Below are 57,233 nucleotides of genomic sequence, written 5' to 3'. Positions count from 1 at the left end.
CCGACGACGGTGTGAAGGTCATCGAGTTCAACGCCCGTTTCGGGGATCCCGAGACGCAGGTGGTGCTCCCCCGGCTGGTCGACCCGCTGGCGGAGCTGCTGCTGGCCGCGGCATCCGGCGTTCTCGAAGACGTTGCCCGCCCGGCGTTCGCTGACGCGGTCGCCGTGACCGTCGTGCTCGCGAGCGAGGGCTACCCCGAGGCCCCGATCACGGGTCGCTCCCTTTCGGGACTGGATGCCGCGTCCGCCGTCGACGGCGTGCACCTCGCGCACGCGGCCACCGCGGAGACCGACGCCGGACTCGTCGCCACCGGAGGGCGCGTGCTCAATGTCGTCGCGTTGGGGACGACGTTCACGCAGGCCCGCGACCGCGCCTATCGCGCCCTCGCCGAGATCGAACTCGAGGGCGGCCAGCACCGCACCGACATCGCCGCGCGCGTCGTCGAGCACTGACCTCCGAGGTCGAGCCCTGACAATGTCGCGGCCCGTCGCTACCGTTTGACTCATGAAGGACGAGCAGGCAGTGGCACGCGCCCACGGCGTCTTCGATCCGATCGCGCAGGAGTTCCTGGGTCGCGATGACGTCGACATCGGCCCGATGTTCGGCAGCGACGGATTGCGCGTGCGTGGCAAGGTCTTCGCGTTCGTCGCGTCGGGCGGCGAGCTGCTCATCAAGGTGCCCGAGGCCCGTGCCGACGAGCTCGTCGCCGCCGGCTCCGCCGAGCGCATGGTCATGCGCGAGCGCACCATGCGGGAGTGGGTCGTCGTCGATCCGAACGCTCCCGAGCGATGGGCACCCCTCATCGGGGAGGCGTTCGCCTACCTCGACGAGATCACCCCGCGATAATGGCTAGGTGACCGAACTTCTCGACCTCCCCGGCTGGCGGCACGTCTATTCGGGCAAGGTCCGCGACCTCTATGTTCCCGACGACTCGACGGGTTCCGCGAGTGCCGACCGGATGCTGGTCGTCGCGAGCGACCGCGTCAGCGCGTTCGACCATGTCCTGAGTCCTGGCATCCCCGGCAAGGGCGAGCTCCTCACGACCCTCAGCCTGTGGTGGTTCGACCGCCTGGCCGGCGGCGACGGCGGACGCGGCATCCCGAACCATCTCGCGGCGACCTCGGTGCTCTCCGCGGGCGCCGACGGGGTCGCCGGCACCGCAGACGACCTGCACTCGCTCATCCCGGACTCGGTCGCGGGGCGCGCGATGGTCGTGCGCAGCCTCGACATGCAGCCGATCGAGTGCGTCGTCCGCGGCTACCTGACCGGGTCGGGCTGGGCCGAGTACCTGGAGACGCGCACGGTCTGCGGCATCCCGCTGCCCGATGGCCTTCAGAACGGCGACCGGCTGCCCGAGCCGATCTTCACCCCGGCGTTCAAGGCGCCGATGGGCGAGCACGACGAGAACATCTCGTTCGATCGCACGGTGGAGCTCGTCGGGGCCGCGCGCGCCGAGGAGCTGCGTGCGCTGTCGCTGGAGATCTACGCCCGCGCCGCCGCGACGGCGGAGGCGCACGGTCTGATCCTCGCCGACACCAAGTTCGAATTCGGGGTCGACCCCCGGGGCGTGCTGACGCTCGCCGACGAGGTGCTCACGAGCGATTCGTCGCGGTACTGGGATGCCGCAGCCTGGAGCGCGGGCACCACGCCCGAGGAGCGGATGGCGAGCTTCGACAAGCAGATCGTGCGCGACTGGCTCGCCGCGAACTGGGACAAGACGGGCACCCCGCCGGAGCTCCCCGCCGACATCGTGGAGCGCACCGCCGCGCGCTACCGGGAACTGCTGGATCGCCTCACCTCAGCCTGACCCCGGCCAGCTCCTCGGAGACGGCCCAGCAGCGCGCTGCGGCAGCCTCGTCCCGAAGTCGGCGGTGCAGCCGCTGTGGTCGCGGCGGCCCCTGGAAGTGCCCGAAGCCACCAGGACCGTAGAACGCACCGGGAGAGGAGTCTGGGCTCGCGACGGCGAAGAGCGCGGGGAGGGATGCCTCGGCCGGCGTGCCGCCGACCACGCTGTCGGTCAGCTTCCGCCCGATTCGCGTGCCGATGCCGCGGCCCTCACGCAGCGCAGCCGGGGCGATGTTCGTGCTCGCGGAGATGCCCGGATGGGAGAGGTCGGTCGTGATGCCCCAGCCGACTGAGGAACTCCGTCGCCCCAGCTCGAGACCGAACAGGCTCAGCGCGACCTTCGATGCGCCATAGGCCCTCACCGCGGAGTATCGGCGTTCGAGCTGCAGATCGTCCCACGGGATGCTGACGAAGTTGGCGGCGAGACTGCTCTGCACCGTGACGCGCGCCTGGCCCGCCCGCAGGAGCGGAAAGATCCCCACCGCGAGCGCGAAGTGACCGAGATGGTTGGTCTGGAAGTGCAGCTCGAATCCATCCACGCTCGTGTGCCGAACGGGGTCGCCGAGCGCGATCATGCCCGCGTTGAGCACCAGGAGGTGGATGGGTCGCCCGTCGGCGCGGAGGGCGTCGGCGCATCCCGCCACCGAGCCGAGGTCGGCGAGATCGAGGTCGACGAGCTCGAGTGCGGCATCCGTCACCTCCGCGCGGATGCGCGCGACGACCCGCTCCCCTTTCGCCCGGTTGCGCACCGGCAGCACGACCTCGGCGCCGGCCTGCGCCAGGCCGCGCGCGATCTCGGTGCCGACGCCATCGCTCGCGCCGGTGACCACGGCCCGAGTGCCTCGCAGATCGGGAAGGCGGATGCTCCAGCGCGGCGCACGCGGCGAGTCCATACGGGGTCCTCTCTCGGCGAGGGCGGAACGGGACCGGGTGGGTGCTGGTGGTCGCAGGGTAGCGGCCGGGGCACCGACCGGAAAGGCCGGGCCGCGAGGTCGGCCCGCTGCGGGGCGACGCACGGCCGGAGCCGGCCGCTTTGGCGCTCCCAGGGAACTCACAGGTAGGGTGATCGGGCATCCATCCCATTCCCCCGAGGAGCTCGCATGCCCGTCTGGACCCTGCACGGCAACGGCCGCACCGTCGAGCCTGGCCAGGTGGTGCGGCCCGACGAGCGCCTGGCGTGGGGCGCCACGATCGCCATCGGCGTGCAGCACGTGATCGCGATGTTCGGCGCGACCTTCCTGGTGCCGGTGCTGACGGGCTTCCCGGTCTCCACGACACTGCTGTTCTCCGGGCTGGGCACGATCCTGTTCCTGATCGTCACGCGGAACAAGCTCCCGAGCTACCTCGGCTCGTCGTTCGCGTTCATCGCGCCCGTCACGGCGGCGACCGCGTCGGTCGGCATGGGCTCGGCGCTCGCGGGAATCGCTGCCGTCGGCATCCTGCTCGCCGCGATCGGCTTCGTCGTGCAGTTCGCCGGCATCGGCTGGATCGACAAGCTCATGCCCCCGGTCGTCGCGGGCACGATCGTCGCGCTGATCGGGTTCAACCTCGCACCGGTGGCGTGGTCCAACTTCCAGCAGCAGCCGCTGACGGGCACGATCACGCTGACCGCCGTCATCCTCTTCAGCGTCCTCTTCCGCGGTTTCCTCGGGCGCATCTCGATCGTCCTCGGCGTGGTCGTGGGGTATGTCGTCGCCCTGATCAGCGGCGAGGTCGACTACTCGGCACTCGCCGAGGCCAAGTGGTTCGGCCCGCCGGAGTTCCAGCTCGCCGACTTCGCCTCGCCCGGCACGTGGAGTGTCATCGCGATGTTCCTTCCCGTGGTGCTCGTGCTGATCGCCGAGAACGTCGGGCACGTGCGCGGGGTGGCGACGATGACGGATGCCTCGGTCAACCAGCAGACCGGACGCGCCCTCATCGCCGACGGCCTGGCGACCACCATGGCCGGTCTCTTCGGCGGTTCGGGCACCACGACCTATGGCGAGAACATCGGGGTCATGGCCGCGACCCGCGTGTACTCGACCGCCGCCTACTGGGTTGCGGGATTCACGGCGGTGCTGCTGAGTCTCTCCCCGAAGGTCGGCGCCCTGTTCAACTCAGTCCCGCCTGGTGTGCTCGGCGGGGTGACGACCGCGCTCTATGGCCTGATCGGCATCATCGGCATCAAGATCTGGGTCGACAACCGCGTCGACTTCTCGCGGCCGGTCAACCAGTACACCGGAGCGGTGGCCCTAGTGATGGCGATCGCGGGCTTCTCGATCCAGTGGGGCGACTTCCAACTCGGGGCGATCGTCATCTCGGCCGCGGCTGCCCTGCTGATCTACCACCTCGGCAACGCGGTGGCCCGCTGGCGCAAGACCGGCGCCGACGACGGCGGTCCGATCCCGGCCGTCGGCCCACTGGGCGGCGACCCGCAGTAGCTCCGGTGCGCTCGGTGATCCGCGGCTAGGCCGAGTCGCGGATCACGAGCTCGGTGTCAAGGATCGTGATGCGCTGCGGGTGTCGGCCGGCCAGCAGTTCAACGAGTGTGCTCGCCATCTTCTCGCCCTGGGCGAAGGACGGCTGACGCAGCGTCGTCAGCTGCGGGATGACGGATGTCGCGACCGGCGAGTCGTCGTAGCCGATGATCGCGACATCCTCCGGCACCCTCAGCCCGGCTGCGCCGAGCACGGCGAGCGCACCCTGGGCCATGAGGTCGCTCGCGATGAAGATCGCGTCGGGCGGATCGCCGCCGCGGTCGAGGATGCGCCGCATCGCGTCGGCACCGCCCTCGGTCGTGAATTCGCCCTCCTCAACCGCCCCCTCGGGCAGTCCCGCTTCGGCGAGCGCCTGACGGTAGCCCTGCAGACGGTCGACGCCCGCAGGCATCGTCAGTGGGCCGGCGATGGTGGCGATGCGGCGGTGACCACGCGCGATCAGATAGGCCACGGCATCCTGCCCGCCACGCACATTGTCGACATCCACGTAGTAGTCGCCCTCGCGCTCACGCGGCGGGCGGCCGCCGTACACGACAGGCACCGCCGAGGCGATCCGGTCGATGAACGTGTCGCTCGTGTGGTGCGAGACGATGATCGCCCCGTCGACCGCGCCACTGCGCAGGTAGTCGGTCGTCTTGTCGCCGGGGTCGTCGCTCGCGATGAAGAGGTTCAGCACGTAGTCCGACTTGCCCAGGTACGCGTTGATCCCGGAGACGATCGGCGCGAAGAAGGGGTCGCCGAAGAACCGGGAGGTGTCTTCGGGGACCACCAGCGCGATGGCGTGCGTCTGCTTGCTGGCGAGGGATCGCGCCGCGCGATTGGGGACGTAGTTCAAGTCGGCGATCGCGCGCTGCACCGCCTCGAGCGCCGCGGGACTCACCGCCGTCGAGCCGTTCACGACACGCGAGACGGTCGATCGGGAGACGCCGGATGCCGCGGCGACCTCTTCGATCGTCACGCTCTCGTGGGTGGACTCGATGCTCATGTCAGTGCGAACCCCTGGCTGCTATCCGGCCACGGAAGCCGGAGATGAGTCCAGCGCCCGCTCGGCGATGATCCGAGCGTATTCCCGTCCGCTGTCTTTGACCGAGCGTTCTTGGGTGTCGTAGTCGACGCGGACGATGCCGAACCGCTTCTCGTAGCCCCATGCCCACTCGAAGTTGTCGAGCATCGACCAGTAGAAGTAGCCGCGCACATCGACGCCGGCGTCGGCCGCGTCGAGGATGGCGCCGAGGTGTCCGCGCAGGAACTCCACGCGATCCTCGTCGTGCACGCGGACGACTCCGTCCTCGACCACTGCCTCATCGTCGTACGCGGCGCCGTTCTCGGTCACATAGAGGACTGTGCCTTCGGGGGCCGCGTACTCCGAGGAGATCCGCGTGAGGAGGCGGGTCAGCCCGGAGGGCTCGACTTCCCAGTTCATCCCGGTGCGCGGCAGTCCGCGCTCGTAGTTGTGGATGCCCTCGAAGGAGGGGAACGGCGAGCGTCCCTCTCGATCGGTCGGCGCGTCGCCGCCCTGCGGCGGATCGGCCGGGGGGCGACCACCCACGAGATCGCCGTGGTAGTAGTTCACTCCGAGCGCATCGATCCGGGTCGCGATCGTCTCGAGGTCACCGGGCAGGATCGCCGCCTCGAGGGCGGCGACCGCGTCGGCATCCACGACGCGGATGTCCTCGACGATGTCAGCGGGGTACGCGCCGAGGAAGACCGGGTCGAGGAACCAGCGGTTGTGCTGTCCGTCCAGGCGTCGGGCGGCATCCACGTCGGCGGGCTCGGTCGGGTCGGCGGGCTCGGCGACCGTGAAGTTGAGCGTGATCCCCAGGTCGAGCGACGCGTCGCGGGCGCGCAGCGCCTCGACGACCTTGCCGTGCCCGAGCAGCAGGTGGTGGGCCGACAGCAGCCCCTCGGCCACGCTGTAGTGACCCGGGGCGTGCAGGCCAGCGGTATAGGAGAGGAACGACGAGCACCACGGCTCGTTGAGGGTCGTCCACACCTTGACCCGGTCGCCGAGGGCGTCATGCATGTCGAGCGCGTACTCGGTGAACCGCTCCGCGGTGTCGCGGACGGTCCAGCCGCCCTTCTCCTGCAGCGCCTGCGGCAGGTCCCAGTGGTAGAGCGTCAGCCACGGGAGGATGTCGGCATCCAGCAGCTCGTCGACGAGCCGACTGTAGAAGTCGATGCCCTTCGGGTTGAGAGCGCCCCCGTCGGGGCGCACGCGCGACCAGGAGGTGGAGAACCGGTAGGTCTGCAGTCCCAGGCGCTTCATCAGCGCGACGTCACCCTCGTACCGGTGATAGTGGTCGCACGCGATATCGCCGTTGTCGGCGTTGATGACGGCGCCCGGTACGCGGCTGAACGCATCCCAGATCGAGTCGCGACGGCCATCCTCGTGTGCCGCGCCCTCGATCTGGTAGGCAGCGGTGGCTGCGCCGAACAGGAAGTTGGACGGGAAGGGCCGGGTGGTGCTCGCGCTCATTCGGGCGGAGTCCTCTCTCGTGATCGAGGGATCGGTCAGGGTCATCCTTTCACCGCCCCCGCCATGATGCCGCTGACGAGCTGCTTGCCGGCGAACAGGAACAGGATCAGGAGGGGGATGGTCGCGAGAAGGACACCCGCAAGCACGATCGAGTAGTCGACGAAGTAGTTCGCCTGCAGCAGTGACAGCGCGACGGGAAGCGTGGGATCGCGACGGTCCAGCACGATGAACGGCCAGAAGAAGTTGTTCCAGGCCGAGACGAACGTGAAGAGCCCGAGCATCGCGGCGGCCGGTCGGGCAGCGACCACGCCGATCGTCCAGAACGTGCGGAGCTGGGATGCCCCATCCATGCGTGCCGCCTCGATGAGCTCATCGGGCACCGCCTGAGTGAGGTACTGCGTCATCCAGAAGACGCCGAATGCGCTGGTGAGCGAAGGAATGATGATCGCCCCGATGTTGCCGGTCCAGCCGATGTCGGCGAACAGGATGTAGAGCGGCACGACGCCGAGCTGCATCGGCACGGCCATGGTCGCGACCACGAAGACCAGCAGAGCCTTGCTGCCGCGGAACCTCAGCTTCGCGAACGCCCAGCCGGCGAGCGTCGAGAAGACGACAACGGATGCCGCGATCAGGGCCGAGCTGTAGATCGAGTTCCAGAGCGCCCGCCAGAAGTTGACCGCGGGGTTGTTCACGACCTCTGCGGCATTCGCGAGGAAGTTGCCCCCGGGCAGCCAGGACATGTTCGGGTCGTTGATCGTCTGGGCATCGCCCGAGCCGATCAGGAGCGACCAGTAGAACGGGAACGCCGAGGCGACGAGGACGACGCCGAGACCGACGTAGACCCAGATCCCGGCGCGTACGCCGCGGATCTTCGTCGTGCGCTGCGCACGGCGGCGAGTGCGGGCATTCGGGATGCCCTCCGAGATGGTCGCGAGGGGCGGTGTGCCGAGGGCGGTCATCGCTGGGCTCCTTTTCGGCCGAAGCGGCGCCGAACGACGACTCCGCGTCCGCCTTCGTCGCGGACAAGGCCTCTCGTCACCGCGAGGTTGACGAGGCCGATGATGAGGATGATGAGGAAGAGGATCCAGGCCAGCGCCGCGGCGCGACCGAAGTTCCACTCCACCCAGCCGATCTTGTAGAGGAACAGGGTGATCGTCAGCCATTGCTGGGCGGGCCCACCCTCGCCGATGGTGTCGTACATGCGCGGCTCGTCGAAGATCTGCAGTCCGCCGATCGTCGAGGTGATGATGACGAAGATGAGGGTCGGCCGCAGCGAAGGAATCGTGATCGCCGTGAACTGGCGGAAGGGTCCGGCCCCATCGACGGTGGCGGCCTCGTAGTAATCACGAGGGATCGCCTGCATCGCGGCGAGCAGGATCAGCGTGTTGTAGCCGGTCCATCGGAAGTTCACCATCGTCGCGATCGCGATGTGGCTCCAGAACACGCTCTTGTGCCAGGGGATCGAGATGCCGAGGTTCGCGAGGATGCCATTGATGAAGCCGTGGTTGTCCCCGAACATGTTGCCGAAGATGAGGGCGACGGCGACAGGTGCCATGACATAGGGCAGGAGCACGCTCATGCGCCAGAAGGTCTTGTTGCGGATGTTGCGGTCCAGCAGCGCGGCGATGAACAGGGCGGCGATGAGCTGGGGCACTGCGGAGATCAGGAAGATGCTGAAGGTGTTGCGCAGCGCCGTCCAGAAGTGGGGGTTGCTGAGGATCCAGGCGTACTGGTCGAACCCGATGAAGGTCCCCTTGTTGCGGATGAGGTCCCAGTCCTGGAACGAGATGACCGCCGTGTACGCGATGGGGAAGAGACCCACGATCGCGAAGAGGATGAAGAAGGGGGAGATGTAGAGGTATGGCGAGAACTTGAAATCCCACTTGCTCAGCCGGTGGCTGAACGAAAGGACGCGCACGGGCCGATCCGGGGATGGCGGCGTCTGCGACGCGGGTGGGAGCGTTACGGTCGCGGTCACGAGTGGATTCCGATCGATCGATGACGAACTGGGGGGAAGTGTGGGGGGNNGCGCCCCACACCGGATCAATCAGAAGGCGGAGACTTCTGCCACCCAGTTATTCCACGAGGTCTCCTTGTCTTCGAGGCCATCGAAGACTCGGGTGATCGCGTTCTGGAAGGCAGCGTGGTACTTGAAGTACTCGGCGCTCTTGTAGGGGGCGACCGTCACGGCCTTGGCACGGTTGATGCCGATCTGGCCGGTCGGGGCGTCGTTGAAGTACGCGTTCGTGTAGTCGAGCAGGTCACTGCTCTCGTACGCGTCGGGCTGGCTCGGGAACGCACCCACGTTGACGAACGCCTTGATCTGCGTCTCGGGGCTCGTCAGCCAGTCAGCGAGCTCGATCGCTGCCTCGACGTGCTCGCCCTTCGCCGGAATGGTGAGGTACGAACCACCCCAGTTGCCGCCGCCGTTCGGGAATGCGTCGGCGATCTTCCAGCCGGTGACGTCAGGTGCATTGCCCGAGATGATGCCGTGCATCCAGCCGGGGCACAGCATCGTGGCGAACTCGCCGTTGGCCTGCGAGGCGGTCCAGTCGTCGTTCCACTGGGTCGCGTACGCCGAGTTGGGGATGGCACGGTCGACCAGCAGGTCGTAGGCCGCGCGCACGTCGGGGTTCTCGGTCGCGATCACCGTGCCGTCGGGCTTGTCGTAGGTGTACTCGATCTGGTTGAACACGCCCTGAGTGATCGCGTTCGCCGCGTCGATCATCGGCTTGCCGGTGGCCTCGCGGTACTTGTCGGCGACATCGAGGAAGTTGTCCCAGTCGCCGTCGAACAGGGCGGCCACCTCGTCGGGCTCGCTCGGCAGGCCGGCGGCCGCGAACAGGTCCGAGCGGTAGCAGATGCTCTGCGGGCCGATGTCGGTGCCGAAGCCCACAAGCCGGCCATCGGCGTCGGTGGCCGCGGCTTCCTTCCAGTCGAGCCAGCGGCCCTTGAGGTCGGCCGGCACCTCGGCGAGGAGGTCGGAGTACTGCATGGCCTCCTGGAACCAGTCGACGTCGATCGCCTCGATGTCGGCGAGGCCGGACTTGCCGAGCTTCGCGAAGAAGTTGGCGCGCTGGTCATCGCTCGTCGCGGCGATGTTGTGGACGATCTTCACGTTCGGGTGGTCGTCCATGTACTCCTGGAGGAGCTCATCGGTGTACCCGAAGTTGTTGAACGTGCCGAGCGTGAGCGTGATCTGCTCGTCCGAGTCGGCGGACGAGTCGTCGCCGGCGCTGCCGGCACAGCCGGCGAGCACGATTGCGGATGCCGAGATGGCGGCTACCGCCACCGCGGTCCTGCGGAAGGCATGTGAATTCACTGTCACTCCTTTGTGTGGTCAGGGTGGGAGATGTGTTGCAGGGTGCTCGATCCCCGGCCGGGTGACCCGGGATCGTTGTCCGTGGGAGCGTTCCCAAGGCGTGGAGACTCACGGTACGGGAGCGCTCCCACGAATGTCAAGGGAGCGCTCCCATGAGGATTATCACGGTTGTATCACGGTCCGATCGGCGGGCTTGCGCTGCCCCGAGGCCGCACCGGCCGGGGTCCATCCGGGCGAGGCGGTCGCGGGCCGTAGACTGGGGTGAACCCCTTCCCGCGACATCCGGAGCTCCTCAATGCCCACCATCGTCGTCGACGTCATGCCCAAGGCCGAGCTGCTGGACCCGCAGGGAAAGGCCGTCGCCGGTGCTCTCGCGCGCCTCGGTGTCGAAGGATTCGGGGGTGTCCGCATCGGCAAGCGGTTCGAGCTCGCGGTCGACGGCGAGGTCACCGAGGAGGTGCTCGCCGTGGCGCGGAACATCGCCGACGAGATCCTCTCCAACTCCGTGATCGAGGATGTGGTGGGCATCGAGGTCGTCGAATGACCGTACGCATCGGGGTCATCACGTTCCCGGGTTCGCTCGACGACCGCGACGCGCAGCGCGCGATCGCCGTCGCCGGCGCTGAGCCTGTGGCGCTCTGGCACGGCTCGCACGACCTCGAGGGAGTCGACGCGCTCGTGCTGCCCGGCGGGTTCAGCTACGGCGACTACCTGCGGGCCGGTGCGATCGCGGCGCGGGCCCCGATCATGGCGGAGGTGAAGGCTGCCGCGGCCGCCGGCATGCCGGTCCTGGGCATCTGCAACGGCTTCCAGATGCTCGTGGAAGCGCACCTGCTGCCCGGCGGTCTGATCCGCAACGCGCACCAGCAGTTCATCCGCCGCGATCAGCGCCTGCGCGTCGAGAACGCCTCCACCGCCTGGACGAGCGAGTTCACTCAAGGCCAGGAGATCGTCATTCCGCTGAAGAACGCCGATGGCGGATACATCGCGGATGCCGAGACCCTGGCGCTCATCGACGGCGAAGGTCTCGTCGCCTTCCGCTACCTCGGCGTCAATCCGAACGGCTCGCTCGACGACATCGCGGGGCTCACCAACCAGCGCGGCAACGTCGTCGGCCTGATGCCGCACCCCGAGCACGCTGTGGAGTCGGGGTTCGGCCCGGACACGCGCGAAGCGATGCGCTCCGGCATCGACGGCCTCGGCTTCTTCACCTCGGCGATCGCCGCCGTGGTCGCCGCCGCGGCATAGCGCGCGCCCAGCGGTGCCGCGCGCCTATCCGCGCTGAATCCACCTCTTCTGCGCCAGTCCACCAACTTGGGCACCCCGAAGTCGGTGGTTTGGCGCGAGGTGCGTGGTTTCGATGCTTCGAATGGTCGGGCTCAGACGGTGCCGGCGGGCGGCCAGACGCCGATGATGAGCGCCATCACCACGAAGGTCACGAGTTCGTGCGCGATGTTGAGCACGGTCAGCGACGTCGGTCGTCCCTCGAACGCGTCGTGGGTGATGAACCGCGCCGCGGTGAAGCCCGCCCACAGGATCACCCCGGTCGCGATCGACGACCACAGGAACGATCCGCCGTAGAAGTGCCAAGAGATGTCGACGGCGCCGGCGAGCACCCACGCCGAGACGAAGCTGACGAAGAGCGTCACCAGGATCGGCACGACCGCCGATGCGCCTGGCCGGTCCATGTCGACGTTCGCGAGCTTGGCCCAGCGTGTGCCGAACACCTTCGGGGTGTACCAGATGAAGCCGACCACCATCGTCGAAGCGGTGGCAAGCAGCACTGCCCAGTAGTTGATCTCGGGAACCTGCATCGTCGCCTCCTGTGCGGACACCCGCCGCTGCCCGGAGCGTACCGCCGCGGGGCGACCCCCCGACCACAGCGCGCCGCTACCGTGGAACCGTGAGCCACAGCATCCATCCGCTCGTCGTCTCGGTCCCGACCGCCGATCTGGCCGCCGATCTCGGCGATCTCCCCGACGGGGTGGAGGTCGTCGTCTGGCCGATGGACGGCCCATCGCCCCGGCAGGCGTTCGACATCGTCGTGCCGCCGTACATGAGCATGGCGCGGGTGCTCGAGCGGCTCGAAGGCGTGCGCGTCGGACTCGTGCAGGGTCAGTCGATCGGCTTCGAGGGCGTGGACCGGCTCCTTCCGCAGGGACTGCCGTTCGCGAATGCCGCGAGCGTGCACGAGACCTCCACCGCCGAGCTCGCGCTCGGGCTGACGATCGCGGCGCAGCGCCACATCGACCGGTTCGCGGTCGACACCGCCAAGGGCGTGTGGGCACCCGCCTTCACCCAGAGTCTCGCCGACCGACGTGTGCTGCTGCTGGGCTACGGCGGTGTGGGCAAGGCCGTCGCCGCACGTCTGGAGCCCTTCGAGGTGACGGTCACCGCGGTGGCGAGTCGAGCGCGCGAGGAGGACGGGATGCCGGTGCACGGCGTCGACGAACTCCCGGCGCTGCTGCCCCACGCCGAGATCGTCATCCTGACCCTCCCTGGTGGGGACCGGACGCGGCACATCGTGGACGATGGGTTCCTCGCAGCTCTCCCCGATGGTGCGCTCGTGGTCAACGTCGGCCGTGGCCCGCTCATCGACACCGATGCCCTCGTCGACCATGTGCGCCGTGGCCGCATCCGGGCCGCGCTGGATGTCACAGACCCGGAGCCGTTGCCCGCCGGGCACCCGCTGTGGGGTCTGCCTGGCGTGCTCATCTCGCCCCACGTGGGCGGTGCGTCGAGCGCCATGCGCCCGCGGATCGCGCGGCTCGTACGCACCCAGATCGAGCGGATGCAGGCCGGAGAACCCGCGGTCAACGTGGTGATTTCCGGCTGAGCGGGCGATCTCAGCCGAAGAACAGCGCGTGCACGTCGCCGACGGCGGCGCGGCCGCCCAGCGCCTCGAGCTCCATCAGCACCGTCGTGCCGATGACCGTGCCGCCGAGCGCTGCGATCAGCTCGTGCGCCGCGCACAGCGTGCCGCCGGTCGCCAGCACATCGTCGACGAGCAGCACCCGGGTGCCGTCGGCGATGTCATCGTGGGCCTCGATCGTGGCGGAGCCGTATTCGAGGTCATACGAGACGGATGCCGCGGGCCGAGGCAGCTTGCCGGCTTTGCGGATCGGCACCAGCCCCACCTCAGCCGCGATCGCCACGGCGCCGGCGAGCAGGAACCCGCGCGCCTCGATCCCCGCTACGACATCGAACTGGCCGGCGAAGGGCTCGATCATGGCATCGATCACGGAGCGGAAGGCCCGGGCGTCCGCGAGAAGCGGGGTGATGTCACGGAACAGCACGCCCGGCTCGGGATAGTCGCGGATCGTCACGATCAGGGACTCGGCATGCGCGAGGGAGGCGGTGGACACGCGCCAACCTTAGCCGCGCAACATGTTCTCAGCCGTCGACCGGCGAGGAATGTAAGCGTTTGCACTAGCCTGGATCCATGACCTCACCGGACACTGTCGCCCTCGCGGCCAGCGCACCCTCTGTTCCCGGCGCGGAGTGGTGGCGCACCGCCGTCATCTACCAGATCTACCCGCGGTCGTTCGCCGACGCCTCCGGCGACGGCATCGGCGATCTCCCCGGTGTGACGGCGCATCTGGACGACCTCGCGGCCCTCGGCGTCGACGCGCTGTGGCTGAGCCCCTTCCAGCGATCGCCCCAGAAGGACGCCGGCTACGACGTCGCCGACTACTGCGACGTGGACCCGCTCTTCGGCACCCTGGGCGACTTCGACGAGATGCTCGCGCAGGCGCATGCCCGCGGCATCCGCGTCGTCATCGATCTGGTGCCGAACCACTCGTCCGATCAGCACGTGTGGTTCCAGCAGGCCCTCGCCGCCGGCCCGGGAAGTCCCGAACGCGCGCGCTACCTCTTCCGCGAGGGCGAGGGCACGCAGGGTGAGCTGCCGCCGAACAACTGGGAGTCGGTCTTCGGCGGTGCCGCGTGGACGCGCGTCATCGAGGCCGACGGGCAGCCGGGCCAGTGGTATCTGCACCTGTTCGACGTGACGCAGCCCGACTTCGACTGGTCCAACCCAGAGGTGCACGCGGAGTTCCGCCGGATCCTGCGCTTCTGGCTCGATCGCGGCACGGACGGCTTCCGGGTGGATGTCGCGCACGGCCTCGTCAAGACGGAAGGGCTCCCCGACTACATCCCGCCTGCCGACACCGACTCGATGGGCGGCGCCGACGAGAACGTGCCCTACTGGGCCCAGGACGGCGTCCACGAGATCTTCCGCGAATGGCACCGGGTGCTCGCCGAGTACGACGGTGACCGCGCGCTGTGCGCCGAGGCATGGCTCCCGACTCCTGAGCAGACCGCGCTGTGGGTGCGCCCCGACGAGCTGCATCAGGCGTTCAACTTCCCCTACCTGCTGACTGGGTGGGATGYCGCGGCCATGCGCAGCGTGATCGACGGGTCGCTGCAGGCCTTCGGCGCCGTCGGCGCTCCGAGCACGTGGGTGCTCTCCAACCACGACGTCGTGCGGCACGCATCGCGGCTGGCCCTGACTGCGGAGAGCCCCCAGGGGACCGGCATCGGACCGAAGTCACCCGGCAAGCCCATCGCGGAAGTCGGCCTGCGCCGGGCGCGTGCCGCGACGACCGTGATGCTCGGACTGCCCGGCTCGGCGTACCTCTACCAGGGCGAGGAGCTCGGCCTGCCCGAGGTCGTCGAACTCGCCGACGATGTGCGCCAGGACCCGACCTGGTTCCGCAGCGGCGGCGAGCGCTACGGCCGTGACGGCTGCCGGGTGCCGATCCCGTGGAGCGCCGATGCCCCTGCCTATGGGTTCAGCCCAGACGGCGCGTCATGGCTGCCCCAGCCCGCCGAGTGGGCCGCCCTCGCGCGTTCGGTGCAGGCGAAGGATCCGGCATCGACCCTTTCGCTCTATCGCACGCTCCTCGCCGCTCGTCGCGCACGCGGTCTCGGCGCAGGGACGGTCGAGTGGATCGATGGGCTCGGCGCGGACGTCATCGCATTCCGGAATGGGAATGTGACGGTCGTTGCAAACCTCGGCGCGAAGCCGGTCGCCCTTCCCGGCGGCACGGTGATCGCGGCGAGTGAGCCGTTCTCCGGCTCCTCGCTGCCCGTCGACACGGCGGTGTGGCTCTCCGTCTGACGCAGGGGAGCTGTTGAGGAACCGCCCATGGTGAGCATCGACGAGGTCGCTCGCGCGTCCGGCGTGTCGACGGCCACCGTCTCTCGCACGCTGAGCGGACGTGGGCCCGTCGCCGCCGCCACCCGTGCGCGGGTCGAAGCGGCCGCGAAGCGCCTCGGCTATGTCGTGTCGGCGTCGGCGTCGAGCCTCGCCTCGGGCCGCAACCGCAACATCGGTGTGCTCGTGCCGTTCGTCAACAGCTGGTTCTTCAGCACCGTGCTCAGCGGCACCGCCACAGCCCTGCAGCGGCATGGGTACGACATCACCCTCTACACGCTGACGGCGGACCTGGCGCAGCGCAGCGAGATCCTCGAGACCTTCGTGCGCCGCCGGCGGGTCGACGGGATGATCGCGATCTCGATCGACCTGGGCGCCGAGGAGACCGAGTGGCTGCTCGAGATCGGCCTCCCGGTGATCGCGATCGGCGGCCCCACCCCTGGACTGACGACGCTCGTGGTCGACGAGGTCGCGGTCGCGCGTCTGGCCGTCGATCACCTCGTCGCGCTCGGCCACCGCGACATCGCGCACATCGGCGCCAGCCCCGAGTTCGAGGGCGACTTCCGCGTCGCCACCCAGCGACGGCGCGGGTTCGAGCAGGTGCTGACGGATGCCGGCATTCCCCCGATGGACTCGCCCTTCCAGCCGGGCGAGTACACCATCGAAGGCGGATTCCGCGCCGCGCGGCGCCTGCTGGAGCGGCCGGATGCGCGACCCACGGCGATCTTCGCGGCCTCCGACGAGATGGCGATCGGCGCCCTCCTGGCCGCCCGGGAACTCGGATGCCGCGTCCCCGAGGACCTCTCGATCGTCGGCATCGACGGCCACGAGCTCGGCGAGTTCTTCCGGCTGACCACGGTCGACCAGTTCCCCCTCCGGCAGGGCGAACGAGCCGCGGAGGCGATCCTTGCCGCGCTCGACGAGCACGGCGAGCCGCTCGCCCGCGCTGACCTGCCCTTCGAGCTCATCATCCGCGGATCGACGGGCCCGCCGCCGGCCTGACGGGGATGGAGCGTCTGAGTAGGCTCGGGGCCATGTCTCTCGACCTCGAAGCCATCTACACCGATCTGCACCGGCATCCGGAGCTCTCCTTCCAGGAGACCCGCACCGCGGGCGTCATCGCGGAGCATCTGACCGCACTCGGCATCGAGTTCGAGGCGGGCATCGGACGGACCGGGATCGCTGCGGTCATCCGCAACGCGCGCTCCGACGCCGAGCCGGGTCCCGTGGTGTGGCTGCGCGCCGACACCGATGCGCTCCCCGTCGCCGAGCGCACCGGCCTCGACTACGCGAGCACGGCGCGTGGCACCGACCCCGCCGGCCTCGACGTGCCGGTGATGCACGCCTGCGGGCACGACATGCACATCACCGCCATGCTGGGCGCGCTCGAGCGGCTCGTCGCCGATCGCGGGTCGTGGTCGGGCACCGTCGTCACCGTGTTCCAGCCTGCCGAGGAGTACGGCCAGKGCGCCCAGGCGATGATCGCGGACGGTGTGCTCGACCGCTTCCCCCGCCCCGACATCGTGCTCGGTCAGCACATCACCCCACTCCCGGCCGGCACGATCGGCGTGCGCCCCGGCACCCAGATGGCGGCATCGGACGGCCTGACGGTCACCCTCCTCGGGCGCGGCGGCCACGGCTCGCGCCCGCACTCCACGATCGATCCGGTCGTGATGGCAGCCGCCACCGTCATGCGGCTGCAGACGATCGTGTCGCGCGAGGTCGACCCCCGGGATGTCGCGGTCGTCACGGTCGGCTCTATCCACGCGGGGCTCAAGAACAACATCATCCCGGCCGAGGCCAAGCTCGAGCTGAGCCTGCGGTACCCCGACGACGACGCGCGCGCCCGCATCCTCGAGAAGGTCGAGCGCGTCGTGCGCGCCGAGGCCCAGGCCTCCGGCGCGGAGGAGCCACCCGTGATCGTCGTCGACCACTCGCTGCCGCCCACGATCAACGACGCGGCCGCCACCGCCCGCCTCACCGATGCCTTCGATCGCGCATTCGGGGAKGGGACGGTCATCGACCCTGGCATGTTCACCGGCAGCGAGGACGTCTCGTGGTTCGCCCGCGAGGCCGGCGTTCCTCTCGTCTACTGGTTCTGGGGCGGGGTCGACCCCCAGAAGTACGCGGATGCCGTGACGGCGGGCACCCTCGAGCGCGACATCCCGACCAACCATTCGCCGTTCTTCGCGCCGGTGCTGCATCCGACGATCGAGCGCGGCGTGGACGCGCTCACGGTCGCCGCCCGGGAGTTCCTCGACGCTCGGTGACCGTGGCGCGCCACCGCGCGCCCCTGGGCCGCCCTCCCCACGGGTACCGGCGACCCGCCCGCGGGTGAATTGCTTACCCGCCGGAACGGGCGTAGTCTCGCCCGCCGTGACCAACGACAGTCGCGAGCCCGGGTCAGCTGACTCCCCGATCGCGAAGCGCATCCTCATCGGCGACCCTTTGTCGTCGGAAGTGATGGACGACCACCTGCTTCCGAAGAAGATGGCACTGCCGATCTTCGCCTCCGACGCACTGTCGTCCGTGGCGTATGCGCCGCAGGAGCTGCTGATGATCCTGCTCACCGGCGGACTGGCGTTCCTCTCCTTCAGCCCGTACGTGGCGACGGCCGTCGTGGTGCTGCTGATCGTCGTGGTGATCAGCTACCGCCAGCTCATCAAGGCGTATCCCTCGGGCGGCGGCGACTACGAGGTCGCCAGCAAGAACCTGGGCGAGGTCCCGGGCGTGGTCGTGGCAGCCGCACTTCTCGTCGACTACGTGCTCACCGTCGCGGTGTCGGTCGCCTCCGGCGTCGACAACATCATCTCGGCGCTGCCGTTCCTGAACCCCGGCAGGGTCGAGCTCGCCGTCGGGTTCGTGATCCTGATCGTCGTGGTCAACCTCCGTGGAGTGCGCGAGGCGTCGCTCCTCTTCGCCATCCCGACCTACGTGTTCATCGGATCCGTCGGGGTCATGGTCGTCGTCGGGCTCACCCAGACCCTCCTGGGCAATCCGCCGGTGGCATCCAGCCACGACTACGGCGTGCAGGCCGAGAACCTCGGTCAGGCGGCGGTCATCCTGCTCGTGCTGCGGGCGTTCTCCAGCGGCTGCTCCGCCCTCACCGGCGTCGAGGCCGTCGCGAACGGCGTGCCCGCCTTCCGCAAGCCCAAGGTCCGCAATGCCCAGACCACCCTGGCCCTCATGGGCACGATCGCTGCGCTGCTGTTCGCGGGACTCACGGCGCTCGCCCTCATCTCCGGCGTGCACTACGCCGAGGATCCGTGCACCCTGATCGGCTTCGACTGCGCAAACCCGCAGCCCAGCCTGATGGCCCAGGTGGCGTCGGCCACCTTCGGCATGGGGTCGATCCCGTTCTACGTCATCYAGGCGGCGACGGCGGCCGTGCTCCTCCTCGCGGCCAACACCGCGTTCAACGGCTTCCCGCTGCTGGGCTCGGTGCTCGCCCGCGACGGTTATGCGCCCAAGGCGCTGAACACCCGCGGCGACCGCCTGGTCTACTCCAACGGCATGATCATCCTGGGGATCGTCGCGATCGGCGTGCTGATCATCTACCAGGCGAACCTCACGACCCTGATCCAGCTCTACATCATCGGCGTCTTCGTGTCGTTCTCGCTCGGCCAGATCGGCATGGTGCGCCACTGGAAACGCGCACTGCGGAACATGCGCGAGAAGCTCCCGCCCGACGCCCAGCGGCAGCGGTCGGCAGTCCTCGAGCGGCGCAGCACGATCCGCAGGCTCATCATCAACACCCTCGGCGCCACCATGACGGTGTCAGTGCTCGTCATCGTGACGATCACGAAGTTCACCCACGGCGCCTACCTGGTGTTCATCGCGATCCCGATCCTGGCGGTCCTGATGATCGGCGTGAACCGCTACTACCGCGACGTCGAGCACGAGATCGAGATGGACGACCGGATGCACTTCGGGTCGTCCGGCGACGTCGCCCTGATCCTTGTGAACCGCCTGCAGAAGCCGGTGGTGAAGGCGATCGACTACGCCCTCGCCGCCCGTCACGACAAGACGATCGCGCTCCACGTCGCCGTCACGAAGGAGGAGGCGAGGTCGCTGCAGAAGGAGTGGGAGAAGCACGGGATGCCGATCCCGCTCGTGATCATCGAGTCGCCGTACCGCTATTACGCGCAGCCCGTCGCCGAATTCATCAAGGTGTACCGCGAGAAGCACGGCTCGACCGTGATCACCGTGTACCTGCCGCAGTACATCGTCGGGCACTGGTGGGAGTCGCTCCTGCACAACCGGCGCGCGGGCCGCATCGGTCAGCAGCTCATGCTGATCCACGGCGTCACGATCACCCTCGTGCCCTGGCTGCTGGACTCCTCGGAGCTCATCTACGGCCGGCGCTCCCGGCCGCTCCCCGGCCAGGAGCGAGCGGGGCGTCCGTTCGACCCCAGCACAGGCGCGATTCCGGTCGCGAAGAAGTCCGGGCCCGACTCCGAGGGCACATAGCGAGGCCCCGGCCCGGGCGCGTCGGCGTAGCCTGGAGGGATGACCTCGACCGTGCCCGCGCCCGCGTCGCTGCGCCCTGAGTCGCTGCGAGCCGAYTTTCCGATCCTCGCCGAGCAGGTGAACGGCGTGCCGCTGGTGTATCTCGACTCGGCCGCGACGAGCCAGAAGCCGCGTGCGGTGATCGACGCAGAGGTCGCCTTCCTCACCCGGTCCAACGCCGCGGTCCACCGTGGCGCGCACACGCTGGCCGCCGAGGCGACCGAGCTGTTCGAGGATGCGAGGGCCACCGTCGCGCGGTTCGTCGGGGCAGCCGAGGATGAGCTGGTCTGGACGAGCGGCGCCACCGCCGGCATCAACCTCGTCGCGTACGGGCTGGGCAACGCCTCGGCCGGTCGCGGCGGCGATGCCGCGCGCCGGCTCGCGCTCGCGCCGGGCGACGAGCTGGTGGTCACCGAGTCCGAGCATCACGCCAACCTCATCCCGTGGCAGGAGCTCGCCGCACGCACCGGCGCGAGGCTGCGGCACATTCCGGTGCACGATGACGGCACGATCGACATGGATGCCGCGGCATCCGTCATCGGCGAGCGCACGCGGGTCGTCGCGTTCCCGCACGTGTCGAACGTGCTCGGGATCGTGAACCCGGTCGCCGAGCTCGTCGCGCTCGCCCAGGCGGCCGGCGCCCTCACCGTGCTGGACGCGTGCCAGTCCGCGCCGCACCTGCCGCTCGACCTCCCCGCGCTGGGCGTCGATTTCGCCGTGTTCTCGGGCCACAAGATGCTCGGGCCCTACGGGATCGGCGGCCTGTACGGACGCCGTGACGTGCTCGCGGCGCTTCCTCCGTTCCTCACCGGGGGGTCGATGATCACGACCGTCACCCTCGACGAGGCGCAGTACCTCGCGCCGCCGCAGCGATTCGAGGCGGGCACGCAGCCGGTCTCGCAGGCGATCGGGCTCGCCGCCGCCATCCGCTACCTCGACGCGATCGGGATGGATGCGGTGCACGCCCACGAACAGCGCCTCGAGCGACGGCTGCGCGACGGGCTGCGCTCGATCCCCGGCATCCGCCTGCTCGGGGACGCTTCGACAAGCTCAGCGACCGGGGAGGCAGTGCAGCGCGTCGCGCTGTGCGCCTTCGACGTCGACGGGGTGCACGCGCACGATGCCGGCCAGTTCCTCGACTCCCGGGGCATCGCCGTGCGCGTGGGGCACCACTGCGCCCAGCCCCTGCACCGCCGCTTCGGACTCACCGCCTCGGTGCGCGCGAGCGGCGCGCTCTACAACACCGAAGCCGAGATCGACCTGCTGCTCGAAGCGGTCGCCGGAGTGCGCGGGTTCTTCGGGGTCGGCCGATGAGCGGGCTCGAGTCGCTCTACCAGGAGCTGATCCTCGACCATTACAAGCGCAAGGTCGGGTTCGGGCTCGCCGACGACGAGGCCGGCTCCGCCACCTCGCACCAGCGCAACCCGATCTGCGGCGACGAGATCACCGTCCGGGTCCGCGTCGAGGGCGACACCGTCCGCGACGTCACGTGGGAGGGCGCGGGCTGCTCGATCTCGCAGGCGTCCGCCTCGATGCTCGCGGAGCTCGTACGCCTCGACCCGGATGGAGTGCCGCGCACGGAGCGGATGCCGCGGGCCGAGGCATCCGCTCTCATCGACGGCTTCCGCGAGGCGCTGCGCTCCCGCGGCACGATCGACCTCGATGAGGACACGTTCGGCGACGCCGCCGCGCTGTCGGGCGTCTCGAAGTACACCGCGCGCGTGAAGTGCGCGATGCTCGCGTGGGTCGCGTTCGAGGACGCCCTCAGCCGCGCCTGACCGCCGCGCGCGCACAGCGGTCGGACGTCAGCGGCGCTCGCGCCCAGATGGGGGAGGTCATGACTTCTCCTCCGAGGCGCGGGTGTCGGAACGGTGGATCGCGATCGAGCCGTAACCCGTGCGGATGCGCAGTTCGACGGTGTCCTCGCCCTCGACGGGGCCTGCGTCCGCCGCGAGGTCGGTGCGGACGACGCCGTGCTGCGCGGTCGCATCGACCCAGACGGCCGTGCCCTGCCGTACGCCGACATCGACCGACCCGTAGGAGCCGTCGACCCGCACCGCGCCGCGGACGATGTCCCGGACCCGCACGGCACCGTACGCCGAACGCATCGTCGCCCCCGACGACAGCGTGCCGAACTCCATCGATCCGCTCGAGGTGACCGCGTCGACCGACCCTGCGACCGAGTCCACGACGATCGGACCGTCGGACCCCTTGATCCGAAGGCCGCCGCCGACGTGGGTGAGGCGCGCCGAACCCGACTTGAAGGTGAAGTCGGMGTCGCCGCTGACCCGGCCGATGCGGAACTCCCCGTGGCCGCCCTTCACCTCGAGCCGCTCGGCCCGGTCGACGGTGAGGTCGCCGTACCCAACCACCGCGCGAACGGGACCGAGGGCACCGGTGAGACGGGCAGAGCCGTACTTCACCTCGACGTCGGCGACGGATGCCTCGGGCACCTCCACGACGACGTCGATCGAGTCGCCCGGCCCGAAAAGGTTCATCCGGAACGGACCCGTCACCACGACCGTCTGCCCGATCCGCTCCACCCTGACCGCTTCCGCGGCCGAGCGGTCTCCGGCCCGCCGCGGGTTGCTGGGCAGCACGGAGACCGAGATGTCATCCCGCGTCGCGGCGAGGACTTCGGCTCGGCCCATCTGGATGTCGACGCGCACCTCCCCGACGCCCGTGACAGCGAAGCTGGTCAACGGACCCACCCCGAGAAGGTCGAGCCGCTGCTCTCCCGCACGACCGGGCGGGGATCGAGCGCGGCACCGACCGCGCGGACGAGCCAGGTGTTCAGGGAGAGGCCTTCACTCGCGGCGGCGGCCTCGGCGCGACTCTTGAGCGAGTCGGGCCACCGGAGGGTGGTGCGCGCGGCGGTCCCGTCATCCGTCTCATCCCCCACCGTGCCCGCCCGCGGCGCGCTGACCGCCGCTTGAGCGTCGAGGATGGCCGCCGGACGGCTCACCACGAACTCGACGTCACGTCCGCGCAGGCGAACGTCGACGGCGCCGGGCGCGAGGTCGCGGGTGATCTCGGCGGCGGCCTCGGACAGCGCCTCGAGGATCGCGACCCGCGCCGACGCATCGAGGGCGACGACGAGCCTGCCCGCGATCTCCTCCGTCTCGGTGGTGCCGGCGGCGGCGGTCGCTATCAGCTGTCGCTGGAGTGCTTCCACATGCGTTGAGATCTGCATGACGTCATTGTGACACCATTTTGACGTCGTTGGACATCACAATTCCATCACAACGCATGCCTCCGCCGGTATGTCGGGTCCGTAGTGTGGGGCATAGCGATCGGCGTCCGCCCATGGCTGGAAACGAACCCCCGTCGCCGCGGGTTCCCGATCGAAGAAGGTGCGCTATGGCCACCATCACCACCGTCGCCACCAACACGCCGGAGGCCCGCCTCGGCCCGATCCGCCAGACCTACGCCAGCGCCGAGAACTTCCCGCCGCTGACCCGCGCCTACACGCAGATCTCCCAGGTCATCCGCGAGACCGGCCTCCTGGGCCGGGCGTCCTGGTTCTACGCCCTCGTCGGCACCGGCCTGCTGCTCGCAATGGCCGGCTGCATCGCCGGCTTCATCCTGCTGGGGGACAGCTGGTTCCAGCTGCTCATCGCCGCTGCGCTCGGCATCGTGCTGACCCAGGTGGCGTTCCTCACGCATGAGGCCGGGCACCGCCAGATCCTCAGCTCCGGCCCGGCCAGCGATCGGCTCGCACGAATCCTGAGCAACGGCATCGTCGGAACCAGCAGCGCCTGGTGGGACACCAAGCACACTCGCCACCACGGCAACCCGAACCGCGTCGGCAAAGACCCCGACATCGAGATCGACACGATCCGCTTCACCGAAGAGGATGCCGCGAAGACACCGTGGATCATGACGTTCATCACCCGGCGCCAGGGCTGGCTGTTCTTCCCGCTGCTGACCCTCGAGGGCTTCAACCTGCATTACCTGAGCGTCAAGCACCTCACGACCTCCAGGAACGTCAAGGGCCGCTGGATCGAGCTGTCGCTGATTGCGCTCCGCTTCACCGTGTACCTGGGCGCCCTGTTCTGGATGCTGCCCCTCGGCATGGCCTTCGCCTTCCTGGGCGTCCAGCTCGCCGTCTTCGGCGTCTACATGGGCGCAAGCTTCGCCCCGAACCACAAGGGCATGCCGCTCATCGACCGCGACGCGAAGCTCGACTTCTTCACCAAGCAGGTGCGCACGTCGCGCAACGTCAGCGGCGGCTGGTGGGCGACGACGCTCATGGGTGGCCTCAACTACCAGATCGAGCACCACCTGTTCCCGAGCATGCCGCGGCCGCACCTCTCGAAGGCCCGCGTCATCGTCAAGGACTACTGCAACACGCTCGATGTCCCGTACACCGAAACCACGATGCTGCAGTCCTATGGGATCGTCATCGAGTACCTGAACCGCGTCGGCCTGTCCGCCCGCGACCCGTTCGAGTGCCACATGGTCGCTCAGTTCCGCAAGGTCTGACACCCGCTGGTGAAGGCCGCGCCCGGTCCGGGCGCGGCCTTCGTCGTTTCAGCCGAAAACCCGCAGCAGCCGCTCACGGGACTGCTCGAGGTGCCGCCGCATGGCGGCTTCTGCCGCCGCCGGATCTCCGGCGATGACGGCGTCCGCGACAGCGGCGTGCTCGTCTACGGTGTCCGCGACGTACGCGCCGCTGTAGGCCAGGCGGAAGGTGTGCAGATGGCAGTGCGTGCGCGCGTAAGCCTGCCGCACGGTCTCGTTGCGCGCGGCACGGAAGACCGTGTCGTGCAGGCGGACGTCGTGCTGTGACAGCACAGAGTATGCGTCGGGCCGGCCGATCGCGGAACGCGCCAGCTCGATCTCGCGGCGAAGCCCGGCCGAGTCCTCGGCCTGCCGGCGCTCGGCGGCGCGCGCGGCTGTTCCGGGCTCCAGCAGCAGGCGCAGCTCGAAGAGGTCGATGAGCTCCTGCTCGGCGAGCAGATCGGTCGTGCGGTAGCCCTTCAGCGGGTGCTTCTCGACGAGGCCGTCGGACTCCAGCCTCGCCAGCGCCTCGCGCACGGGGGTCGGCGAGACGCTGAATCGCCGGGCGAGCTCCCCCGCATTGAGGCGCTCATCCGGCGGAATCGTGCCATCCATGATCGCCAGCTGCAGCACGGCGTGCACCTCGTCGCCGAGCATCACCCGCACACCGCTCGCGAGCGAAGGGATACGATCCATCGTCGACATCGCACCACCTTCGCTTGACACCCGCATCCGTTCTGAAGCACTATAGCGGTCGAAGATCAAATACGATCTTTCGTACATCAGAAAGCACCATGGCCACCACGATCACCGATGCTCGCGCCTTCCTCGTCGATATCGCCGTCGAAACGGAGCGCACCGACGCCGTGCAGAGCTTCGTCAAGCAGGAGACGATCTTCGTCGAACTGGAAACCAGCGACGGCCTGCACGGCCGCGGCTACTCCTACACGATCGGCACAGGGGGGCGCGCGGTGCTGTCGATGCTGCGCGATCACCTGCTCGACCTGCTGATCGGCCAGGAGGCCGATCGCATCGAGGCGATCTGGCACCGCCTGTTCGCCTCGACCCGCGCCACCACGACCGGCGCGATCACCTCGCTCGCCCTCGCCGCAGTCGACACCGCTCTGTGGGATGTCGCGGCGCAGCGCGCCGGACTGCCGCTGTGGCGCCTCGCCGGCGGCTTCCGCCGTGATGTGCCGCTCTACGACACAGAAGGCGGCTGGCTGCACCTGTCGGTCGACGACCTCGTGGAGGGCGCCGTCGTCTCGCAGCGCAAGGGCCTGAGCGGCGTCAAGGTCAAGATCGGCAAGCCGAGCGGCCACGAGGACCGCGAGCGCCTCGCCGCCGTCCGCGACGCCGTCGGGCCAGGGTTCGACCTCATGGTCGACGCCAACCAGTCGATGACCGCGACCGAGGCGATCCGTCGCGCGCGCCTCTTCGACGGGCTCGACCTCGGCTGGATCGAGGAGCCGCTCCCGGCAGATGACATCGAAGGGCACGTGCGCCTCGCCCGCTCCACCGCGACGCCGATCGCCGTCGGCGAGTCGATGTACTCCATCGCGCAGTTCCGCGAGTACCTCGACCGCGGCGCGGCCGGCATCGTCCAGGTCGACGTCGCCCGCATCGGCGGCATCACACCGTGGCTGAAGGTGGCGCATCTCGCCGAATCCTTCAACGTCCACGTGTGCCCGCACTTCCTCATGGAGCTGCATGTCAGCCTCGTCGCCGCGGTCCCCAACGGACGCTACGTCGAGCACATCCCGCAGCTGCGCGGCATCACCCGCACCGAGATGACGATCCAGGACGGCCGGGCGCTCGCCCCCGAGACCGTCGGCCTCGGCATCGACTGGGATCGCGACGCGATCGAGGACAGGATCGTGTCATGACTCTTCCCACACGCCCGCACCGCGGGCTCGAGATCAGCGTGCTCGGCGCCGGCTGCGCGCAGCTCGGCAACCTCTACCGGGCGATGTCCGACGAGGAGGCCGAGGCTACCGTCCGCGCGGCCTGGGACAGCGGCATCCGCTATTTCGACACCGCTCCGCACTATGGCCTCGGGCTCTCGGAGCGCCGGCTCGGCCGCGCGCTGGCGGCCTACCCCCGGGGCGACTACGTGCTGTCCACGAAGGTAGGCCGCCTGCTGGTGCCCAGCCCCGAGACCGCCGGGCAGCGCGATCTGGCGGACGGMTTCGATGTGCCGGCCGACACCCGCAGGGTCTACGACCTCAGCCGCGACGGTGTGCTGCGCTCGATCGAAGACAGCCTCGACCGGCTCGGCGTCGACCGCATCGACATCGCCTACATGCACGACCCCGACGAGCACTGGGAGGCGGCCTCGACGACCGGCGCCCAGGCGCTGACCGAACTGCGCGACGAAGGCGTCATCCGCGGGTTCGGCGCGGGGATGAACCAGGGCGAGATGCTCGCCGATCTCATCGAGCAGACCGACGTCGACATCGTCATGTGCGCCGGCCGCTTCACGCTGCTCGAGCAGGATCGCGCGGAGCGGATGCTGCGCCTCGCCGCTGAGCGCGACGTCGCGGTGGTCGCGGCCGCCGTGTACAACTCCGGGCTGCTCAGCCGCGAGCATGTGCCCGACGACGCCCATTTCGACTACGCCGAAGCGCCCGGCGACATCCTCGCCCGCGCACGGGACATCGAGCGGATCTGCCGCGAGCACGGCGCCTCGCTGCCTGCCGCCGCGGTGCAGTTCCCGTTGCGGCACCCGCAGGTCGTGTCGGTGGTCGCCGGCATGCGCGGCCCCGGCCAGGCCCGCGAGACCGTCGCCCGTCTCACCGCCCCCCTCCCCGACGCGCTGTGGCGTGCCCTCGCCGCCGCCGGCCACATCCCCGAGGTCTCATGAGCACGATCACCGGCGTCGAGGTCCACGACCTGCGCTTTCCGACATCCGTCACCGCCGACGGCTCCGACGCGATGAACCAGGATGCCGACTACTCGGCCGCCTACGTCGTGCTGACCACCGACGAGTCCGCGGACGGCACCCCGCTCCGCGGGCATGGCTTCACCTTCACGATCGGCCGGGGCAACGAGCTGTGCGCCGCGGCGGCGCGCAGCTACGCGGACCGACTGGTCGGCCGGGAGCTCGGCGATGTGGTCGGCGACCTCGGCGGCACCTACCGTCTGCTCGCGTCGGACTCGCAGCTGCGCTGGCTCGGGCCGGAGAAGGGCGTCGTGCACCTCGCGATGGCCGCGGTCATGAACGCGGTGTGGGATCTCGCCGCGCGGCGGGCGGGCAAGCCGCTGTGGCGCTTCCTCGTCGAGCTGCCCACCGAGACCCTCGTCGACACGCTGGATCTGCGCTACCTCTCCGACGAGCTGACCCGCGACGAGGCGATCGAGATGCTCCGCGCGACCGAGCCGCTGCGCGCGGCGCGGACCGCCGAGCTCGCCGCCGCCGGCGGATACCCCTGCTACACGACGAGCGCGGGCTGGCTGGGATACGACGACGAGAAGATGGTGCGACTGCTGCGGGAGGCGATGGCCGAGGGGTACTCCCACGTCAAGCTCAAGGTCGGCCGCGACCTCGACGAGGATCGCCGTCGCGTGGCCCTCGCCCGTGCGACCATCGGCCCCGACATCAAGCTCATGATCGACGCGAACCAGATGTGGGATGTGCCCGAGGCCATCGAGTGGGTGCGGGCCCTCGCCGACTACGACCTGCACTGGATCGAGGAGCCCACGAGCCCCGACGACGTGCTCGGGCACGCGGCGATCCGGGCGGCGGTCGCGCCGATCGGTGTCGCCACCGGCGAGCACGGCATGAACCGCGTGCTGTTCAAGCAGCTGCTGCAGGCCGAGGCGATCGACTACTGCCAGATCGACTCGGCGCGGCTGGCGAGCGTGAACGAGATCATCGCGGTGTATCTGATGGCCGCCAAGCGCGGGGTGCCGGTCTGTCCGCACGCCGGCGGCGTCGGCCTGTGCGAGCTGGTGCAGCACCTGTCGATCTTCGACCACATCGCCTTGACCGGCACCACCGAGCACCGCGTCACCGAGTACGTCGACCACCTGCACGAGCATTTCGCCGACCCCTGCATCGTCGAGAACGCCCGCTACGTCATCCCGACGCAGGCCGGCTACAGCGCGGAGATCCTCGCTCCGTCGATCGAGGAGTACCGGTTCCCCGACGGAGGCTATTGGCAGGGGGCCACCGCGTGAGCGGCATCATCGATGCGCACACCCACATCTGGCAGCGCGCGTCCGGCGACTACGGCTGGATCACCCCCGACCTCGCCACGCTCGACCACGACTTCGGGCTCGACGATCTCACGGCGGAGCGCGCAGCCCTGGGTGTCGACCACGTCGTGCTCGTGCAGGCCGCCGACACGGCGGGCGACACGGATCGCATGCTGGCCGAAGCCGCCGCGCATCCCGAGGTCGCGGGTGTGGTGGCCTGGCTCCCACTCGCCGGTCCTGGGCTCGACGAGGCCCTGACCGACCGGCTCGCCACCGGCAAGGTGGTCGGCGTGCGCGCGCTCATCCACGACATGGCCGACACCCGCTGGGTGCTGCGCGACGACGTCGCCGCGGGCCTCGATCGCCTCGCCGCGGCCGGTCTCGCGTTCGACGTGGTGACCTCGGGCCCCGCCGGCCTCGCGCTCGTGCCGGTGCTCGCGGCGCGGCATCCGTCCCTGCGGATCGTCATCGATCACCTGGGCAAGCCGCCGATCGGAGCGGATGCCGCGGCCCTCGCGCAGTGGCGCTCGCTGCTGCGCGCGGCAGCGGCATCGCCGAACGTCGCCGCCAAGCTCTCCGGCCTCGCGAGCGCATCCGGAGCCCCCGACTCGTGGACCGTGGCGGACCTCCGCCCCGTCGTCGCGGAAGCCGTCGCCGCGTTCCGCCCTGAGCGGCTCATGTACGGCGGCGACTGGCCGGTGTGCCTGCTCGCCGGCGGGTACGCCCGCACCTTCGATGGACTCCACGCGGCGCTCGACGTCTCGGAAGCGGAGCTCGAGCAGATTCATCGCCTATCTGCCATAGCGTGGTACCGACTCGAGATCGAGGGGCTCGGATGAGCCCGACAGGAGATGAAGCAGGCATGAGCGCGAACGACTTCGAAGGCCTGGTGGCCGTGATCACCGGCGGCGCATCCGGGATCGGATTGGCCACGGCACTCGAGCTGGCGGGCCGCGGGGCGCAGGTCGCGGTGCTCGACCTCAATCCCGAGGTCCCCGCCCCACTCGCGGGGTTCACCGCCAATGTCGCGGACCGCGCGTCGGTGGATGCCGCGATAGCGGCCGTCGGCGAGCGCTTCGGACGGATCGACATCCTCATCAACAATGCCGGGATCGGCGCGGCCGGCACCGTCGCCGACAACGACGACGACGAGTGGGCGCGCGTGCTGAACATCAACGTCATCGGCATGGCCCGCGTCTCGGCCGCGGCGCTGCCGTGGCTGCGTGAGAGCCCGGCTGGCGCCATCGTGAACACCAGCTCGATCGCCGCGCAGAGCGGCCTGCCGCTGCGCGCCCTCTACTCGGCGTCGAAGGGCGCCGTGCTGGCGCTCACCCGGGCCATGGCGACCGACCACGTGCGCGAGGGGATCCGGGTCAACTGCGTGTGCCCCGGGACCGCCGCCACGCCCTGGGTGGACCGCCTGCTGTCCCAGGCCGACGACCCCGAGGCCGAGCGCGCCGCGCTCGACGCCCGGCAGGCCATCGGCCGGCTCGTGACCGCCGAAGAGGTCGCGCACGCGATCTGCTACCTCGCGAGCCCGCTTTCCGGCTCGACGACCGGCACCGCGCTCGACGTCGACGGCGGGGCGACGCACGTCCGCGTCCGGCCCCTGACGGCCTGATGCGCGTCGCCCAGGTCATCCGGCTCGACCCGGAGCTCATCGAGGAGTACGAGCGCGTCCACGCGGCGGTGTGGCCCGAGGTGCTCGCGCAGATCGCCCGCAGCGGCATCCGCAACTACTCCATCCACCGGTACGGCACCCTGCTCTTCTCGCTCTTCGAGTACGTCGGCGACGACTACGAGGCGGACATGGCGGCGATGGCCGAGGACGAAGCCACGCAGCGCTGGTGGGCCGTGTGCGGTCCGATGCAGCGCGCGGTGCCCGAAGCGACCGACGGCGAGTGGTGGCACACGATCCCGGAAGTGTTCCACGTCGACTGAGCGTTCTGCGGCCCGCCCGGCGGTCGGCACCGGCGCGGATAGGATGGGTAGCGTCCGGCACCCCCGATTCGCATCGGCCCGATCCTGGAGTTCAGCCGCGTGACCACCCCCTCAAAGACCACTGCGGCTCGTCCTGCCGCAGACACCGTCGACAACGCCGCTGCCACGCCCGAGCGCGAGCAGCCCTACGCCGCACTGGGGCTCAAGCCCGACGAGTACGCGCAGATCCGCGAGATCCTCGGCCGCCGGCCCACGAGCGGCGAGCTGGCGATGTACTCCGTGATGTGGAGCGAGCACTGCTCGTACAAGTCGAGCAAGATCTACCTGCGCCAGTTCGGGCAAAAGGTCACCGACCAGATGCGCGAACGCCTCATGGTCGGCATGGGCCAGAACGCCGGCGTCGTCGACATCGGCGAGGGCTGGGCGGTCACGTTCAAAGTCGAGTCGCACAACCACCCGAGCTACATCGAGCCCTTCCAGGGTGCGGCGACCGGCGTCGGCGGCATCGTGCGCGACATCATCTCGATGGGCGCCCGCCCTGTGGCGATCATGGACCAGCTGCGCTTCGGCGCCATCGACCACCCCGACACCGCGCGGGTCGTGCACGGGGTCGTCTCCGGAATCTCGTTCTACGGCAACTGCCTGGGCCTGCCCAACATCGGCGGTGAGACCGTCTTCGACGCTGTCTACCAGGGCAACCCGCTCGTCAACGCCCTCGCGGTCGGCGTCCTCCGTCATGAGGACCTCAAGCTCGCCAACGCGAGCGGCACAGGCAACCAGGTCGTGCTGTTCGGCGCCAGGACCGGCGGCGACGGCATCGGCGGGGCATCCATCCTCGCGTCCGACACGTTCGCCGACGGCGGCCCGACCAAGCGGCCCGCCGTGCAGGTCGGCGACCCGTTCGCCGAGAAAGTGCTCATCGAGTGCTGCCTCGAGCTGTACCGCGACGATCTGGTGGAAGCGATCCAGGACCTCGGCGCCGCCGGCATCTCGTGCGCCACGAGCGAGCTCGCGGCCAACGGCGGCAGCGGCATGCGCGTCGACCTCGAGAAGGTGCTGCTGCGCGACCCCACGCTCACGCCCGAGGAGATCCTCATGAGCGAGAGCCAGGAGCGCATGATGGCGATCGTCGCGCCCGAGAAGCTCGACGCGTTCCTCGAGGTCGTCGGCAAGTGGGATGTCGAGACCAGCGTGCTCGGTGAAGTCACCGGCGACGGCCGTCTGCAGATCTTCTGGCATGGCGAGCAGATCGTCGACGTCGACCCCTCGACGGTCGCCGTCGACGGCCCCGTCTACGAGCGGCCCGTGGCGTACCCGACCTGGATCGACGCGCTCCGCGACGACTCGGCGACGGCCCTGCCGCGCGACCTCGACGCCGACACGCTCCGCAGCCAGTTCATCCAGCTCGTCGCGAGCCCCAACCTCGCCGACACGGCGTGGGTGACCAACCAGTACGACTACTACGTCATGGGCAACACGGCCCTGTCGTTCCCCGACGACGCCGGCATGATCCGCGTCGACGAGCACTCCGGGCTCGGCTTCGCGATCGCGACCGACTGCAACGGGCGGTTCTGCCAGCTCGACCCCTACGAGGGCGCGAAGCTCGCCCTCGCCGAGGCGTACCGCAACGTCGCCGTCTCCGGCGCCGTGCCGACGGCAGTCACCGACTGCCTCAACTTCGGCAGCCCGGAGAACCCCGAGGTCATGTGGCAGTTCTCGCGTGCCGTCGAGGGACTGTCGGACGGATGCCTCGAACTCGGCATCCCCGTCACCGGCGGCAACGTCAGCTTCTACAACCAGACCGGCGATGTGCCGATCTTCCCGACGCCGGTCGTCGGCGTGCTCGGGATCATCGACGACGTGGGACGCCGCATCCCGTCCGGCTGGCAGGACGAGGGCGAGAACATCTACCTCCTCGGCGTCACTGCGACCGAGCTGAGCGGATCGGCGTGGGCGGGCACCATCCATGACCACCTCGGCGGACGCCCGCCGGCGGTGGACCTCGCCGGCGAGAAGCGACTCGGCGACCTGCTGCACGCGGCATCGCTGCAGTCGCTCGTCTCGAGCGCGCACGACCTGTCGTCCGGTGGCCTCGCCCAGGCTCTCGCCGAGGGTGTCATGCGCTTCGGCGTCGGCGCGCGCGTCTGGCTCACCGAGCTCATGGAGCGCGACGGCGTGGATGCCGCGACCGCCCTGTTCTCGGAGTCCACCGGACGGGTCATCGTCTCGGTGCCTCGCGAGGACGACGTGAAGTTCCGGGGTCTGTGCGACGGGCGCGGCTACCCGGTGCTGCGCATCGGCGTCACCGACGCACCCGGCGACGGGGATGCGCCCGCGCTCGAGGTGCAGGGACTGTTCACTGTGCCGCTCACCGAGCTGCGCGACCGGTCGACCGCGACCCTGCCTGCCGTGTTCGGTCCRACCGTGACCGAGCCGGCGCTCTAGGCTGGACCCATGTCCGACGACGACGAGTACACGAGCCTGAACGACACCCGGCAGAAGCGCGTCAAAGCGATCGCGTGGGTCGTCATCGTGAGCCTCATCCTCGTCGGCGGCGGCGCGACAGTGCTGGCCCTGCTCTTCGGCTGAATCAGGGCCTGATTCCCAGCCTGATCCCTTCCGGCGCGGCTACCATGGCCCCGTGGATCCGCTTCTGGTCTTCGTCGCCGACGTCTGGTGGATCGCGCCGGCGACGATCGGCGCGGGCGCCCTCGGCTGGCTCGGTCTGCGCGGCCAGCGCACCGTGAGCGCACGCCGGCTGGGACTGGACGCCGCGAGACGCGATCTGAGCTCCGCGCGCGCTGCCGTGACCCGAGGGCGAGCCGATGTCGCGGTTGCTCGCGCCGACGTCGCGCGCACGCAGGCCGAGCTGTCCGCGCACAGCGCATCGGAGCGGGATCTCGCGGCTGCGCGCCGCGCGCTCGCCCACGCGAGGCAATCGGCCAGGGCAGCTTCTGCGGGCCTCCGTGCCGCGCGGATCAACCTGCGCACCATGCGTGCGACGATGCCGCGGATCGGCTCCGACCCCGCCGAGTTTCCACTTGCGAAGGTCATGGCCGCTCACACCGCGGTGCTCGTCCGATGGATGGAGTACGAGACCGATCCCGCCAAGGCGATCGCGTATCCCGAGATGAGCGATGGCCGATCGCCGGTGATGGCCGCGTTCCTCCGCGAACAGTCGATCGCTCAGCAGCTGCGTCCCAGCTCTGCCGCCGCGCGGATGACGCCTGCGGATTTCGCCGCCTATCGTGACGCGGTCAGACGGGTCGAGAGTGCATTCGACGCCGCCGAGGAGTCGGTGCTTCGCCAAGCCTCGGGGCAGGCGAAGCCGCTCGGCTACGAGTTCGGCCACTGGGCCGATACCGCGCAGGACCTCCTGTGGAGTGCCCAGCGCGCGGTTGCCTGGTCGGCGGAGGCCATGGCGCGGGTGCGGCCTCCGACATCGCCCCCGCGGTGAGCTGAGCACCTCGGTTCGGTGGGCTCCCAGCGGGCTGCACGGCAGACCCCCAGCACCGTGGCGCCCCGCGACGGTTAGCATGACAGGGTGGAGCCCGTCTTCCAGTTCATCGGCGGCTACTGGTGGCTCGTCTTCCCGCTCATGGGCGTGATGGCGAGCGTCGGTGGCGCCTGGGAGCGTCGCGCGCGCCGTCGCCACCGCCGACGTCTCGAAGTGCTGCACGCCAAGGCCGAGCTCAAGGCGGCGGAGGCGGCCGCTCGCGGCCGCGGCGCTGTCGCGCTTCCAGGGCCGCAGTCCGCGACACCGACTGCCCCCGTGGCGACCCAGGCCTGGTCCGCCCCGCCGTGGCCCGCGCCGCCGTGGCAGCAGCAGAACGGCGACGGCCGTCCCCCGCAGTCGCAGCTCGAGCGGCTCTTCGCGGCGCACGATGCCGTGACCGCGCGCTGGCTCGAGTACGAACTCGACATCGCGAAGCTCATCGCCTACCCCGCCATGAGCGATGGCCGCCAGCCGCTGACCGCGGCGTTCCTGCGCGCGAAGAAGATGGCCGACGGCCTGCGTCCAGCCACAGCGAAGACCAAGCTCACGCGGGACCAACTCGCCGAGTACCGCAGCGCTGTCACCGATTTCGAGGTCGCCTTCGACGTGGCCGAACGCGACGCCCGCCGCATCCGCGATTCCGGGTTCACCGACAACGAGCGCAAGCGCCTGGACACCGCGAAGCAGCTCCTCAGCGTCGCGATCGACCAGGCCGCGACGCCGGCGGAGCGCCAGCTCGCCTATCGCCGCGTGCGCGAGGAGCTGGACGGACTCATCTCGCTGTCGGACGAGGCGATCGTCGTGCTCGAGAAGCAGGTCTCGCTCGAGCTCACGACCGGAGCCACCGCCCAGACCGCGCCGGCTCCTGCTCCCGGAAAGCCGACGGCAGCACCGCAGGCCTCGCCGGCGGGGTCGACCGGTCCCCAGCCGTCGACCTCGACTGCGGGCCCTTGGCCGGTGCCGGCGCGCACCACCGAGACGGCGCCTGGACGCATCGTGCACCCCAAGCCGCGACCCTGACCGCCGCAGTCAGTCCGCGGTCGGCTCCTCGTTCTCGCTGATCCAGCGATCCACCCGCTCGAACCAGTCGAACAGCCACTCCGCCTGGGCGGGCCGGCCGACGGGGATCTCCGACCGCGGCACCCGCCAGGCGCGCATCGTGATCTGCTTGTCCATCGGCAGCTCGCGCCAGATGTCGGCCGTCGTCACGAGCCGGTCGAGTCCGGTGTGCGCGATGAACACGACGTCGGCGTCGGAGGATGCCTCGAGCGCGGCATGCATCCCGCCCGGCTGCGGCGGCATCACGTGGACCATCGCCTCCGCGCGGTCGGCGAGCGCCGTGCGTCCAGAAGCCCGCAGCCGATCGATGCGGGTGCGGCGGCGCGTCGAGGTCATGTTGCCGCCCTCGGGGAAGATGACGAACGCATCCTCGGGCCCGAGACCGGTGGCGAGGTCCTTCAGGCTGTCCTCGACGCCGCGGCCTCCGCCCTTCGGGCCGCCCTTGGCCCCGAACCCGGAGGGCACGATGAATCGCGCCGGAATCCGGTGCAGCAGGATGTCGACCGCCGGGTCCATCTGCATCGTGTACTTGAGCACGATGCGCGGCCGCCGGGCCACGAAGTTGAGCAGGGCGTGGATGAGGATGAACGAGTCGCCCGGTCCGGCGTGCCGGCTGGCGACGATGATCGGCGTGCCGGGCGCGAAGAGCTCCCGGAACGCGGCGGCCGCGGCATCCGCGTCGACTCCGTCCGCTCCCTTCGTGTGGATCGAGAGGCGCAGCACGCCGCCGAAGATCCAGAAGAGCACGCGCAGCGCGGCGGCGCCGATGCGATAGTGCCCTCGTACGAAGGCGGGCGAGTGCAGCTTCCAGCCGAAGCCCGACGCGATCCACATCGCCAGCAGGACGATCAGCAGCACCGAGTCCCAGAGCAGGTAGACCGTGATGAGCCACATCACCCGCGGCAGCCGGAACCGTCCGGGCACGAGCGAGGTCAGCGCAAGGGCGACGAGCAGCCAGAGGGGCGAGAGCACCAGCAGCAGGACCGAGATGATGATGACGAGCGGGGCGACGACGACGCGGCGCACCCAGAGCGGAGGCAGCCGCATCAGTCCTCGCTTCCCGTCACGACCGGGGCGGACGCGAGTCCGCGATCGATGAGGAAGTCCCGGCTGGCCTCGTAGGCCTGGTCGATGCGCAGGCGCACGGTCTCCATCTTCCGGTAGGAACGCAGGGTGTCGTCCCCCTCCAGCGGACCGCCGGTGGGCAGGACGTAAAGGTCGACGTCCGCGGGGAGCGTCGCCAGATCGCGGGCGAAGCGGTGGCGCCGGGCGATCTCGAACGCGACGCGCGCGGTGTCGACAGCAGAGGATGGCGCGACCAGCGGCGTCTCGACCCGCCCGACCTGCAGCACGAAGATCGTCTTCGCCCCGGCGAGCACGGCCTGCTCGATCGGGATCGAGTTGACGATGCCGCCGTCGATGTAGTGCTCGTCGCCGATGCGGGTCGCGGGCAGGAGCCCGGGCACCGACGACGACGCCAGCACCGCGTCGATGAGCGGCCCGGAGTCGAACACCTGCTCGGCGGCGCGTTCGATGCTCGCCGCCACGACCTGGAGCGGCACGGTCAGCCCCTCGAAGGTGGYGTCCGCGCCCAGATTGCGCTCGAGCAGCTCGCGCAGGGGCTGGGGGGAGTTCAGATGGGTCTTGGTCTTCACCAGCCGGCTGATCTGGGTGGCGAGCGAGCCGCCGTAGACCGCGTTCGCCTCGGCCGACGTCCACGCCGTCATCAGCTTCTCGATCACCGTCAGGGTCGGATCACTCGCCACCAGCGCTCCGTTGATCGCGCCGATCGACGTGCCGACGACGAGATCGGGTCGGATGTCGGCGCGCAGCAGCGCATCGATCATGCCGATCTCCACGGCGCCGCGCACCCCACCACCACCCAGCACGAACGCAATGGGGTGTTCCGCCACGACCCGCTCCGCTCTGCCTCGATGTCCTTCCCCATTGTCTACCCCACCTCGCTCCGCCCGCGCACCCGCTGGGGCCGATGTCGCTCTTGACAGGCGAGTCCTCGCGGATGCATGGTTAGCTAGTCAAGTAACTAACCAACAGACGGAGTGGGTGTGATCGAAGAGGGGAGGCCGCTCTTCCTGCAGATCGCAGAGCGCGTCGAGGACTCGATTGTCGAGGGCAGCCTGTCCGAAGAGGCTCAGGCTCCGTCCACGAACGAACTCGCCGCGTTCTATCGCATCAATCCGGCCACGGCGGCGAAGGGAGTGAACATGCTCGTCGACAAGGGCGTGCTCTACAAGCGGCGGGGGATCGGGATGTTCGTCTCGCCCGGAGCCCGCGCACTCCTGCGCGCAGAACGCCGCGCCGCGTTCGCCGATCGATTCGTCGAGCCGCTGCTCGCCGAGGCACGCACGCTCGGGCTCGAGCCCGACGACCTCACCGAACTCATCCGCGAACGCGCCGCGAACGGCGGCGGGGGCGCGGCATCCGTCTCCCCGGAAGGAGCCGAACGATGACCGCAGCCCCCGACACGGTGATCGAGGTGGACCACCTCACCAAGCGCTACCGCGACACGCTCGCGGTGGACGACGTGAGCCTCCGGATCCGCAAGGACACGATCTACGGCCTGCTCGGACGCAACGGCGCGGGCAAGACGACGGTCATGTCGATCCTCACCGCGCAGAACTTCGCCACCTCCGGCGACGTGCGCATCTTCGGACAGAGCCCCTACGAGAACGCCAAGGTGCTCCGGCGGATGTGCTTCGTGCGCGAAAGCCAGAAGTACCCGGACGACGCCCGGCCCAAGCACGCCCTCGCCACCGCGCGACTGTTCTTCCCGAACTGGAACCAGGATCTCGCCGATCGGCTCGTCGACGACTTCCAGCTGCCGCTCACACGCCGGATCAAGAAGCTCTCCCGCGGGCAGCTGTCGGCGGTGGGCRTGATCATCGGCCTGGCATCGCGTGCCGACATCACGTTCTTCGACGAGCCCTACCTCGGTCTCGACGCCGTCGCCAGGCAGATCTTCTACGACCGGCTCCTCGAGGACTACACCGAGCACCCGCGCACGGTCCTGCTCTCGAGTCACCTGATCGACGAGGTGTCGAATCTCATCGAGCGGGTGCTGGTCATCGACCGGGGGCGGATCATCATGGACGAAGACACGGATGCCGTCCGCGACCGTGCGGCGAACATCGTGGGCGACGCCGCCGCTGTCGAGGCCTTCGTCGCAGGGCGCGATGTGATCCACCGGGAGAGCCTCGGACGAGTGGCATCCGTCACCGTGCTCGGTGCGCTGTCGGCCGGCGAGCGGGAGCGGCTCGCCGCCACCGGGCTCGAGGTCGCACCGGTATCGCTGCAGCAGCTCATCGTGCGCCTGACGCAGCATGTCTCCGGAGCCGATCCCGACCGAACCGCCGCCGTCGAGCAAGGAGCACTGCGATGAACCGCACGGTCAGCGTCGTCCGGATGCAGCTGATCAACAGGCAGACCTACATCTGGATCCCCCTGATGATCCTGGGTGCCGCGTTCCTGATGACGCTCGCGATCTACGCGATCCTCGCCGGGTCGGGGGTTGAAGGCCCCTTCTACGGCGCCGGTCAGCAGGCGCCGATCTGGTACTTCGGCATCGTCGGCATCCAGGCGCTCACCCTCACCTTCCCGTTCTCGCAGGCGATGAGCGTCACGCGCTGGGAGTTCTATCTCGGCACTCTGCTCACGGCGGCGCTGACCTCCGCGATCCTCGGCGGGATCGCCGTCGTAGGCGGTCTCCTCGAGCAGGCGACCGATGGCTGGGGCTTCGACGGGTACTTCTTCGGGCTGCCCTGGGTCTGGGAGTACGGGCCAGTCGGCGCCTTCCTCGGCAACTTCGCCCTCGCGATGCTGTTCTTCGTGATCGGCTTCTGGATCGCCACGATCTACAAGCGCTTCGGCGGCGTCGCACTCACGGCCGTGCTCGTCGGGATCGGGGCCCTCTTCGTCCTCGGGCCCTGGGTGGTCGGCCGCGTGGACGCGTGGGGCGTGGTCTGGCAGTGGGTGGCCGGCCAGGGCGTCATCGGACTGTCGCTGTGGGGCCTGCTGCTCGGCGCGGTGCTCGCCGGCATCGCCTTCCTCACACTGCGGCGCGCCGTGCCCTGATCAGGCATCGTTCCTCAGCGGCTGTCTGCGGCAGCGGTGTGGTGGCGGATGACCTCGGCGACGACGAAGTTGAACCACTTCTCGGCGAACTCGGGGTCGAGGTCGGCCTCGATCGCGAGCCGACGCAGGCGGGCGAGCTGCTGCTCTTCGCGCACCGGATCGGACGGTGCCATGCCGTGCTCAGCCTTGAGCTGACCCACCTGCTTCGTGGAGCGGAAGCGCTCGGCGAGCATGAAGATCAGCGCCGCGTCGATGTTGTCGATGCTGCCGCGCAGGTGCTGCAGGGTCAGCGACGGGTCCTCGTCGGTCATGGCATGCCTCCTCGTGCCTCGACCCTACCCCGCTGACACAGGCCCGCTGAGACTCCTAGAGTGTGCCCATGAGCGATGGGACGGATGCCGCGCAGCGCCTCTCCGCGGATCCGGCGGCCGGGACCGATGCGGCCGTACCCACTGAGACCGCGGTAGTCTCTCCGGCGCCCCCGCGCCGCGAGATCTGGGCGAACCTGGGGCACCCCTTCGCGATCGGGCTGTCGCTGACCATCGGCGCGCTGGCGGCGGTCGCCCTGGGCGTCGCCTTCCTCAACCTCTCGACGATCGTGATCTACATCGTCATGGCGATGTTCGCCGCCCTGGCCCTGGACCCGGTGGTGCGTCTGCTGGAACGGCGCGGGCTCAGTCGCGCGTGGGGAATCGTGATCGCATACGCGGTTTTCGCGATCCTGCTCGTCCTCGTGCTGTGGTTCGTCGTGCCGGCGCTTTTCACCCAGCTGGGCACGCTGGTCGCCAACATCCCGGCGCTGATCAGCAATTTCGAGCAGACCGACTTCTACGCCTGGGCCCAGGGGGCGTTCGGCGACCAGATCGGAACGATCCTCAATCACGTCGAGGCGTTCTTCCTCAACCCCGCGAACCTCGCGGCGATCGGCGGCGGTGTGGTCCATCTCGGCATCGGCATCGCCTCGGCGATCTCCGGTGGCGTCATCATCATCGTCCTGAGCCTGTACTTCCTCGCCGGTCTGCCGGCCATCAAAGACGCGCTGGTGACGCTCGTCCMCGCCCGCAGCCGCCCGACGATGCGCAGCATGACCGACGAGATCACTGGGTCGATCGGCGGCTACCTCACCGGCATGGTGATCCTCGCGTTCTGCAACTCGATGATCGCGCTGGCGCTGCACCTGATCCTCCAGCTCCCGCTTCCAGGCCTCATGGCGATCGCCGCGTTCTGCATCACCCTGATCCCGCTCATCGGGTCGGTCGTCTACTGGATCTTCGCGACCGTCATCGCGCTGTTCACCGACCCGACGGCCGCGCTCATCTTCGCCATCGTGTACCTCATCTACATGCAGCTCGAGGCCTACGTGCTCACGCCGCGCGTCATGAGCAAGGCGGTCTCCGTCCCTGGCGCGCTCGTCGTCATCGGCGCCCTGGTCGGCGGCACGCTGATGGGCCTGCTCGGCGCACTGGTCGCGATTCCGATCACGGCGTCGATTCTGCTCATCATCAAACGGATCTACGTGCCACGGCAGGACGCAAAGCTCTGAAGCCCGCTCATCCCGAAAGGATGACGAAAACCGGCGCCGGGCGATCCCTCCGCGGACGGCACCCCGGTCGGCCCTATCCTGACGGCATGACTGACGACAGCGCGAAGTCCCCGATTCCGCCCGATTCGGTGCCTGCAGCCACCACCGTCGCCGTGGTCGCCGAGTCCGGTGCCTCTGTCACAGGCACTGAGCACAGCCAGGGCCGATCGTTCTGGGCCCGACTCGACAATCCCTTCACCGTAGGTCTGCTGCTGACCCTCGGCGGGCTCGTCGCCCTGCTGCTCGGCATCGCACTGACCAACATCTCGACGATCCTCGTCTACATCGGCCTCGCGGCGTTCGCCGCCCTGGGCCTCGACCCGGTGATCAAGTGGCTCGTCAGGCACGGGGTCAAGCGGGGATGGGCGATCGCCATCATCTTCCTGACCGGCTTCGTCCTCGCGGTCGGCCTGCTGCTGCTCGTGGTGCCGACCCTGGTCGAGCAGGTGAGTTCGTTCATCAAGGACTTTCCGGMGACGATCACCAAGTTCGAGAAGACCCCCTTCTACGCCTGGCTGGAGGGGATCTTCGGCACAGGTCTCACCGACCTCATCAGCGAGGTCGAGAAGTTCTTCAGCGACCCGAAGAACGTCGCGGCGATCGGGGGCGGCCTGCTCAAGGTCGGCGCCGGCATCGCCGAAGCCGTCTCGGGCGCACTGATCGTCGTGGTGCTGACCCTTTATTTCACCGCATCGCTCCCCGGCATCAAGGACTCGCTGATGCAGTTCGCACCGGCTCGTCGCCGTGTCGGGGTGCGGGCCATGACCGACCAGATCACCGACTCCGTCGGCGGCTACCTCATGGGCATGGTCATCCTGGCGTTCTTCAACTCCGTCGTGGCGACCATCCTGCACGCGGTGCTGGGTCTGCCCTACCCGCTCCTCATGGGTGTGCTCGCCTTCTCGATCACGATCATCCCGCTGATCGGACCCGTGCTGTACTGGATCGTCGCGACCATCATCGCGCTGTTCACGAGCCCCGTCGCCGCCCTGATCTTCGCGATCTGCTACCTGATCTACATCCAGATCGAGGCGTACGTGCTGACCCCGAAGGTCATGAACCGGGCGATCGAGATCCCCGGCTCACTCGTGGTGATCGGCGCCCTCATCGGCGGCACGCTGCTCGGCTTCATCGGAGCCCTCGTCGCGATCCCGGTCACGGCATCGATCCTGCTGATCATCAAACAGGTGTTCTTCAAGCAGCAGGACGCCAAGATCTAGCGGGCTACGTGTACTGGCGGAGCGCCTCTCGCCGGGAGGAGACGCCGAGCTTGCGGTAGATCGCCCGCTGGTGGGTCTTGACGGTGTTCACCGACACGCCCAGCCGACTCGCGATCTCGGTCGTGGTCAGCGTGGTGCGCAGCTGTTCGAAGACATCGCGTTCACGCACCGAGAGCGCGGCCAGCTGCGTGCTGCCGGTCTTCGGCCGCAGGCATGACATGAGGAACTTCTCGTGGGCGGTGCCCCACGCGATGTGCGCGCCGAGGAGCTGCCGCAGCTCGGCGTCGTCCTCGGCGAACGGAATCCGCATCGTCTCCTTCTCGGCGACCGCGAGGGCCTCCTCGCAGAGCTCATGTGCGGCAGGCGCGCGACCTGCCGTCCAGTGCTGCATCGCGCGGGTGACGAGCGTCGCCACCCTCAAGTAGGTCACCTCGCCGTAGGCGGAATGATGCTTGAGGATCTGCAGCGCCGCGGTCGGATCGCCGCTGCGTCGGAGGATCCCCGCGGCGAGCACGGCGATCAGAGGCGTCGAGGACTCCTCGAGGAAGCCGCGCGCCACCGCCACCGCCCGGTCGTGGTGCCCGACCGCTTCCTCCAGGAGGGCGATCGCCAGCTGTCGCATCTTCGGCCAGACCACACCGTGCAGCTCCGAGCTGGGCAGGAACTGCAGCTCCAGGGCCGCACGGCGACACGACCGCTGGTCGCCTCCCGACGCCGCCGCACAGGCGAGCAACACCCGTGCGAGATCGGCGAAGGTGCGGTTGTGCCCGCTGCCGAAGGCGATGGCGCTGCGCAGATCGCGCTCCGCGGCGGCGGTGTCCATCGCCCAGTACGAGACGAGACCGGAAGCGGTCAGCGCGGTGGCACCCGCGTTCGTCTGCCAGATCGACTCCTCGGGATCGTCATCGGCGAGACCGACCAGCACCACTCGCGCGCTCTCGAGCCGCCCGGCCAGGGCAAGCGAGAAGGCCAGGCAACCGCGCGCCCGCCGCAGGATCGCTGCGTCGCCCACGGCAGCCGTCTGACGCACGGCGGACTCCAGCGTCTCGATCATGCGGGTCGGATCCATGCGGTACCGCAGGTCGGCCCAGCCGATGAGGAAGGTGATCGCCGCCTGCTCGCGGGCGGAGCGGGCATTCGCGTGCACGAGTCGGCGACGCACGTCCTCGGTGGCCTCGCCGATCAGGGCGCGCTCATCGAGCAGGAAGAGGCGCGCGAGCTCCAGTGTGCGCTCGAAGCGCTCGTCGGGGTCATGGGAGCCGGCCGTCGCGCGGCGGAAGAGATCCYGCCCCGCCTTGCGCTCGCCCATGACGTCGCAGGCGCACGCGCGGACCAGCTGGATCGCCGGGTCGTCCCCGAACGGGGCGGGCAGCGACAGGCACGCGCTGTCGACATCGCCCGCCTCAGCGCCCGCGACCAGGGCGACCCAGCTGTCGAGGATGATGGCCGTCGCCGCAGCGGGATCGTCGACTGCCAGCAGGTGCGCGACGGCGTCGAGCGGGCGAGCTTCCGCCAGCAGGGTGGCCGCCCGGCGGCGCAGCACCTCGAGGGCCGCGGGGTCCTCCTGAGCGAGCAGGTCGCGGCAATAGCGGGCGAACAGGGAATGCCACTGATAGACCGGTCCGGTCGGGCTGTCGTGCCGGTCGAGGAACAGGCCGAGTCGACGGCAGTCCTCGAGCATCGCGACGGCATCCGCGCGGCCGGTGAGCGCCACCGCAAGTCGAGGGGTGAGCTCGTCGCAGACGGCGGCTTCCATGACGAATCGCGCCAGATCCGCAGGCAGCGCGGAGAGGATGACATCGCGCACGTATTCGCGCATGAGACCCCCGCCGCGCCCGGAGGTCGCCGCCCGGGGACCGGCACCGCTCAGGAGTGCGAGGCGCACGGCGATCGGCCAGCCCGCGGTGTCCGCGTGGACGGCGACCGGATCGGCACCGGTCGACATCGTCGCGGCGAGCGCGGCCACCTCCGGTGCCTCGAAGGCGAGCGCCTCGGCCCCGATGACGACCTCGGGATTGCTGAGGATGAAGCGCGACATCTGCAGCTCGAGCGGGGTGGTGCCCACGAGCACGATCCGAAGCGCCGGCGGGGCATCGGCGATGAGGGCTCCGAGCAGACCTGCGGCCAGACTCTCGTGCGCCCGCTGCGCGTCGTCGACGACGAGGATCAGCGGCTCCTGCGCATCGGCGAGCGCCTCCCACAGTCGACGGTGCAGCTCGCCCTGCGCGGCCGTGCCCGCATCCACTCCGACCGGGCCGACCAGGCCGAGATCATCCCGCGTGCGCGCGATGGCCGCGATCGCGGAGATGATCTCTCCGTCCACGTAGGCGTGCTCACCCTCCATGGGACCGAGCGCGAGCCAGGCCACCTCGTTCGGCACGGATTCGGTCCAGGTCGTTACCGCGATCGTCTTTCCGAAGCCGCTCGGGGCGGACACGATCGTCACGCGGTTCGAGGCGACCGCGTGCTCGAGCAGCTGGGTGAGCCGGGCGCGATCGAGCGTGGCCGGCTGTCGATGCGGCGGGCGGTGCTGGAGCCACCGTGGCGATGACAGCGCAGACGTCGGCAACGTCATACTGCGACCTCCCTCACGTGTCCCCCCGGCGACGGGCACGCGGGCAGTAGGAGGGCTGGATGCACCGACGAGCTGCGCACGATCCGGACGACTGTCGGGTATCCGGAAAAGGCGCGTCGCGGTTCGGATTGTATCCCGACTGGGTTGCAACCGCGTGAATCGGGTCCCTCAGGGCCGTCCTGAGGGAACGACGAAGCGGCGGCATCCGAGTGGATACCGCCGCTTCGAGGACGTATTTCGTGCCGATCAGGCCAGGGCGCGTGCCTTGAGCTGGTCGTACTCCGCCTGCGTGATCGTGCCGGCTGCGAGAAGTGCGGCGGCCTTCGAGATCTCTTCGCTGGGGCTCGCGGCGCTCGATGTGGCAACGGACTTGATGTAGGCGTTGGTCGCCTCCTGAGCCTTCTGCGCCTCGGCGATGCTGCGCTCCTGCATGCCGGAGCCGCGCGCGATGAGGTAGATCAGTGCCGTCAGGAACGGCACGAAGATCAGGAACAGGACCCACAGCGCCTTCCAGCCGCCCGAGAGCTTCCGGTCACGGAACAGGTCGCCGAAGATCGAGATCAGGACGAACAGGTACGCCACGAAGGCGAAGACCCAGAAGAACCACAGGACGATATTCCAGAAGTTGTCAAACAATTTTGCCTCCAAGGACAAGGAAGGGGGGCCGGGCAGACCTCCAGTTTCGCCCCCCGGCGCCGGATCGCTCCGCCCGATCACCCGTATCGGGTGAACCGGACGGAGCGCCCACCTCAATCGGTCAGGCCAGGAGCCGGGCCTTTGCGGCGTCGAACTCGGCGTCACTGAGGGCACCGGCATCCCGCAGCGCAGCGAGCTTCGTCAGCGATGCGACGATGTCGACCTCAGCGGCCGGAGCCGGCGCGGGGGCGGCGACGGCGGCAGGAGCGGGCGCGGCGGCGAGCTGCTGCGCGACGGCCTCCTGCGCGGCGGCGTTCATGGCCGCCTGCTGCTGAGCAGCCTGATACTGCTGCTGCTCCCACTCGTCCTGAGATCTCTGCTGCTGCTTGTTGTTCATGTGGCCGTTCACGGCGTTGGCCGTGCCCGCGACGACGGCGGTGCGAGCGGCGAGCCCGACAAGCCCCGGGCGTCCGATTCTGCGTCTCATGACTCTTCTCCTTCGTTCTCGATGGCGTCGATCTCTTCGTCGACCTCATCTTCGATGGCGTCAACGATGGCGTTGACGATGGGGGCGGGGATGCGCTGCGCCGACAGCACGAGACCGCCGGTGGCGGCCAGTGCGCCTGCGAGCCGGCGCGCGTAGAGGAGCTCAAGCGCGACGAGTGCTGCCGAGCCGCCCGCCGGGACGAGCTCGGCGAGCTCGGCGATGTCCTCTTGGCCGGTGAGTCCGGTCAGGACGAGGTCGAGAGCACCGAGGCCGTAGCGATCGGAGTCGTCCTCGATCTCGGTGACGGTGACTTCACCGTCCTCCGACCTGGAGACGACCACGAAGTCGAGTACGCGCAGCACGCCGCTCTCCGAGAGTGCGACGAGCTCTGCGATGACGGCGGGGTCGGGGCGCTCGCCCTCCAGACCGAGCAGGAACAGCTCGACTGGACCGTAACGGAAATCGACCATTGTCTTCCCTTCTTTGATGCGGATCAGACGCTCGCGGAGCCCGGCGAACCACCTCATCAGGGGCGGCGCCACGGACTCCCAGGGTCACGCTCGACGCTAGTCCGGACCGCAGGCACGGGGTAGCCCTGGAGGACCCCGCACTGCCGCGCGCTCACCCGAATCGGGCGACGAAACGCCGATGCGACCCGACGACGCCTCAGCGCGCGCGGACGAGGCACGTCGGCGAGGGCACGTCGACGCGATGGCGCACCCGGCCCGGCACCCCCGTGCGGGTGTCCAGGCCGAGCGAAACCACTTCGTTCGACAGCTGGCCCGCCACCAACAGCGTGTCGCGGTGGATGACGTGGTGACGCGGCCAGTGCACGCCCGCCTCGACGAGGGCGACCGGCGCGAGCGATTCGCCCTCGCCGCGCACCTGGACCGTGGCGATCGTGTCGCTGCCGCGCACCCCGGCATAGAGGAAGAAGCCGTCGGCGGACGCCGCAAGCTCGGCCGCGGTGTCGTCCGGGAGGATCCCGCCGCCGAGGGTCGTGCCGCCCACGATCCGCCACGATCCGGCCTGGTCCGCGGCGAGCGCGAAGATCTCGTGGGACAGCTCCGTCACGACGTACAGATGGCCGCTCGGGTGCCACACCATGTGCCGGGGGCCCGACCCCTGGGGCAGGACGACCTGCTGGAGCGCCCGCAGTCCGCCTCGGCCCGATCGCCAGAAGCGCACGAGGTCGAGCCCCATGTCGGTGGTGGCGACGAGCCCGCCGGGGAGGAAGACCGACTGGTGGGCGCGAGAGGGTCGGGATGCCTCGTCCCCRGCATCCGCGCCGGGCTCGACCTCGGGCGCCGCGTCGTGGTCGGGAATGAGGTGCGCGTACTCCTCGCCGGCTGCCGCGCGCAGGGCGCGGGTCGCTGCGATGAGGTCGACGCCGACGGCGGGGGAGAGGGTGACAGCGAGCCCGAACGGATCGGCGCCGAGCCCGTAGGGATCGGCGGCGGGGCCATAGGGATCGACGGCGGACTCGGCGATGACCGGCGCGGAGGGCCGGCCCGCGGCATCCAGTGTCATATGCACGACGCGGCCGTCGCCCCAGCAGCCGGCGACGAGCGATCCGCCGTCCGGCGCCACCGCCACGTGGCAGTTCGCCTCGCCGGTGGGGATCGGCGCGCCGAGCGGGACGAAGGATGCCTCGCCGCTGCGCCGGAAGGCCTGCACTGCCTGCCCTGCCTCGAGCGCGGCGTAGAGCACGTCCAGCATCGGGTGCAGGGTCAGCCAGGACGGGGAGCCGGCTGTGGTCGCGGCATCCGTCTCCACCGCCAGCTGTCCGCCCGCGAGCGCGTCGTCCGCCGCTCCGGCCAGCAGCACGCCGATGCCGGTGGCGGCGCCGTCCGACTCAGCGGTGTAGCCGCCTACCCAGAATCGCACGCGGTCGTCAGTCGATGAGATCGTGGCGCACGATGACGGCGTCACGTGCGGCGCCGACCCCGATTACCGAGATGCGGGTGCCGCTCATCTTCTCGAGCGCCAGCACGTAGTCCTGCGCCGCGAGCGGGAGGTCTTCGAACGTGCGGGCACCGGTGATGTCGTCCTTCCACCCCGGGAAGTACTCCAGGATCGGCTCGGCGTGGTGGAAGTCGGACTGGCTGACCGGCACCTCGTCGTACCGGGTGCCGTCGACGTCGTACGCGACGCACACCGKGATCTCGTCCAGCCCGGTGAGGATGTCGAGCTTGGTCATCACGAGATCGGTGATCCCGTTGATCCGCGTGGCGTAGCGCGTGATCGGGGCGTCGTACCAGCCCACCCGGCGCGGACGCCCGGTGGTCGTGCCGAACTCGAAGCCGCGGGAGCGCAGCCACTCGCCGCTCTCGTCGAAGAGCTCGGTGGGGAATGGGCCCGAGCCCACCCGGGTCGTGTAGGCCTTCACGATGCCGACGATCCGGTCGAGGCGATTCGGCCCGACGCCGGCGCCGGTGGCCGCGCCGCCCGCCGTCGCGGACGACGACGTCACGAAGGGGTAGGTGCCGTGGTCGACGTCGAGCATGGTGGCCTGGCCGCCCTCGAACACCACGACGTCGCCGGCGTCCAGCGCGCGGTTGAGCAGCAGCCCGGTGTCATCGACCATCGGACGGAGACGCTCGACATACGAGAGCAGGTCGTCGACGATCTCGTCGCACGTGATGGCCCGGCGGTTGAAGACCTTCACCAGGAGGTGGTTCTTCTGGTCGAGCGCGCCCTCGACCTTCTGGCGCAGGATGTTCTCGTCGAAGATGTCCTGGATGCGGATGCCGACYCGGTTGATCTTGTCCGCGTAGGCGGGCCCGATCCCTCGGCCGGTCGTGCCGATCTGGCGCTTGCCGAGGAAGCGCTCGCCGACGCGGTCGAGCACGCGGTGGTATTGCGTGATGATGTGCGCGTTCGCGCTGACCCGCAGTCGCGACGTGTCGAGGCCGCGCGCGTGCAGCGCCTCGAGCTCGGCGAACAGCACCTCGAGGTCGATCACGACGCCATTGCCGATGACGGGGTTCACGCCGGGGGAGAGGATGCCGGAGGGCAGCAGGTGCAGGGCGTACTTCTCGTCCCCGATCACCACTGTGTGCCCGGCGTTGTTGCCGCCGTTGAACTTGACAACCCAATCGGTGCGGTCACCCAGGAGGTCGGTGGCCTTGCCCTTGCCCTCGTCTCCCCATTGCACTCCGATGATGACGATGCCTGGCATGAAACCCCCTGGGGATGTCGGCGCAACGGGCGCACGCGGACGGGCCCGCTCAGTCTATCGAGCGGGCGGACGCGCGTCCGGGCACTGCGCGCATGAGGGAATACAGCGCTGAAACACCGCATTGCCTTGAATGACGGCCGATTACGTCATCCCCCTTCCCGTTCTCAGAATTGGCTCATCATGTCCACGTCCCACGACCACGCCCACTGGCAGGCCCAGCGCCGCAGCGCCGTCACCGCCCCGCAGGGCAATCTCGCCCTCGTCGAGACCCGCTGGGCCATCGATCCCGCCGATCTCGCGACCGCGCGCGCGGCGGCACCGGCTACCGCCGAGGTGACGCCGATCCAGCGCACCGACCTCGCCACCGGCGGCACGGAGCTCGGTCTGCGGGTGTGGGATGCCGCGTCCCCCGCCATCCGCTCGTTCGATCGGATCGACACCTACGATCACGATCCCGCCTGGGTCGTGTCCGGCCGCTTCGTGCCGGTGGCCGAGGACCGCACCGTGCCGTTCGAGCACATCCGCGACAACGGCGGTACGCGCGACCTCGTGGTGCCCGGCGACATCCTCGTGACAGTGGACGGTCGCGACTACAACCTCGCGGCGTTCGACGACGGCGGAAAGCTCCTGCTCGTCTTCGCCGACGCGACGAACGGGTCCGAGACCTACGGCGCCGGACGCTTCCTCTACGTGCAGCGCGGAGCGGATGCCACCCCGGGCGAACCCGGCGACGTCGTCCTGGACTTCAACCGAGCCTTCGTCCCGCCGTGCGGGTTCTCCGCGCAGTACAACTGCCCCCTGCCTCCCGTCGCGAACCGGTTCCCCCTGCCGATCCGCGCCGGGGAGAAGAACGTCGTATTCCGCGACGGCTTCGACATCTACGCGGCGTAACCCGTCGTCGCATCCACACAGCAACCTGGAGCATCACCCCACATGAAGAGATCCCTCTCCGTCGCGTCCGCGGCCGTCGCCGCAGTCCTGCTGCTGGCAGGCTGCTCGTCGAGCACCGGCGGCGCCGACGCGTCCGCCTCCGCGGACGACGCCACGATCGCGATCGGCTCGCTGTACGAGCCGCAGAACCTCAGCAACACCCAGGGCGGCGGCCAGGGCGTCACCGAGGCGTTCAACGKCAACGTCTACGAAGGGCTGTACAAGCTCACCGACGACGGCGAGGTCGAGCCGCTGCTCGCCGAGAACGCCGAGGTGAGCGAAGACGGACTCACCTACACGATCACCCTGCGCGACGGTGTGACCTTCCACTCCGGCAAGGAGCTCACGTCGGCCGACGTCAAGGCGAGCGTCGAGGCGGTCACGGCCGAGGACTCCAAGTCGGCGCGCAAGTCGTCGTTCAAGGTGATCAGCGACATCGCGACCCCGGATGACGCGACAGTCGTGTTCACGCTCTCGCAGCGCTCGATCTCGTTCCTGTACAACCTCAGCTACATCTGGATCATCAACTCCGAGGCCGAGGGCGACCTGACCCAGACCGAGGACGGCACCGGGCCGTACGTGCTCGACGAGTGGAAGCAGGGCAGCACCCTGACCCTCACCCGATGGGACGAGTACTGGGGCGACGCGGCGAAGAACGCCGAGGTCGTCTTCACGTACTTCACCGACGCGACCGCCGAGAACAACGCGCTCCTGACCGGCGAGGTCGACATCATCACGACAGTGCAGAGCCCCGACTCGCTCGCGCAGTTCGACGGCAACGACGACTTCACGGTCAGCGACGGAACCTCCACGACCAAGGAGATCCTCGTCTTCAACGACCGGGTCGCCCCGTTCGACAACACTCTGGTGCGCAAGGCGATCTACTCCGCGATCGACACCGAGAAGCTGCTGTCCTCCATCTGGGGCGACTACGGCACCCTCATCGGCTCGATGGTGCCGCCCACCGACCCGTGGTACGTCGATCTGACGGACGTCAACCCGTACGATCTCGACCTCGCCAAGCAGGAACTCGCCGATGCGGGCTACCCCGACGGCTTCACGTTCACGCTCGACACCCCGAGCTACGACCCGCACCCCGCGGTCGCGGAGTTCCTGCAGTCGCAGCTCGCCGAGGTCGGCATCACGGTCGAGATCAACACGATCAGCGCCGACGAGTGGTACACCAAGGTCTTCCAGGACCTCGACTACACCGCGACGCTGCAGGAGCACGTCAACGACCGCGACGTCGTCTGGTACGGCAACCCCGACTTCTACTGGGGCTATGACAACGCCGACGTGCAGCAGTGGGTGGCCGAGGCCGAGCAGGCGACGACGACCGACGACCAGACCGCGCTCCTCAAAAAGGTCAACGAGCAGATCGCAGCGGATGCCGCGAGCGTCTGGCTGTACCTCTACCCGCAGATCGTCGTCGCCTCGAGCGACGTCAGCGGCTACGGTGTGAACGGCCTGAACTCGCAGTTCTTCGCCTACGACATCGTCAAGTCCTGACCTGACGGCGGATGCCGGGACGCCTGGTCCCGGCATCCGCCGTTTCTCGTGAAACATGCTTCCTTATCTGCTGCGCCGCTCCCTCTTCCTCGTGATCTCGCTCGTGGTCGCGATGATCGTGATCTTCGTGCTCCTCCGCCTGCTGCCTGGCGACCCTGCGAACGCGCTGCTGTCGATCGACGCCACCCCCGATCAAATCGCGGCGGCGCGGGCCCAGGTGGGGTCCGATCAGCCGCTGCTGCAGCAGTTCGCGACGTGGGCGGCGCAGCTGGTGAGCGGTGAGCTCGGCGACTCGTACATCAGCACCCGCCCGGTCGGCCCCGAGGTCGGCGCCCGCCTGGCCGTCACGCTGCCGCTCGCCCTCCTGTCGTTCGTCGTCGCGCTGGTGCTCGCGCTGCTCATCGGGATCACGGCCGCCGTTCGGGCCGACCGCTGGTACGGCATCGTGCTCTCCGGCTTCTCGCAGCTCGGCGTCGCCGTGCCGGTGTTCTGGGTCGGCGTGATCGTGGTCTGGGTGTTCGCCCTACAGCTCGGCTGGCTCCCCTCCGGCGGCTTCCCCCGCGACGACTGGGAGGACCCTGGGGATGCCCTCCGCTCGCTCGCGCTGCCGGTGCTCACGATCGCCATCGTCATGAGCGCCTCGATCAGCCGCTACGTGCGCTCGGCTACCCTGGACGTGCTGGGCAGCGACTACCTCCGCACCGCCCGCGCCGGCGGAGCGGGACTCACCGAGGCGCTGCTGCGGCACGGCGTGCGCAACGGCTCGGTCCCCGTCATCGCCGTGCTCGGCATCGAGCTGTCGACCACGCTGCTGGGCGCCGTGGTCGTCGAGAGCGTCTTCACGCTGCCTGGGCTCGGCAGCATGCTGCTGACCGGCATCCAACAGCACGACTACCCGAACATCCAGGGGGTGCTAGTCGTGAGCACGCTGTTCGTGCTGATCGTCGGCTTCGCCGCAGACATCGTCCAGCGCATCATCGACCCGCGCCTGCGCACGAGCGTCTCGGGGAATCGATGAGCCTCCCCGCCCCGCATGATTCTGTGCATGAAACGGCTCTGGAACAGCAGATCGCCGCTGCGGCTCCGGTCTCGGCATCCCGGCGCCGCGGCCATGCCACGCTCGTGATCGGGCTGATCCTGACCGGCGCGATCATCGTCACCGCGCTCGTCTCGCTCGTCTGGCTGCCGTATTCGCTCTCGGACATCAGCGGCGGTCGCCTAGAGGGGCCGAACGCCACCCACCTGCTCGGCACCGACCGCCTGGGGCGCGACCTGCTGTCGCAGCTCATGGTGGGTGCGCGGATCGCCCTCATCGTCGGTGCCGGCGCGGCCCTGCTCGCCGGCACGATCGGCACCCTCGTCGGGCTCGCGGCCGCCCTCGCCCGCCCCTGGGTCGACGACACCCTCTCCGCGACGCTCGACGTGGTCATCGCGTTCCCGGTACTGCTCCTCGCGATGCTCATCGTGGCCGTGCAGGGCGCGTCGCTGGGCTCGGCGATCTTCGCGATCGGCCTCGCCATGGCCGCCGTCATCGCCCGCCTCACCCGGATCCTCGCCAGACGCGTGCTGCAGGAGCAGTTCGTGACCGCGGCCCGCACGAGCGGCACCCGCCTGCCCGGCATCGTCGGCCGGCACATCCTGCCGAACATCGCGCCGACCCTGGCTGTGGCCCTGGCGCTCCAGTTCGGCGTCGCGGTTCTCGCCGAAGCGAGCCTGTCGTACCTGGGCCTCGGAGCGCCGCCGCCCAATGCCTCATGGGGACGCATGCTGCAGGAGGCCCAGGGCACGGTGCTCACCGCTCCGGTGGGCGCGCTCGCCCCCGGCATCGCGATCGTCGCCCTCGTCCTCGGCGTGAACTTCCTCGCCGACGGCCTGCGCGAGCGTACCGACCCGACCAGACGGAGGGCGCGATGAGTCTCCTCGAGGTGTCCCATCTCTCGGTCCACGCCGGCACGACGACGCTCATCCGGGACGTGTCGTTCTCACTCGCTCCCGGCGAGCGCCTGGGGGTGATCGGCGAGTCCGGCTCGGGCAAGTCGGTGACCTCGCTCGCGGCGCTCGGCCTGCTGCCCGACGCTCTCACGGCATCCGGATCCATCCGGCTGGATKGGCACGAGGTCGTCGGCAGCACCGATGCGGCGCTGCGTCGCCTCCGCGGCCCGGTCGCCCAGATCGTCTTCCAGGAGCCGCTCACCGCCCTCGACCCGCTCATGCGGGTCGGCCGTCAGATCGCCGAGCCGCTGCAGCGCCACCTCGGCCTGCGCGGCGCCGCCCTGCGTGCCGCGGTGACGGCGGCCATCATCGAGGTCGCGCTGCCCGATGAGCGCATCGCGCGCGCCTTCCCCTACGAGCTGTCCGGCGGGCAGCGCCAGCGGGTCGCCATCGCGATCGCCCTGGCCGCACGCCCGCGTCTGCTCATCGCGGACGAGCCGACGACGGCGCTGGACGTGACCGTGCAGGACGGCGTGCTCGCACTGCTGGAACGGCTCGTCGAGGAGCGCGGGATGGCGCTGCTGTTCATCAGCCATGACCTGGCGGTCGTCTCGCGCATGGTGGAGCGCATCGTGGTCATGCGCGAAGGCGTCGTCGTGGAGGAAGGCCCGGTCATGCAGGTCGTGATTCAGCCGCGGCATCCGTACACCGTCGCGCTGGTCGACAGCGCTCGGGCGCTGGATGCGGCGCTGGACGCCCCGAACCCCGGCGAGGGGGGAGCGGAATGAGCATCATCGAACTGCGCTCGGCAGGCTTCTCGTACGGCGCCCAGACCGTGCTCGAAGACGTCTCGCTCTCGATCGACGAGGGCGACAGCCTCGGCCTCGTCGGCGAGTCCGGCGCGGGCAAGTCCACGATCCTTCGCCTCCTGCTGGGCCTCTCCGCACCGAAGCAGGGTGGCGTGCTATTCGACGATGCGCCCTTGAACCTGCGCGACCGCGCGCTCATGCGCCGGTTCCGAGCCGGGGTGCAGCCCGTGTTCCAGGACCCGTATTCGTCACTGGATCCCCGGCAGCGGATCGACCGGATCGTGGGCGAGCCGCTGCGGTCGCTGCGCATCGCGACGGGATCGGAGGCCCGCGCCCGGGTCGCCGAGGCGCTCGCGTCGGTGAACCTCGACGCCGACACCCTTACCCGCTACCCGCACGAGTTCTCCGGAGGCCAGCGCCAGCGGATCGCGATCGCGCGGGCGATCGTCTCCCGCCCGCGGGTGCTGCTCGCCGACGAGCCGGTGAGCGCACTCGACGTCACGACGCGCGTGCAGGTCATCGACCTGCTCGTCCGGCTGCGGCACGAGCACGGGCTCAGCCTCGTCATGGTGTCGCACGACCTGGGTGCGGTCGCCGCGGTGTGCGAGCACACCGTGGTGCTGCGCTCCGGCCGCGTCGTCGAGTCCGGACCGACGCGCCGGCTGCTGGCGGCCCCCGAGACCGAGTACGCCCGCACGCTCGTGGGCGCCGTCCCTCGGCTTCCGCGCTGACGCGCCGGACGCTTCCGAGTCGATCGGCCGATGGCCCTCGCTAGGGTGGCGACATGGCGAAGCGATCGACCATCGACATCATCTGGCCGTTCGTGCGGATCGCGACAACGGCGCTCGTCTTCTCTGCCGTCGCCGCCCAGCTGACCCGCAGCATCCAGCGGGCGCTGGCCGCCGAGACGGAGTATGCCGGCCACCTCCCGACCGTCATCGCGAACTTCCTCAGCTTCTTCACCATCCAGTCGAATCTCGCCGCCGCCATCGTGCTGGCGATCGCCGCGATCTGGACCTTCGGCAGGGGTCGGAACGCGGATGTCGAGCCGCGCGGTCTCGCGGTCTCGCTCGTGTGCGTCAGCACGTACATGATCGTGACCGGCATCGTCTACAACACCCTGCTGCGCAGCGTCGCCCTCGACCAAGGGGTGACCGTGCCATGGTCGAACGAGGTGCTCCACGTCGTCGTGCCCGTCATCCTGCTGCTCGACGTGCTCTTCGCGCCGCGCCGCCGGGCGGTGTCGTGGGCTGCGGTGTGGATCGTCGTCATCTACCCGATCGCGTGGGCGGTGTACACGCTGATCCGCGCGCCGTTCATCGTCGCGCCGGCGACCGGCAACGCCTATTGGTACCCCTACCCCTTCCTCGACCCGCATCTCGTCGCAGGCGGCTATCTCGGAGCCACAGGCTACATCGTCGGCATCGCGATCGCGATCGTCGGCGTTGGTCTGCTCGTCATCTGGACGGGACGGTGGCGGGCCGCGCGACGGGTGGGTGCGGATACCGCTCAGTAGACTTGAGGGCATGTCCAAGGTCCTCCAGTCCCTGCCCGTCGGCGAGCGCGTCGGCATCGCCTTCTCCGGCGGCCTCGACACCTCGGTAGCGGTGGCGTGGATGCGCGACAAGGGCGCCATCCCCTGCACCTACACGGGCGATCTGGGTCAGCCCGACGAGCCCGACGTCGAGGCGGTGCCCGGGCGCGCGCTCGAGTACGGCGCCGAGCTCTCGCGGCTCGTGGACTGCAAGGCCGCCCTCGTCGAAGAGGGCTTCGTCGCCCTCGCCTGCGGCGCCTTCCACATCCGCTCCGGCGGGCGCACCTACTTCAACACCACCCCGCTCGGCCGCGCCGTGACCGGCACCCTCCTCGTCCGCGCGATGAAGGAGGACGGCGTCGACATCTGGGGCGACGGGTCGACCTACAAGGGCAACGACATCGAGCGGTTCTACCGCTACGGCCTGCTGGCCAACCCCCGACTGCGGGTCTACAAGCCCTGGCTCGACGCGGACTTCGTGACCGAGCTGGGCGGCCGCAAGGAGATGAGCGAGTGGCTCGTCGCGCACGGCTTCCCCTACCGCGACAGCGTCGAGAAGGCGTACTCGACCGACGCGAACATCTGGGGCGCCACCCACGAGGCCAAGACCCTGGAGCGGCTGGACGTCTCGCTCGAGATCGTCGAGCCGATCATGGGCGTGCGCTTCTGGGACCCCGAGGTGGAGATCCCCACCGAGGATGTCTCGGTGACCTTCGACGGCGGCCGTCCGATCGCGATCAACGGCCAGGAGTTCATCGATCCGGTGGCTCTCGTCCTGGAGGCCAATGCGATCGGCGGTCGTCACGGTCTCGGCATGAGCGACCAGATCGAGAATCGCATCATCGAGGCCAAGAGCCGCGGAATCTACGAAGCGCCCGGCATGGCCCTGCTGCACATCGCCTACGAGCGCCTGCTCAGCGGCATCCACAACGAGGACACGCTCGCCAACTACTTCGCCGAGGGCCGGCGCCTCGGCCGCCTCATGTACGAGGGACGCTGGCTCGACCCGCAGTCCCTCATGCTGCGGGAGTCGATCCAGAAGTGGGTGGGCTCGGCGGTCACCGGCACGGTCACGCTGCGGCTCCGCCGCGGCGAGGACTACTCGATCCTCGACACGAGCGGCCCGACCCTCTCCTACGCGGCGGAGAAGCTCTCGATGGAGCGCGTCGGCGACGCGGCCTTCGGCCCGACCGACCGGATCGGCCAGCTCACGATGCGCAATCTCGACATCGCGGACTCGCGGAGCCGGCTCGAGCAGTACGCCCGAATGGGCCTGATCGGCGGCGCCACCGGCGCCTTGGTGGGCAGGGTCACCGCGGGCGAAGCTGACGAGATCACCGACCACGCCGAGCCCTATGACGAGGCACTTGAAGCCCTCGCCGAGGCCGTGGACGAGGCATCCGAGTCTGCCGCGTTCGACTTCGGAAGCGACTGACGCCCGCGATGTCGTCGCCGAGCGGGTCCTAGGCTGAGCCCGTGTTCGTATACGTGGTGACGAGCTACGTCGATCCGGGCCAGACCGAACGGGTCGTCGCACGTCTTCGCCGCGACAGCCCGAACGCCCGGCTGATCGTGAGCCACGATCGGAAGATGCCGCCACCGGATGCGGCGYGCCTTGCGGAGCTGGACGCCGAGCTGCGGCTGACCAGCGCGCCGATCACCTGGGGTGACGCGAGCTATCTGCGTTCACTGCTCGAGGTGATCGCCGCGGCCGCACTCGCCCCGGACGACTGGCTCACGATCCTCACCGGCCAGGACTACCC

General features: G+C 69.5%; 58 protein-coding genes. 38 read left to right on the top strand and 20 right to left on the bottom strand.

Features of this window, described 5'->3' with window-relative positions; translation table 11 throughout:
- From AC1DVT_RS01040 to AC1DVT_RS01030, 3 genes are all read left to right on the top strand, one after another.
- Positions 1–452 (top strand): phosphoribosylglycinamide synthetase C domain-containing protein (locus AC1DVT_RS01040; RefSeq protein WP_477385767.1); only part of this gene is annotated, 452 nt, incomplete at its 5' end.
- Positions 453–504: 52 nt separating this feature from the next.
- Positions 505–846 (top strand): TfoX/Sxy family protein, encoded by a 342-nt coding sequence (locus tag AC1DVT_RS01035; protein ID WP_477385765.1) that lies wholly within the window; start codon positions 505–507, stop codon positions 844–846.
- A 7-nt stretch (positions 847–853) separates the two neighbouring features.
- Entirely contained in the window at positions 854–1,807 is a 954-nt protein-coding gene (locus AC1DVT_RS01030; protein WP_477385763.1) for a phosphoribosylaminoimidazolesuccinocarboxamide synthase, read from the top strand.
- Here AC1DVT_RS01030 and AC1DVT_RS01025 read toward each other — a convergent pair.
- A complete protein-coding gene (locus AC1DVT_RS01025; RefSeq protein ID WP_477385761.1) occupies positions 1,794–2,738 on the bottom strand; it encodes an SDR family oxidoreductase in 945 nt (314 codons plus the stop codon). The two genes, AC1DVT_RS01030 and AC1DVT_RS01025, sit on opposite strands and share 14 nt — an antisense overlap.
- 207 nt (positions 2,739–2,945) lie before the next feature.
- On the opposite strand from AC1DVT_RS01025, the gene AC1DVT_RS01020 reads away from it, so the two are divergent.
- Positions 2,946–4,265 carry a uracil-xanthine permease family protein gene (locus tag AC1DVT_RS01020; RefSeq protein ID WP_477385759.1) on the top strand — a complete coding sequence of 440 codons (1,320 nt, stop codon included), beginning with the start codon at positions 2,946–2,948 and terminating at the stop codon, positions 4,263–4,265.
- Positions 4,266–4,290: 25 nt separating this feature from the next.
- Here AC1DVT_RS01020 and AC1DVT_RS01015 read toward each other — a convergent pair whose 3' ends face one another.
- The 5 genes from AC1DVT_RS01015 to AC1DVT_RS00995 form a co-directional block, all read right to left on the bottom strand.
- A complete protein-coding gene (locus AC1DVT_RS01015; protein ID WP_477385757.1) occupies positions 4,291–5,307 on the bottom strand; it encodes a LacI family DNA-binding transcriptional regulator in 1,017 nt (338 codons plus the stop codon).
- A 21-nt stretch (positions 5,308–5,328) separates the two neighbouring features.
- The gene (locus AC1DVT_RS01010; RefSeq protein ID WP_477385755.1) at positions 5,329–6,798 is read right to left on the bottom strand and encodes a glycoside hydrolase family 1 protein; all 1,470 of its coding nucleotides are present in this window, start codon (positions 6,796–6,798) and stop codon (positions 5,329–5,331) included.
- Between the two features lie 41 nt (positions 6,799–6,839).
- On the bottom strand, positions 6,840–7,757 hold the full coding sequence (locus AC1DVT_RS01005; protein ID WP_477385753.1) for a carbohydrate ABC transporter permease: 918 nt from the start codon (positions 7,755–7,757) through the stop codon (positions 6,840–6,842).
- Positions 7,754–8,716, bottom strand: a complete 963-nt coding sequence (locus tag AC1DVT_RS01000; RefSeq protein ID WP_477385751.1) for a carbohydrate ABC transporter permease — start codon at positions 8,714–8,716, stop codon at positions 7,754–7,756. The genes AC1DVT_RS01005 and AC1DVT_RS01000 overlap by 4 nt, the downstream gene beginning before the upstream one ends.
- Before the next feature lie 129 nt (positions 8,717–8,845).
- Entirely contained in the window at positions 8,846–10,120 is a 1,275-nt protein-coding gene (locus AC1DVT_RS00995; protein ID WP_477385749.1) for an ABC transporter substrate-binding protein, read from the bottom strand.
- Between the two features lie 295 nt (positions 10,121–10,415).
- Between AC1DVT_RS00995 and purS the strand changes: the two genes are divergently transcribed.
- Complete coding sequence (gene purS / locus AC1DVT_RS00990) at positions 10,416–10,664, top strand: phosphoribosylformylglycinamidine synthase subunit PurS (protein WP_457099873.1); 249 nt, start codon at positions 10,416–10,418, stop codon at positions 10,662–10,664.
- Positions 10,661–11,368, top strand: coding sequence for a phosphoribosylformylglycinamidine synthase subunit PurQ (gene purQ, locus AC1DVT_RS00985; protein WP_477385747.1), 708 nt, complete (start codon positions 10,661–10,663; stop codon positions 11,366–11,368). The genes purS and purQ overlap by 4 nt, the downstream gene beginning before the upstream one ends.
- Before the next feature lie 131 nt (positions 11,369–11,499).
- Here the strand turns inward: purQ and AC1DVT_RS00980 are convergent, their stop codons facing one another.
- On the bottom strand, positions 11,500–11,934 hold the full coding sequence (locus AC1DVT_RS00980; protein ID WP_477385745.1) for a DUF1761 domain-containing protein: 435 nt from the start codon (positions 11,932–11,934) through the stop codon (positions 11,500–11,502).
- Positions 11,935–12,023: 89 nt separating this feature from the next.
- On the opposite strand from AC1DVT_RS00980, the gene AC1DVT_RS00975 reads away from it, so the two are divergent.
- The gene (locus AC1DVT_RS00975) at positions 12,024–12,956 is read left to right on the top strand and encodes a 2-hydroxyacid dehydrogenase (protein WP_477385743.1); all 933 of its coding nucleotides are present in this window, start codon (positions 12,024–12,026) and stop codon (positions 12,954–12,956) included.
- Positions 12,957–12,966: 10 nt separating this feature from the next.
- Here the strand turns inward: AC1DVT_RS00975 and AC1DVT_RS00970 are convergent, their stop codons facing one another.
- Positions 12,967–13,485 (bottom strand): adenine phosphoribosyltransferase, encoded by a 519-nt coding sequence (locus tag AC1DVT_RS00970; protein WP_477385741.1) that lies wholly within the window; start codon positions 13,483–13,485, stop codon positions 12,967–12,969.
- Positions 13,486–13,562: 77 nt separating this feature from the next.
- Here AC1DVT_RS00970 and AC1DVT_RS00965 point away from each other — a divergent pair, with 77 nt between their 5' ends.
- The 6 genes from AC1DVT_RS00965 to sufU all read left to right on the top strand — a co-directional run bounded on the left by AC1DVT_RS00965 (position 13,563) and on the right by sufU (position 21,565).
- Positions 13,563–15,242, top strand: a complete 1,680-nt coding sequence (locus AC1DVT_RS00965; RefSeq protein WP_477385739.1) for a glycoside hydrolase family 13 protein — start codon at positions 13,563–13,565, stop codon at positions 15,240–15,242.
- A gap of 27 nt (positions 15,243–15,269) precedes the next feature.
- Positions 15,270–16,280 (top strand): LacI family DNA-binding transcriptional regulator, encoded by a 1,011-nt coding sequence (locus AC1DVT_RS00960; protein WP_477385737.1) that lies wholly within the window; start codon positions 15,270–15,272, stop codon positions 16,278–16,280.
- Between the two features lie 32 nt (positions 16,281–16,312).
- Positions 16,313–17,548, top strand: coding sequence for an amidohydrolase (locus AC1DVT_RS00955; protein ID WP_477385735.1), 1,236 nt, complete (start codon positions 16,313–16,315; stop codon positions 17,546–17,548).
- A gap of 193 nt (positions 17,549–17,741) precedes the next feature.
- Positions 17,742–19,748, top strand: a complete 2,007-nt coding sequence (locus tag AC1DVT_RS00950) for an APC family permease (RefSeq protein ID WP_477385769.1) — start codon at positions 17,742–17,744, stop codon at positions 19,746–19,748.
- Between the two features lie 39 nt (positions 19,749–19,787).
- Positions 19,788–21,101 (top strand): cysteine desulfurase, encoded by a 1,314-nt coding sequence (locus AC1DVT_RS00945; protein WP_477385733.1) that lies wholly within the window; start codon positions 19,788–19,790, stop codon positions 21,099–21,101.
- A complete protein-coding gene (gene sufU / locus AC1DVT_RS00940) occupies positions 21,098–21,565 on the top strand; it encodes a Fe-S cluster assembly sulfur transfer protein SufU (protein WP_477385731.1) in 468 nt (155 codons plus the stop codon). The genes AC1DVT_RS00945 and sufU overlap by 4 nt, the downstream gene beginning before the upstream one ends.
- Before the next feature lie 57 nt (positions 21,566–21,622).
- On the opposite strand, the gene AC1DVT_RS00935 is transcribed toward sufU, so the two are convergent.
- Both AC1DVT_RS00935 and AC1DVT_RS00930 read right to left on the bottom strand, forming a co-directional pair.
- On the bottom strand, positions 21,623–22,489 hold the full coding sequence (locus AC1DVT_RS00935) for a DUF4097 family beta strand repeat-containing protein (RefSeq protein WP_477385729.1): 867 nt from the start codon (positions 22,487–22,489) through the stop codon (positions 21,623–21,625).
- The gene (locus tag AC1DVT_RS00930; protein ID WP_477385727.1) at positions 22,486–22,980 is read right to left on the bottom strand and encodes a toxin-antitoxin system HicB family antitoxin; all 495 of its coding nucleotides are present in this window, start codon (positions 22,978–22,980) and stop codon (positions 22,486–22,488) included. Before AC1DVT_RS00930 ends, AC1DVT_RS00935 begins: the two co-directional genes overlap by 4 nt.
- A 167-nt stretch (positions 22,981–23,147) precedes the next feature.
- On the opposite strand from AC1DVT_RS00930, the gene AC1DVT_RS00925 reads away from it, so the two are divergent.
- Positions 23,148–24,272 (top strand): fatty acid desaturase family protein, encoded by a 1,125-nt coding sequence (locus AC1DVT_RS00925; protein WP_477385725.1) that lies wholly within the window; start codon positions 23,148–23,150, stop codon positions 24,270–24,272.
- Between the two features lie 48 nt (positions 24,273–24,320).
- Here the strand turns inward: AC1DVT_RS00925 and AC1DVT_RS00920 are convergent, their stop codons facing one another.
- Positions 24,321–24,986, bottom strand: a complete 666-nt coding sequence (locus tag AC1DVT_RS00920) for a GntR family transcriptional regulator (protein WP_477385723.1) — start codon at positions 24,984–24,986, stop codon at positions 24,321–24,323.
- Positions 24,987–25,084: 98 nt separating this feature from the next.
- Here AC1DVT_RS00920 and AC1DVT_RS00915 point away from each other — a divergent pair, with 98 nt between their 5' ends.
- From AC1DVT_RS00915 to AC1DVT_RS00870, 10 genes are all read left to right on the top strand, one after another.
- A complete protein-coding gene (locus tag AC1DVT_RS00915; RefSeq protein ID WP_477385722.1) occupies positions 25,085–26,176 on the top strand; it encodes a mandelate racemase/muconate lactonizing enzyme family protein in 1,092 nt (363 codons plus the stop codon).
- Complete coding sequence (locus AC1DVT_RS00910; protein WP_477385720.1) at positions 26,173–27,153, top strand: aldo/keto reductase; 981 nt, start codon at positions 26,173–26,175, stop codon at positions 27,151–27,153. Before AC1DVT_RS00915 ends, AC1DVT_RS00910 begins: the two co-directional genes overlap by 4 nt.
- A complete protein-coding gene (locus AC1DVT_RS00905; RefSeq protein WP_477385718.1) occupies positions 27,150–28,469 on the top strand; it encodes an enolase C-terminal domain-like protein in 1,320 nt (439 codons plus the stop codon). The genes AC1DVT_RS00910 and AC1DVT_RS00905 overlap by 4 nt, the downstream gene beginning before the upstream one ends.
- A complete protein-coding gene (locus AC1DVT_RS00900) occupies positions 28,466–29,326 on the top strand; it encodes an amidohydrolase family protein (protein ID WP_477385716.1) in 861 nt (286 codons plus the stop codon). The genes AC1DVT_RS00905 and AC1DVT_RS00900 overlap by 4 nt, the downstream gene beginning before the upstream one ends.
- Positions 29,327–29,349: 23 nt before the next feature.
- The gene (locus tag AC1DVT_RS00895) at positions 29,350–30,108 is read left to right on the top strand and encodes an SDR family NAD(P)-dependent oxidoreductase (protein ID WP_457099855.1); all 759 of its coding nucleotides are present in this window, start codon (positions 29,350–29,352) and stop codon (positions 30,106–30,108) included.
- Positions 30,108–30,428 carry an L-rhamnose mutarotase gene (locus AC1DVT_RS00890; RefSeq protein WP_477385714.1) on the top strand — a complete coding sequence of 107 codons (321 nt, stop codon included), beginning with the start codon at positions 30,108–30,110 and terminating at the stop codon, positions 30,426–30,428. Before AC1DVT_RS00895 ends, AC1DVT_RS00890 begins: the two co-directional genes overlap by 1 nt.
- Positions 30,429–30,527: 99 nt before the next feature.
- Positions 30,528–32,873, top strand: a complete 2,346-nt coding sequence (gene purL, locus AC1DVT_RS00885) for a phosphoribosylformylglycinamidine synthase subunit PurL (RefSeq protein WP_477385712.1) — start codon at positions 30,528–30,530, stop codon at positions 32,871–32,873.
- Between the two features lie 9 nt (positions 32,874–32,882).
- Positions 32,883–33,017, top strand: a complete 135-nt coding sequence (locus tag AC1DVT_RS00880; RefSeq protein ID WP_477385710.1) for a hypothetical protein — start codon at positions 32,883–32,885, stop codon at positions 33,015–33,017.
- 52 nt (positions 33,018–33,069) lie between these two features.
- Positions 33,070–33,885, top strand: coding sequence for a hypothetical protein (locus tag AC1DVT_RS00875; protein ID WP_457099851.1), 816 nt, complete (start codon positions 33,070–33,072; stop codon positions 33,883–33,885).
- An 87-nt stretch (positions 33,886–33,972) separates the two neighbouring features.
- Entirely contained in the window at positions 33,973–34,944 is a 972-nt protein-coding gene (locus AC1DVT_RS00870; RefSeq protein WP_477385708.1) for a hypothetical protein, read from the top strand.
- Between the two features lie 9 nt (positions 34,945–34,953).
- Here AC1DVT_RS00870 and AC1DVT_RS00865 read toward each other — a convergent pair whose 3' ends face one another.
- Both AC1DVT_RS00865 and AC1DVT_RS00860 read right to left on the bottom strand, forming a co-directional pair.
- On the bottom strand, positions 34,954–36,030 hold the full coding sequence (locus tag AC1DVT_RS00865) for a 1-acyl-sn-glycerol-3-phosphate acyltransferase (RefSeq protein ID WP_477385706.1): 1,077 nt from the start codon (positions 36,028–36,030) through the stop codon (positions 34,954–34,956).
- Positions 36,030–36,896 (bottom strand): patatin-like phospholipase family protein, encoded by an 867-nt coding sequence (locus tag AC1DVT_RS00860; protein ID WP_477385704.1) that lies wholly within the window; start codon positions 36,894–36,896, stop codon positions 36,030–36,032. The genes AC1DVT_RS00865 and AC1DVT_RS00860 overlap by 1 nt, the downstream gene beginning before the upstream one ends.
- Positions 36,897–37,049: 153 nt before the next feature.
- Between AC1DVT_RS00860 and AC1DVT_RS00855 the strand changes: the two genes are divergently transcribed.
- The 3 genes from AC1DVT_RS00855 to AC1DVT_RS00845 are packed head-to-tail and all read left to right on the top strand — an operon-like array spanning position 37,050 to position 39,075.
- Positions 37,050–37,454: a GntR family transcriptional regulator gene (locus AC1DVT_RS00855; protein ID WP_477385702.1), complete on the top strand. Its 405-nt coding sequence runs from the start codon at positions 37,050–37,052 to the stop codon at positions 37,452–37,454.
- A complete protein-coding gene (locus tag AC1DVT_RS00850) occupies positions 37,451–38,383 on the top strand; it encodes an ABC transporter ATP-binding protein (protein ID WP_477385700.1) in 933 nt (310 codons plus the stop codon). Before AC1DVT_RS00855 ends, AC1DVT_RS00850 begins: the two co-directional genes overlap by 4 nt.
- A complete protein-coding gene (locus AC1DVT_RS00845; protein WP_477385698.1) occupies positions 38,380–39,075 on the top strand; it encodes a hypothetical protein in 696 nt (231 codons plus the stop codon). Before AC1DVT_RS00850 ends, AC1DVT_RS00845 begins: the two co-directional genes overlap by 4 nt.
- Positions 39,076–39,089: 14 nt before the next feature.
- On the opposite strand, the gene AC1DVT_RS00840 is transcribed toward AC1DVT_RS00845, so the two are convergent.
- A complete protein-coding gene (locus AC1DVT_RS00840) occupies positions 39,090–39,386 on the bottom strand; it encodes a chorismate mutase (protein ID WP_457099844.1) in 297 nt (98 codons plus the stop codon).
- A 68-nt stretch (positions 39,387–39,454) separates the two neighbouring features.
- Here AC1DVT_RS00840 and AC1DVT_RS00835 point away from each other — a divergent pair, with 68 nt between their 5' ends.
- Complete coding sequence (locus tag AC1DVT_RS00835; protein WP_477385696.1) at positions 39,455–40,618, top strand: AI-2E family transporter; 1,164 nt, start codon at positions 39,455–39,457, stop codon at positions 40,616–40,618.
- An 86-nt stretch (positions 40,619–40,704) separates the two neighbouring features.
- Complete coding sequence (locus AC1DVT_RS00830) at positions 40,705–41,877, top strand: AI-2E family transporter (RefSeq protein WP_477385694.1); 1,173 nt, start codon at positions 40,705–40,707, stop codon at positions 41,875–41,877.
- 4 nt (positions 41,878–41,881) lie between these two features.
- Here AC1DVT_RS00830 and AC1DVT_RS00825 read toward each other — a convergent pair whose 3' ends face one another.
- The 6 genes from AC1DVT_RS00825 to AC1DVT_RS00800 all read right to left on the bottom strand — a co-directional run bounded on the left by AC1DVT_RS00825 (position 41,882) and on the right by AC1DVT_RS00800 (position 48,756).
- A complete protein-coding gene (locus AC1DVT_RS00825) occupies positions 41,882–44,452 on the bottom strand; it encodes a winged helix-turn-helix domain-containing protein (RefSeq protein ID WP_477385692.1) in 2,571 nt (856 codons plus the stop codon).
- A 246-nt stretch (positions 44,453–44,698) separates the two neighbouring features.
- Positions 44,699–45,088 carry an SHOCT domain-containing protein gene (locus tag AC1DVT_RS00820; RefSeq protein ID WP_457099840.1) on the bottom strand — a complete coding sequence of 130 codons (390 nt, stop codon included), beginning with the start codon at positions 45,086–45,088 and terminating at the stop codon, positions 44,699–44,701.
- A 121-nt stretch (positions 45,089–45,209) separates the two neighbouring features.
- Positions 45,210–45,575, bottom strand: coding sequence for an SHOCT domain-containing protein (locus AC1DVT_RS00815; RefSeq protein ID WP_477385690.1), 366 nt, complete (start codon positions 45,573–45,575; stop codon positions 45,210–45,212).
- Entirely contained in the window at positions 45,572–46,045 is a 474-nt protein-coding gene (locus tag AC1DVT_RS00810; RefSeq protein WP_457099838.1) for a DUF6325 family protein, read from the bottom strand. Before AC1DVT_RS00810 ends, AC1DVT_RS00815 begins: the two co-directional genes overlap by 4 nt.
- 196 nt (positions 46,046–46,241) lie before the next feature.
- Positions 46,242–47,462: a lactonase family protein gene (locus AC1DVT_RS00805; RefSeq protein ID WP_477385688.1), complete on the bottom strand. Its 1,221-nt coding sequence runs from the start codon at positions 47,460–47,462 to the stop codon at positions 46,242–46,244.
- Between the two features lie 7 nt (positions 47,463–47,469).
- Positions 47,470–48,756: an adenylosuccinate synthase gene (locus tag AC1DVT_RS00800; protein ID WP_477385686.1), complete on the bottom strand. Its 1,287-nt coding sequence runs from the start codon at positions 48,754–48,756 to the stop codon at positions 47,470–47,472.
- A 180-nt stretch (positions 48,757–48,936) separates the two neighbouring features.
- Between AC1DVT_RS00800 and AC1DVT_RS00795 the strand changes: the two genes are divergently transcribed.
- From AC1DVT_RS00795 to AC1DVT_RS00755, 9 genes are all read left to right on the top strand, one after another.
- Complete coding sequence (locus AC1DVT_RS00795) at positions 48,937–49,647, top strand: DUF1684 domain-containing protein (protein ID WP_477385684.1); 711 nt, start codon at positions 48,937–48,939, stop codon at positions 49,645–49,647.
- Between the two features lie 42 nt (positions 49,648–49,689).
- A complete protein-coding gene (locus tag AC1DVT_RS00790; RefSeq protein ID WP_477385682.1) occupies positions 49,690–51,195 on the top strand; it encodes an ABC transporter substrate-binding protein in 1,506 nt (501 codons plus the stop codon).
- Positions 51,196–51,250: 55 nt separating this feature from the next.
- Positions 51,251–52,213 carry an ABC transporter permease gene (locus AC1DVT_RS00785; RefSeq protein ID WP_457099833.1) on the top strand — a complete coding sequence of 321 codons (963 nt, stop codon included), beginning with the start codon at positions 51,251–51,253 and terminating at the stop codon, positions 52,211–52,213.
- 23 nt (positions 52,214–52,236) lie between these two features.
- A complete protein-coding gene (locus tag AC1DVT_RS00780) occupies positions 52,237–53,109 on the top strand; it encodes an ABC transporter permease (RefSeq protein WP_477385680.1) in 873 nt (290 codons plus the stop codon).
- Positions 53,106–53,915, top strand: coding sequence for an ATP-binding cassette domain-containing protein (locus AC1DVT_RS00775; protein WP_477385678.1), 810 nt, complete (start codon positions 53,106–53,108; stop codon positions 53,913–53,915). Before AC1DVT_RS00780 ends, AC1DVT_RS00775 begins: the two co-directional genes overlap by 4 nt.
- Positions 53,912–54,667, top strand: coding sequence for an ABC transporter ATP-binding protein (locus AC1DVT_RS00770; RefSeq protein ID WP_477385676.1), 756 nt, complete (start codon positions 53,912–53,914; stop codon positions 54,665–54,667). The genes AC1DVT_RS00775 and AC1DVT_RS00770 overlap by 4 nt, the downstream gene beginning before the upstream one ends.
- Before the next feature lie 53 nt (positions 54,668–54,720).
- Positions 54,721–55,452 (top strand): Pr6Pr family membrane protein, encoded by a 732-nt coding sequence (locus tag AC1DVT_RS00765; RefSeq protein ID WP_477385674.1) that lies wholly within the window; start codon positions 54,721–54,723, stop codon positions 55,450–55,452.
- Between the two features lie 10 nt (positions 55,453–55,462).
- Entirely contained in the window at positions 55,463–56,905 is a 1,443-nt protein-coding gene (gene argG, locus AC1DVT_RS00760) for an argininosuccinate synthase (protein ID WP_477385672.1), read from the top strand.
- 41 nt (positions 56,906–56,946) lie between these two features.
- On the top strand, positions 56,947–57,233 hold a 287-nt coding region (locus tag AC1DVT_RS00755), incomplete at its 3' end, for a hypothetical protein (RefSeq protein WP_477385670.1).

Source organism: Microbacterium sp. P2_F9 (assembly GCF_056403635.1).
The sequence above is the reverse complement of the archived record's forward strand: the minus strand, read 5'-3'. Positions and strand labels throughout refer to the sequence as shown.

Bases quoted from the DNA above. Each gene is read 5' to 3' on its own strand.
- AC1DVT_RS00905 (WP_477385718.1), top strand. From the start codon at position 27,150: ATGAGCACGATCACCGGCGTCGAGGTCCACGACCTGCGCTTTCCGACA.
- AC1DVT_RS00845 (WP_477385698.1), top strand. From the start codon at position 38,380: ATGAACCGCACGGTCAGCGTCGTCCGGATGCAGCTGATCAACAGGCAG.
- AC1DVT_RS00920 (WP_477385723.1), bottom strand. From the start codon at position 24,986: ATGGATCGTATCCCTTCGCTCGCGAGCGGTGTGCGGGTGATGCTCGGC.
- AC1DVT_RS01035 (WP_477385765.1), top strand. From the start codon at position 505: ATGAAGGACGAGCAGGCAGTGGCACGCGCCCACGGCGTCTTCGATCCG.
- AC1DVT_RS00960 (WP_477385737.1), top strand. From the start codon at position 15,270: ATGGTGAGCATCGACGAGGTCGCTCGCGCGTCCGGCGTGTCGACGGCC.
- AC1DVT_RS00865 (WP_477385706.1), bottom strand. From the start codon at position 36,030: ATGCGGCTGCCTCCGCTCTGGGTGCGCCGCGTCGTCGTCGCCCCGCTC.
- AC1DVT_RS00840 (WP_457099844.1), bottom strand. From the start codon at position 39,386: ATGACCGACGAGGACCCGTCGCTGACCCTGCAGCACCTGCGCGGCAGC.
- AC1DVT_RS00925 (WP_477385725.1), top strand. From the start codon at position 23,148: ATGGCCACCATCACCACCGTCGCCACCAACACGCCGGAGGCCCGCCTC.
- AC1DVT_RS00785 (WP_457099833.1), top strand. From the start codon at position 51,251: ATGCTTCCTTATCTGCTGCGCCGCTCCCTCTTCCTCGTGATCTCGCTC.
- purQ (WP_477385747.1), top strand. From the start codon at position 10,661: ATGACCGTACGCATCGGGGTCATCACGTTCCCGGGTTCGCTCGACGAC.
- AC1DVT_RS01010 (WP_477385755.1), bottom strand. From the start codon at position 6,798: ATGAGCGCGAGCACCACCCGGCCCTTCCCGTCCAACTTCCTGTTCGGC.
- AC1DVT_RS00980 (WP_477385745.1), bottom strand. From the start codon at position 11,934: ATGCAGGTTCCCGAGATCAACTACTGGGCAGTGCTGCTTGCCACCGCT.
- sufU (WP_477385731.1), top strand. From the start codon at position 21,098: ATGAGCGGGCTCGAGTCGCTCTACCAGGAGCTGATCCTCGACCATTAC.
- AC1DVT_RS00810 (WP_457099838.1), bottom strand. From the start codon at position 46,045: ATGGTCGATTTCCGTTACGGTCCAGTCGAGCTGTTCCTGCTCGGTCTG.
- AC1DVT_RS01020 (WP_477385759.1), top strand. From the start codon at position 2,946: ATGCCCGTCTGGACCCTGCACGGCAACGGCCGCACCGTCGAGCCTGGC.
- AC1DVT_RS01015 (WP_477385757.1), bottom strand. From the start codon at position 5,307: ATGAGCATCGAGTCCACCCACGAGAGCGTGACGATCGAAGAGGTCGCC.
- AC1DVT_RS00880 (WP_477385710.1), top strand. From the start codon at position 32,883: ATGTCCGACGACGACGAGTACACGAGCCTGAACGACACCCGGCAGAAG.
- AC1DVT_RS00895 (WP_457099855.1), top strand. From the start codon at position 29,350: ATGAGCGCGAACGACTTCGAAGGCCTGGTGGCCGTGATCACCGGCGGC.
- AC1DVT_RS00815 (WP_477385690.1), bottom strand. From the start codon at position 45,575: ATGAGACGCAGAATCGGACGCCCGGGGCTTGTCGGGCTCGCCGCTCGC.
- AC1DVT_RS00930 (WP_477385727.1), bottom strand. From the start codon at position 22,980: ATGCAGATCTCAACGCATGTGGAAGCACTCCAGCGACAGCTGATAGCG.
- AC1DVT_RS00765 (WP_477385674.1), top strand. From the start codon at position 54,721: ATGGCGAAGCGATCGACCATCGACATCATCTGGCCGTTCGTGCGGATC.
- AC1DVT_RS01025 (WP_477385761.1), bottom strand. From the start codon at position 2,738: ATGGACTCGCCGCGTGCGCCGCGCTGGAGCATCCGCCTTCCCGATCTG.
- AC1DVT_RS00915 (WP_477385722.1), top strand. From the start codon at position 25,085: ATGGCCACCACGATCACCGATGCTCGCGCCTTCCTCGTCGATATCGCC.
- argG (WP_477385672.1), top strand. From the start codon at position 55,463: ATGTCCAAGGTCCTCCAGTCCCTGCCCGTCGGCGAGCGCGTCGGCATC.
- AC1DVT_RS00770 (WP_477385676.1), top strand. From the start codon at position 53,912: ATGAGCATCATCGAACTGCGCTCGGCAGGCTTCTCGTACGGCGCCCAG.
- AC1DVT_RS00890 (WP_477385714.1), top strand. From the start codon at position 30,108: ATGCGCGTCGCCCAGGTCATCCGGCTCGACCCGGAGCTCATCGAGGAG.
- AC1DVT_RS00795 (WP_477385684.1), top strand. From the start codon at position 48,937: ATGTCCACGTCCCACGACCACGCCCACTGGCAGGCCCAGCGCCGCAGC.
- purS (WP_457099873.1), top strand. From the start codon at position 10,416: ATGCCCACCATCGTCGTCGACGTCATGCCCAAGGCCGAGCTGCTGGAC.
- AC1DVT_RS01005 (WP_477385753.1), bottom strand. From the start codon at position 7,757: ATGACCGCCCTCGGCACACCGCCCCTCGCGACCATCTCGGAGGGCATC.